The sequence below is a fragment of the Pseudomonas sp. NPDC089392 genome, from assembly GCF_044749595.1.
Taxonomy (GTDB): domain Bacteria; phylum Pseudomonadota; class Gammaproteobacteria; order Pseudomonadales; family Pseudomonadaceae; genus Aquipseudomonas.
In genome coordinates, this window is record NZ_JBIVIF010000034.1 from 1 (window position 1) to 55,655 (window position 55,655).

Below are 55,655 nucleotides of genomic sequence, written 5' to 3' on the forward strand. Positions count from 1 at the left end.
GCGGTCGCGCGCGCCTGGCACAGGATGGACTGGCCCGAAACAAACGTAGGAGCGGCTTTAGCCGCGAAGCGCCGCGCGGGCGGCGCTCGATTTCACAGGCGCTGAAAACTCTTCGGCGAACACCTGCGGCGCTCGATCTCGCGGGCGCTAAATGTGTCGAGGCGAACGCTTCGGCGCTCGATGTCCGCAACACTACAAAACCCAAGGCAACCACCTGCCAGCCCCACCCCATATAACAGAATGTTCTAAAACTCTCACAAACCACACAGGTCAGTTCCTTAAGGTGCCCAAATCCAGGGCGCCCCCTCCCCAACGGAAAAACCGGTAAGGACCTATGTGCGGATTAGCAGGAGAGTTGCGTTTCACCCCCATCGACCAAGCCCCTCGCCCAGCCGACCTGGCTGCGGTAGAGCGCATCACCCACCACCTGGCGCCTCGCGGCCCGGATGCCTGGGGCTTCCACAGCCAGGGCCCGATCGCCCTCGGCCATCGGCGCCTGAAAATCATGGACCTGTCCGACGGCTCGGCGCAGCCGATGGTCGACAACACCCTGGGCCTGTCGCTGGCGTTCAACGGCGCCATCTACAACTTCCCGGAGCTGCGCCAGGAACTGCAGGACCTGGGCTACCACTTCTGGTCCGACGGCGACACCGAGGTGCTGCTAAAGGGCTACCACGCCTGGGGCGCGGCCTTGCTGCCCAAGCTCAACGGCATGTTCGCCCTCGCCATCTGGGAGCGCGACAACCAGCGCCTGTTCCTCGCCCGCGACCGGCTGGGCGTCAAGCCGCTGTACCTGTCGCGCAACGGCGAGCGCCTGCGCTTTGCCTCAACCCTGCCAGCGCTGCTCAAGGGCGGTGACATCGACCCGATGCTCGACCCGGTGGCACTCAACCACTACCTGAACTTCCACGCCGTGGTGCCAGCGCCGCGCACCTTGCTGGCCAACGTGCAAAAGCTCGAACCCGGTACCTGGATGCGCATCGACCGCCATGGCGAAGTAGAACGCCAGACCTGGTGGCAGCTGCAGTACGGCGCCAACCCGGACGAGCGTGAACTTGATCTGGAAGGCTGGACCACCCGAGTACTCGACGCCACCCGCGACGCCGTGGCCATCCGCCAACGGGCCGCCGTCGATGTGGGCGTGCTGTTATCTGGCGGGGTCGACTCCAGCCTGCTGGTCGGCCTGCTGCGCGAGGTGGGTGTGGATGACCTGTCGACCTTCTCCATCGGCTTTGAAGATGCCGGCGGCGAGCGCGGCGACGAGTTCCAGTATTCCGACCTGATCGCCAGGCACTACGGCACCCGCCACCACCAACTGCGCATTGCCGAGCACGAAATCATCGACCAGCTGCCAGCGGCGTTCCGCGCCATGAGCGAACCGATGGTCAGCCACGACTGCATCGCCTTTTACCTGCTCTCGCGGGAAGTGGCCAAGCACTGCAAGGGCGTGCAGAGCGGCCAGGGTGCCGACGAGCTGTTCGCCGGCTACCACTGGTACCCGCAGGTGGATGGCGCCGACGATGCGTATGCCGCCTACCGCGATGCCTTCTTCGACCGCAGCCACGCCGAGTACCGCGATACCGTGCAGGCGCCGTGGCTGCTGGAAACCGACGCGGCCGGCGATTTCGTCCGTGAGCACTTTGCCCGCCCCGGCGCGCCGGATGCGGTGGACAAGGCCCTGCGCCTGGACAGTACGGTGATGCTGGTCGACGACCCGGTCAAGCGGGTGGACAACATGACCATGGCCTGGGGCCTGGAGGCGCGCACGCCGTTCCTCGACTACCGCCTGGTGGAGCTGTCGGCGCGCATCCCGGCGCGCTTCAAGCTGCCCGACGGCGGCAAGCAGGTGCTCAAGCAAGCGGCGCGGCGGGTGATCCCGCACGAGGTGATCGACCGCAAGAAGGGCTACTTCCCGGTGCCGGGCCTGAAGCACCTGGAAGGCGCCACCCTGGGTTGGGTGCGTGAGCTGCTGACCGACCCCAGCCAGGACCGTGGGCTGTTCAACCCGGCCATGCTCGACCGCCTGCTAAGCAACCCGCACGGTCAGCTGACGCCGCTGCGCGGGTCCAAGCTGTGGCAGCTGGCGGCGCTGAACCTGTGGCTGAGCGAACAAGGAATCTGACCAATGAAAGCCCACGAAATCGCTTACGGTCAGCGCCTGCTGCGCGGCCAGGCGCCGTCCTACGAGCGCCTGCAGGCGCGCCTGGCCGGCGATGGCAGCCAGCCCCACGACCAGCCGCGTGCCGTGCACTGCGGCTGGGGTCGGCTGCTGATCGGCCACACCTACCCCAACCCGGCCGACCTGGCCGCAGACCTGCTGGACGAACGCCCCGGCGAGCGCGACATCGCCTTGTACGTGGCGGCGCCGCAGCAGCTGTTGGCCCAGGCGCCACAGCAACTGTTCCTCGACCCGTCCGACACCCTGCGCCTGTGGTTCACCGATTACCGCCCGGCGCAGCGGGTGTTTCGCGGTTTCCGCGTGCGCCGCGCGCAAAACCCGGCCGACTGGCAGGCGATCAACACCCTGTACCAGGCACGCGGCATGCTGCCGGTCGACGCCGAACTGCTTACCCCCCGGCACCTCGGCGGCCCGGTGTACTGGCTGGCCGAAGACGAAGACAGCGGCGCGGTGATCGGCAGCGTCATGGGCCTGAACCATGCCAAGGCGTTCGACGACCCGGAGCACGGCAGCAGCCTGTGGTGCCTGGCGGTAGACCCGCACTGCACCCGCCCCGGCGTGGGTGAGGTGCTGGTGCGCCACCTGATCGAGCACTTCATGAGCCGCGGCCTGGCCTACCTGGACCTGTCGGTGCTGCACGACAACCGCCAGGCCAAGCGCCTGTACCAGAAGCTGGGCTTTCGCAACCTGCCCACCTTCGCGGTCAAGCGCAAGAACGGCATCAACGAGCAGCTGTTCCTCGGCCCCGGACCACAAGCCGACCTCAATCCCTACGCGCGGATCATCGTCGACGAGGCACTGCGCCGCGGCATTGAGGTGCAGGTGGATGATGCTGCGGGTGGGCTGTTCACCCTGAGCCTGGGCGGGCGGCGCATTCGTTGCCGTGAGTCGCTCAGCGACCTGACCAGTGCCGTGACCATGACCCTGTGCCAGGACAAGCGCCTGACCCAGCATGCCCTGCAGCACGCCGGGCTGCAGGTGCCGGCGCAGCAACTGGCGGGCAATGCCGACGACAACCTGGCGTTTCTCGACGAGCATGGCGCGGTGGTGGTCAAGCCGGTCGATGGCGAGCAAGGCCAGGGCGTGGCGGTGAACCTGACCTGCATCGACGACATCACCCACGCTGTGGCGCACGCCCGCCAGTTCGACAACCGTGTGCTGCTGGAAAGCTTCCATGCCGGGTTTGACCTGCGCATCGTGGTAATCGGCTACGAAGTGGTGGCCGCCGCCATTCGCCACCCGGCGCAGGTGCTGGGCGATGGCAAGCACAGCGTGCGCCAGTTGATTGAAGCGCAGAGCCGCCGTCGCCAGGCTGCCACGGCAGGCGAAAGCCGTATTCCGCTGGATGACGAAACCGAGCGCACTCTGCGGGCGGCGGGCTTTGGCTATGACGACGTGCTGCCTGCCGGCCAGCGCCTGGCGGTAAGGCGCACGGCCAACCTGCACACAGGCGGCACCCTGGAAGACGTTACCGAACGCCTGCATCCGGTGCTGGCCGACGCTGCCGTGCGTGCTGCCCGAGCGCTGGAAATACCGGTGGTGGGGCTGGACTTCATGGTGCGCGATGCCGGGCAACCGGAGTACGTGATCATCGAAGCCAACGAGCGTGCCGGGTTGGCCAACCATGAACCGCAGCCGACGGCCGAGCGTTTTATCGACCTGCTGTTTCCGCATAGCCGGCCTTTGGCGTAAACCCGTGCCGGCCTCTTCGCGGGTAAACCCGCTCCCACAAGGGTCGGTGAATCCCTGTGGGAGCGGGTTCACCCGCGAAGAGGCCGGCACAGGAGTAAAGGAGCACCCGACATGTCCGAACGACACCCCGAACCCGATCTCGACTACCTCAAACGCGTGCTGCTGGAAATGCTCGCCATCCCCAGCCCCACCGGCTTCACCGACACCATCGTGCGCTATGTGGCCGAACGCCTGGACGAACTGGGCATCCCTTTCGAGCTGACCCGCCGCGGCACCATCCGCGCCACCCTCAAGGGCCGGCAAACCTCACCTGACCGCGCCGTTTCCGCCCACCTCGACACCATCGGCGCCAGCGTGCGCCAGTTACAGGACAACGGCCGCCTGGCCCTGGCGCCGGTCGGCTGCTGGTCCAGCCGTTTCGCAGAAGGCAGCCGGGTCAGCGTGTTCACCGACACCGGCGTATACCGTGGCAGCGTGCTGCCGTTGATGGCCAGCGGGCATGCCTTCAATACCGCCATCGACCAGATGCCGGTCAGCTGGGAACACGTGGAGGTGCGCCTGGACGCCTACTGTGCCACCCGCGCCGACTGCGAGGCGCTGGGTGTGAGCATTGGCGACTTCGTCGCCTTCGACCCGTTGCCCGAGTTCACCGAAAGCGGCCACATCAGTGCCCGCCACCTGGACGACAAGGCCGGCGTGGCGGCGCTGCTGGCAGCGCTGAAGGCTGTGGTGGAGAGTGGCCGCCAACCGCTGATCGACTGCCACCCACTGTTCACCATTACCGAAGAGACCGGCTCGGGTGCTGCTGGCGCCCTGCCCTGGGACGTCAGCGAATTCGTCGGCATCGACATCGCCCCGGTGGCACCTGGGCAGGCCTCCAGCGAACACGCGGTGAGCGTGGCCATGCAGGACTCGTCAGGGCCGTACGACTACCACTTGTCCCGGCATTTGCTGAAGCTTGCTGGCGACCACGACCTGCCGGTCCGGCGCGATTTGTTCCGCTACTACTTCAGCGATGCCCATTCGGCGGTGACGGCGGGGCACGATATCAGGACCGCGCTGGTGGCGTTTGGGTGCGATGCCACCCACGGATATGAGCGCACGCATATCGACAGCCTGGCGGCGCTTAGCCGCTTGTTGTCGGCTTATCTGTTGAGCCCGCCGGTATTTGCCAGTGATTCGCAGCCGGCCAATGCGTCGTTGGAGCGCTTTAGCCATCAGCTGGAGCATGATGCGCAGATGGAGAGCGATACGCGGGTGCCGGCGGTGGATAGCCTGGTGGGTAACAAGGGCTGAGGGCCCTGGGGGCTGCGAAGCGGCCCCCAAATGCCAGATGTTTCGCGTAGCATTACCCTACCAACACGATAGACACTGCCTACCATGCTGATCCCCTACGACCAACTGCAAGCCGAAACCCTGACCCGCCTGATCGAGGACTTCGTCACCCGCGACGGCACCGACAACGGCGACGACACCCCGCTGGAAACCCGCGTGCTGCGGGTACGCCAGGCATTGGCCAAAGGCCAGGCGTTCATCCTGTTCGACCTGGAAAGCCAGCAGTGCCAGTTGCTGGCCAAGCATGATGTGCCCCGCGAATTGCTTGATTGACAGGGCCGGCCTCTTCGCGGGTAAACCCGCTCCTACAGGACTGCGCTGCCCTCAGGACCTGTAGGAGCGGGTTCACCCGCGAATAGGCCGGTATAGGTAACATCAAGCCTTGCTTTGCTTGGCCTCCTTGATGCGCTTGTACACCTCAGCCCGATGCACCGGCACCTTACGCGGTGCATCCACCCCAAAGCGCACCACGCCGTCCCGGGCCTCCACCACCATGATCCGGATGTCATCGCCAATCACGATGATCTCGCCCACTTCACGCCCTATTACCAGCATGTTCCGATCCTCCTGCGAAAGGGAAAACCGGAGCCTGCCTCGTAGGCATTGGGCTACTCAATAGTTCCGCTGCGATTCAGAAGCGCCCTACATTTTTGGGTAATTTCTCCTACAGACCATTCATCGAGAATGCGCTTTTGCCCGCATCTTCACCGCCATTTCGGCCATTTCGTCATACAGCCGTTCCGGGGCCTGACGCTTCAGCGCCCAAGCCTGGCGCCCGGCCTCGTGGGGCAGGATGAGGAACGCGCCAGCAGCGACCTGCTGATGGATGTACTCGGCAATTTCCGCCGCATTGATCGGCGAACCTTCCAGCAGTTTGCCAACCTGCGCCTTCATCGCCGGGTTCGGCCCGCGGAACGAGTCCAGCAGGTTGGTCTGGAAGAACGACGGGCATACCACGTGCACCGCCACCTCCTGCTGGCGCAGCTCCACCAGCAGGCTTTCCGACAGTGCCAGCACACCGGCCTTGGCCACGTTGTAGTTGCTCATGCCCGGGCCCTGCATCAGCGCGGCCATCGAGGCGATGTTGATGATGCGCCCCTTGCTGCGCTCCAGCAGCGGCAAGAAGGCCTTGCAGCCCTTGACCACGCCCATCAGGTTGACCGCGATCTGCCAGTCCCAGTCTTCCAGCGACAGCTCGGCAAAAAAACCACCCGAGGCGACGCCTGCGTTGTTGACGATGACATCGATGCCGCCGAACTGCTCGCTGCAGGCCTGGGCCAACGCGGTGAGCTGGCTGTAGTCGCGCACGTCGCAGCGCTGGACAAAGCCTTCGCCGCCGGCCGCGCGGGCCAGCTCCAGGGTTTCGCGCAGGCCGGTTTCGTTGACATCGGCCAGCGCCAGGCGCCAGCCCTCACGCGCCCAGCGCAGGGCGATTTCGCGACCGAGGCCGGACCCGGCGCCGGTGATCATGATGCGGTTTTGCATGGTGGCTGGCCTTGTTCTGATGGCTGTTGAGAGGAGTCTAAACAAGGGCCTGGGTAACGGCAGGGTTCATCAGGGTAGTGAATGGGGGGGCATGACTGGGTGGTTAGCCTGTGCTGGCCTATTCGCGGGTAAACCCGCTCCTACAAAGGACAGCGCTGCCTCCAAGACCGCCGCCAACCTTTGTAGGAGCGGGTTTACCCGCGAAGAGGCCAGCCCAGGCAGCACACAAATGGAATCTTTCCCAAGCGGCAACAGTCCGATTCTACAAGAGGCCAGCAGTCCGAGGCCCTTGACCCTCAACCACGCAAGGACTCCGTCATGACCACGATTCTCATCATCATCCTGATCCTTCTGCTGATTGGTGGCTTACCGGTCTTCCCGCACTCGCGCAGCTGGGGCTACGGCCCATCCGGCATCATCGGCGTGGTGCTGGTGGTTCTGCTGGTGCTATTGCTGCTAGGCATGATCTAGCTGCTGGGCATAAAAAAACCGCGCCTAGGCGCGGTTTTTTCATTACCAGGAGGATCAGTGCGAAACAGCACCAGATGCACCCAGGCCAGTCTGCGAACGCACGAACTGCGGGTAGAACAGTGCACGTTCGTCGTCAGCAGCCTTGGACTTATCGGTGACCGAGAAGAACCAGATGCTGACGAAGGCAATGGCCATCGAGAACAGCGCCGGGTACTCGTACGGGTAGATCGGTTTTTCGTGGCCGAGGATCTGTACCCAGATGGTCGGGCCGAGGATCATCAGCGTCACTGCGCTCACCAGGCCCAGCCAGCCGCCGATCATGGCGCCGCGGGTGGTCAGCTTTTTCCAGTACATCGAAAGCAGCAGTACCGGGAAGTTGCAGCTGGCAGCAATGGAGAACGCCAGGCCGACCATGAAGGCGATGTTCTGCTTCTCGAACAGGATGCCCAGGCCTATCGCCAGCACGCCCAAGGCGACCGTGGTGATCTTCGACACGCGGATCTCGTCCTTGTCGTTGGCCTTGCCCTTGCGCCATACGCTGGCATACAGGTCGTGGGACACCGCCGAGGCACCGGCCAGGGTCAGGCCGGCGACCACCGCCAGGATGGTGGCGAAGGCCACCGCCGAGATGAAGCCGAGGAACACGCTGCCGCCCACGGCATTGGCCAGGTGCACCGCTGCCATGTTGTTGCCACCCAGCAGGGCGCCGGCGGCGTCCTTGAAGTCTGGGTTGGTGCTGACCAGCAGGATGGCGCCAAAGCCGATGATGAAGGTGAGGATGTAGAAGTAGCCGATGAAGCCGGTGGCGTACAGCACGCTCTTGCGGGCTTCCTTGGCATCACTGACGGTGAAGAAGCGCATCAGAATGTGCGGCAGGCCGGCGGTACCGAACATCAGCGCCAGGCCCAGCGAGAAGGCCGAGATCGGGTCCTTGACCAGGCCGCCCGGGCTCATGATCGCTTCGCCCTTGGCGTGTACCTTGATGGCTTCGGAGAACAGCGTGTTGAAGTCAAAGCCCACGTGCTTCATCACCATCAGCGCCATGAAGCTGGCACCGGACAACAGCAGCACGGCCTTGATGATCTGTACCCAGGTGGTGGCCAGCATGCCGCCGAACAGCACGTACAGGCACATCAGGATACCCACCAGGATCACCGCAACGTGGTAGTCCAGGCCAAACAGCAGCTCGATCAGCTTGCCGGCACCGACCATCTGCGCGATCAGGTAGAACGCTACCACCACCAGCGAACCGGAAGCCGACAGGGTGCGGATTTCCTTTTGCCCGAGGCGGTACGAGGCCACGTCGGCGAAGGTGTACTTGCCCAGGTTGCGCAGGCGTTCGGCAATCAGGAAGAGGATGATCGGCCAGCCGACCAGGAAGCCGATCGAGTAGATCAGCCCATCGTAGCCAGAGGTGAACACCAGCGCGGAAATACCCAGGAACGAGGCGGCCGACATGTAGTCGCCGGCAATCGCCAGGCCGTTCTGGAAGCCGGTGATCTTGCCACCAGCGGCGTAGTAGTCCGCCGCCGACTTGTTGCGTTTGGAGGCCCAGTAGGTAATGCCAAGGGTGAAGGCGACGAAGGCCACGAACATGGCGATCGCGGCAACGTTCAGCGGTTGTTTCTGCACCTCGCCGGTCAGGGCATCGGCGGCCCACACGGCGGGTGCGAAGGCTCCGCAGGCCAGTACGGCCAGGGCTTTGGCGTGGCGAATCATTGTTGCGCCTCCTTCAGGATGGCCTTGTTCAGCTCATCGAACTCGCCGTTGGCGCGGCGCACATAGATGGCGGTCAGGACGAATGCCGAGACGATCAGGCCGACGCCCAGGGGAATGCCCCAGGTAATCGACGACTCAGGGCTGAGCTTGGTGCCCAGGATATGAGGACCGTAGGCGATCAGGAGGATAAAGGCGCAGTACAGGCCGAGCATGATCGCCGAGAGAATCCAGGCGAACCGTTCGCGTTTGGTGACCAGCTCCTTGAAGCGCGGGCTGTTTTGTATCGAGAGGTAAATGCTGTCGTTCATTGTTTTTGTCCTAGCAGCACAGGTAGGGGATGGAACCCACACCCTTACTTTATGCTGCCGATGAACGCCAACCAGACGACCTTAGTCTTAGATGCAACGGTGTTTTACCGATTGTGTAACAAACCTAAGGCCCTTTCGCGGGTAAACCCGCTCCCACAGGGGATTTGCACAATCCTGATGACTGTGGAAATCCCTGTGGGAGCGGGTTCACCCGCGAAGAAACAACACTGTCCCTAAAGGGTTATTACTTGCCAGTCCACTCCTTCACACGGTCCGGGTGCTTGGCCACCCAGTCCTTGGCCGCCGCTTCAGGCTTGGCGCCTTCCTGGATCGCCAGCATCACTTCGCCAATCTCGTCTTTGGACTGCCAGTTGAACTTCTTCAGGAACTCCGCCACTTCCGGCGCCTTGGTCGCCAGTTCCTTGCTGCCGATGCTGTTCACGGTTTCTGCCGCGCCATACACGCCTTTCGGGTCTTCGAGGAACTTCAGCTTCCACTTGGCGAACATCCAGTGCGGTACCCAGCCGGTGACCGCAATCGACTGCTGCTTGGTATAGGCACGGCCCAGTTCTGCGGTCATCGCCGCACCGGAACTTGCCTGCAATTTGTAACCGGTCAGGTCGTAGTCCTTGATCGCCTGGTCAGTCTTCAGCATCACCCCGGAGCCGGCGTCGATGCCGACGATCTTCTGCTTGAAGCTGCTATCGGTCTTGAGGTCGGCGATGCTCCCCGCCTTGACGTACTCGGGGACGATCAGGCCAATCTTGGCGTCCTTGAAGTTGGGGCCGTAGTCGACCACGTTGTCCTTGTTCTTGGCCCAGTACTCACCATGGGTCACCGGCAACCAGGCCGACAACATGGCGTCGAGTTTGCCGGTTGCCACGCCCTGCCACATGATGCCCGTGGCCACGGCCTGCAACTTCACGTCGTAGCCGAGTTTCTGCTTGATCACTTCGGCGGCCACGTTGGTGGTCGCCACGCTGTCGGCCCAACCATCCACGTAACCAATGCTGACTTCTTTGGCCATTGCCTGTGCTGCGCTCATTCCCAATACCAGGGCGGTACCCACACCCAGGAAACGTCGCATTTTTTTCAAAGTTGCCATCAAAGCATCCCCTCGTCAGGTCTCGGAATTTGCATCATCGTCTTGCAACAATAGTCGACCTGCTCCAGCTGCGACCTTTATCTGCCCCATATGCGACAGCACTATGCCATTAGCGCCATCGGCCTACGCCGGGCTGCGCGATCCTTGCATGCCAAAGGTTTGGCGCCGGGCTACTATCTACCCTTTTGCGCCTGACGATGGACCGCCCGATGCCCAGTTCTGCCCGCCTGCTGTTGCCGTTGTACCTGCTTGCCTGCCTGTTGGCCCTGCTCGGGCTCGGAGGGCTCTGGCATGGGCTTGGCAAGCCGGTGCACCTGCCCGATGCGGCCAGCCCGACGCACAAGTTGCAATGCGCCTCGTACACCCCGTTCGACAAGGACCAGTCGCCCTACGACCAGCCGTTTCGCCTGCGCCCGGCACGCATGGACGCCGACCTGGCCCTGCTGGCTGAGCGGTTCCAGTGCATCCGCACCTATTCGCAGGCCGGCCTTGAGGCAATCCCGGCGCTGGCGCGCAAGCATGGCCTTAAGGTAATGCTCGGTGCCTGGGTCAACGCCCACCCAGCCGACACCGAAAAGGAAATCAGCCTGCTGATCGCCGCCGCCAACGCCAACCCCGACGTGGTCAGCGCGGTGATCGTCGGCAACGAGACGTTGCTGCGCAAAGAGGTGACCGGCGCGCACCTGGCCAAGCTGATCGCCCGGGTGAAGAGCCAGGTCAAGGTGCCGGTGACCTATGCCGATGTCTGGGAGTTCTGGTTGCAGCACCCGCAGGTGGCGCCGGAAGTGGACTTCCTGACCATCCACCTGCTGCCTTACTGGGAGGACGACCCGCGCGGCATCGACGAGGCCCTGGCCCACGTCGCCGATGTGCGCCGGGTATTCGGCACACGCTTCGCCCCCAAGGACATCCTGATTGGCGAAACCGGCTGGCCCAGCGAAGGCCGCCAGCGCGAGACTGCACTGCCCAGCCGGGTCAACGAGGCGCGCTTCATTCGCGGCTTCGTGGCCATGGCCGAAAACAACGGCTGGCACTACAACCTGATCGAAGCGTTCGACCAGCCGTGGAAACGCGCCAATGAAGGGGCGGTTGGCGGTTACTGGGGGCTTTACGACGCCGACCGGCAGGACAAGGGCGTGCTCGAAGGGCCGGTGAGCAACCTGCATTACTGGCCGCAATGGTTGCTGGCCAGTGCCGTGCTGATGCTGACCATGCTGATGCTTGCCGGGCGCCCTGCTACCACGCAGGCGGCCTTGCTGCTGCCGTTGCTGGCGGCGTTTGGCGCAGGCTGCCTGGGCTTGTGGGGCGAGTTGATGCGCACCCATGCGCGCTTTGCCGGGGAATGGCTGTGGGCAGTGCTGCTCGCCGGGCTGAACCTGCTGGTGCTGGCCCATGCCCTGTTGGCACTGGCGCAACGGGGGGATTGGCGCGAGCGATTGTTTGCCTGGCTGCAGGCGCGGGCCGGCTGGCTGTTGCTGGCAGCCGGCTTTGCTGCGGCGGTGAGCATGCTGGCGATGGTGTTCGACCCGCGCTACCGCAGCTTCCCCAGCGCGGCGCTGGCGTTGCCGGCGCTGGTGTATGTGCTGTGGCCGGTGCGGGCACGGCGGGCAGAGGTGGCGCTGCTGGCGTTCATCGTCGGTGCCGGGGTGGCGCCGCAGATGTTTATCGAAGGGTTGGAGAACCAGCAGGCCTGGGGCTGGGCAGTGGTGAGTGTGCTGATGACGGCGGCGTTGTGGCGGAGCTTGCGGGTGCGATCGGCTTAATGGCGATGTCGCCTGCTTCGCGGGTAAACCCGCTCCTACAACCCGGCGCGGTCCCTGTAGGAGCGGCCTTGTGTCGCGATGGGCCGCAAGGCGGCCCCAGGATTCAAGGAGCAGCATAGATAGCCGGGGCCGCTTTGCGGCCCATCGCGACACAAGGCCGCTCCTACACTGACCGCGTCGCGTTGGCATCTCTTACAAGGCGCAACCCCGCCAGCACCAGCGCAAACACCGCAATGCTGGCGGTATACAGCACCAGCGCCGGCACCGCGAAGACCAGGGCCAGCACCGCCAGCCACCAGCCAGCGCGGCCGGCAACCACCTGCGTCAGCAACGCCAAGCCCAACCCGGCCCAAGCCATCACCTGGTGATGAATGCCCAACCCCAGCAGCGACCGTACCTCGCACTGCCAATATGCCGCTGGCACCGTGCACAACCCAACCCACTGGCCATCTTCCATCAGCCCATAGCGCACGCCATAACTGGCCGCGAGCCACAACCCGAGGAACAGCATCAGCAGCGCAGACGGCAGCGAACGAGACATCCTGTTCTCCAATAGCAGTAATCGAAAGCATCCATGATCGCTTATGCCTTGTTGTAAGGCAAAATCACAGTCCTGCAGCTATGTTGCAGATAACAAGCACACCAAAGGCCACCGCAACTGGCAACTTTGCCCGGTTGGATGTGGTCCTAGCCTGCACACCGCTCGACCTTGCGTTCTTTTGGGGGATTACATGCTTCGATCTTTGCGCCTCGCTGCCCTGCTCGGCAGCCTGCTCATGGCTGTGGCCGCTTCGGCGCGGGATATCGACGCCGCAAGCTACGGCTACCCCTTGACCAACCCGTTCGAGGCAACCATTGCCACCACACCGCCGGACCAGCGCCCCACGCTGCCCAGCGACGACGAAATCAACCAGTCCGACTACAGCCTGAACCTGCGCCCGGAGCGCGAGTTCACCCTGCCCGACAACTTCTGGGCGGTGAAAAAGCTCAAGTACCGCCTGGCCCGCCAGGACCGCGAGGCGCCGCTGATCTTCATCATCGCCGGCACCGGCGCGCCCTACACCAGCACCATCAACGAATACCTGAAAAAACTGTTCTACCAGGCTGGCTTCCACGTGGTGCAACTGTCGTCACCCACCAGCTACGACTTCATGAGCGCTGCCTCGCGCTTCGCTACCCCAGGCGTCAGCAAGGAAGACGCCGAAGACATGTACCGGGTGATGCAGGCCGTGCGCGCCCAGCACCCGCGCCTGCCGGTCAGTGACTTCTACCTCACCGGCTACAGCCTGGGCGCCCTTGATGCTGCCTTTGTCAGCCACCTGGACGAAACCCGCCGCAGCTTCAATTTCAAGCGCGTGCTGCTGCTGAACCCGCCGGTCAACCTGTACACCTCGATCAACAACCTCGACAAGCTGGTGCAAACTCAGGTCAAGGGCATCGACCGCAGCACCACCTTCTATGAGTTGATGCTGGAAAAGCTCACCCGCTACTTCCAGGACAAGGGCTACATCGACCTCAACGACGCCCTGCTGTACGACTTCCAGCAGTCGAAACAGCACCTGTCCAACGAACAGATGGCCATGCTCATCGGCACCTCGTTCCGCTTCTCGGCAGCCGACATCGCCTTCACGTCCGACCTGATCAACCGCCGCGGCCTGATCATTCCGCCGAAGTTCCCGATCACCGAGGGCAGCAGCCTCACGCCGTTCTTCAAACGCGCCCTGCAGTGTGACTTCGACTGCTACATGACCGAGCAGGTCATCCCCATGTGGCGCGCCCGCACCGATGGCAACAGCATCCTGCAGCTGGTCAACCAGGTCAGCCTGTATGCCCTGGAAGACTACCTGCGCAGCAGCGACAAGATCGCCGTGATGCACAACGCCGACGATGTCATCCTCGGCCCGGGCGACATCGGCTTCCTGCGCAAGGTGTTTGGTGACCGGTTGACCCTTTACCCCCATGGCGGCCATTGCGGCAACCTTAATTACCGCGTCAACAGTGACGCCATGCTGGAGTTCTTCCGTGGTTAACAAACTCCTCTTCGCCACTGCCCTGCTCGCTGCCGGCCACACCCTGGCCGCCGAAACCGCCCCCCGGGCCAGCGTGGTCGAGGCCGACCCGCAAGTGACTGCCGCGCCGCTGGCGCCCGAGGCCGATGGCTTCATCGACCCGTTGCGCGCACTTAAATTCAACCCAGGGCTGAACCAGCGCGAATTCGAGCGTTCCACCCTGGAGGCGCTGAACGTGTACGACCCGCTGGAGTCGATCAACCGGCGCATCTACCACTTCAACTACCGCCTGGACCAGTGGGTGCTGCTGCCGCTGGTAAGTGGCTACCAGTACGTCACCCCGCGTTTCGTACGTACCGGGGTGAGCAACTTCTTCAACAACCTGGGCGATGTGCCGAACCTGTTCAACAGCGTGTTGCAGCTGAAGGCCAAGCGCTCGGCCGAGATCACCGCACGGCTGATGTTCAACACCATCATCGGCGTGGGGGGCCTGTGGGACCCGGCGACCAGCATGGGCCTGCCGCGTCAGAGCGAAGACTTTGGCCAGACCTTGGGCTTTTATGGCGTACCGGACGGGCCGTACTTGATGCTGCCGGTGCTGGGGCCATCGAACCTGCGTGATACCACCGGGTTGGTGGTGGACTATGCCGGTGAGCAGGCGATCAACTACCTGAATATGGCCGAAGCCAGCGAGGAGCACCCGGAAATCTTTGCCTTGCGCGTGGTGGACAAGCGCTATACCACCCACTTCCGCTATGGCCAGCTCAACTCGCCGTTCGAGTACGAGAAGGTGCGCTATGTGTATACCCAGGCGCGCAAGTTGCAGATAGCCGAATAGGCAGGCCTGGCCTCTTCGCGGGTGAGCCCGCTCCTACATTGGGCCACATAGCCCCTGTAGGAGCGGGTTCACCCGCGAAAGGGCCAGAGCAGGCAACATCAAATCCCCAGGAACTGGCAAAGCTCGCGCTTCTTGGCCAACGCATCCCTCCGCCCCAGCTCGATCAGCTCACTGCAATAACTGGCCTCGAACAGCAAATAGCTCAACACCCCCGCCCCGCTGGTGCGCGTCGCCCCCGGCCCACGCAGGAACAGGCGCAACGCCGCCGGCAATTCGCGCCGGTGGCGTGCGGCAATCTCGTCCAGCGGCTGGCTGGGCGCCACCACCAGTACTTCGATCGGCGCCAGCCCCAGGCGGCGCGCGTCCAGGTGGCTCGGCAGCAGCCGGCTCAGATGGTTGAGGCGCTGTAGCAGTTCGATGTCGTCTTCCAGGCTGTCAATGAACGTGCTGTTGAGCATGTGCCCACCGATCTGCGCCAGGCTCGGCTGCTGCCCGCTGAACACCCGCTGGGTCGGCAAAGGCGGGGCTGGCCGCTGTGGGTTGCCACTGACCCCGACCACCAGCACCCGGCTGGCGCCCAAGTGCAAGGCCGGGCTGATCGGCGCCGACTGGCGCACCGCGCCGTCGCCGTAGAATTCGCCACCCAACTGCACCGGGGCGAACAGCAGCGGGATGGCCGCGCTGGCCAGCAGGTGGTCGATGGTCAACGGCGTGGGCACGCCAATGCGGCGGTGGCGCAACCAGGCTTCAATGGTGCCGCGCCCCTGGTAAAAGGTGACCGCCTGGCCGGACTCGTAGCCGAAAGCGGTCACCGCCACGGCGCGCAACTGTTCGCTAGCCAGGGAACGGCCGATGCCATCGAGGTTCAGGTGCGCCTCCAGCAAGCCGCGCAATGGGCTGCTGTCGAGCAACGCCACCGGTGCCTGGCCGCCCAGGCCGAGCAGGCTGTGGCCAACGAAGCGGCTGGCCTGGCGGACTACCCCGGGCCAGTCACTGCGGATCACCAGGTGGCTGCGAAAGTTCTGCCAGAAGGCGGTCAGCCGTTGCACGGCGTCGTGGAACTGGGTGGCGCCGCTGGCCAGGGTGACGGCATTGATGGCCCCGGCGGAGGTGCCGACGATGACCGGGAACGGGTTATGCGCGCCGGCGGGCAGCAGCTCGGCGATTCCGGCCAGCACGCCGACCTGATAGGCGGCACGGGCGCCGCCGCCAGACAGGATAAGACCGGTTACCGGGGGTGGGGCCATGGGGTCCTTCCTGGGGTTTACATGTTTTCAGGCCCGGCCTATTCGCGGCGGTTCGACGCCTCGATGAACCCGCTCCCACAGGGATTGCACAGAGGCTGAATACTGTGCAGCTCCTGTGGGAGCGGGTTCATCGAGGCGTCGAACCGCCGCGAAGAGGCCAGGCCTGCTTACACAAGGCTCAGCGCTTTTTCTTGTCATACAGCCGCGGCGCCCCTTCGGGCCGCGACTTGAACCGGCGGTGCGCCCACAGGTACTGCTCGGGGCACTCGCGCAACACACTCTCGACCCACTGGTTGATGCGCAGGCAATCGGCCTCTTCGCTTTCCCCAGGGAAGTCCGCCAGTGGCGGGTGGATTACCAGACGATAGCCGCTGCCATCTTCCAGGCGCTTCTGGGTGAACGGAATCACCTGCGCCTTGCCCAGCCGGGCAAATTTGGTGGTGGCGGTCACCGTAGCCGCCGGGATGCCGAACAACGGCACGAAAATACTCTGCTTGGCGCCGTAGTCCTGGTCCGGCGCGTACCAGATCGCCCGACCCGAGCGCAGCAGCTTGAGCATGCCGCGCACGTCCTCGCGCTCTACCGCCAGCGAATCGAGGTTGTGGCGCTCGCGGCCGCTGCGCTGGATGAAGTCGAACAGTGCGTTGCCGTGCTCACGGTACATGCCGTCGATGGTGTGCTGCTGGCCCAGCAGCGCGGCGCCGATTTCCAGGGTGGTGAAGTGCACCGCCATCAGGATGGCGCCCTGCCCCGCCTGCTGGGCGGCCTGCAGGTGCTCCAGCCCCTCGATATGGGCCAGGCGCGCCAGCCTGGCCTTGGGCCACCACCAGCTCATTGCCATTTCGAAGAAGGCAATACCCGTGGAGGCGAAGTTGGCCTTGAGCAAACGCTGCCGTTCGTCGACTGACAGTTCCGGGAAGCACAGCTCCAGGTTACGCGCAGCGATGCGCCGACGTTCACCGGCAAAGCGGTACATCACCGCCCCCAGCGCAGCACCGATTTTCAACAGCACCCGGTACGGCAACTGGACCACCAGCCACAGCAGGCCCAGGCCCAGCCACAGGCCCCAGAACTTGGGGTGAAGGTAATAGGGACGAAAACGCGGGCGTTCCATTGAAGCATCCGGAAAGACAAAGGCCGCGCATTCTACAACGGATCAGTGCATGTTGCGGGCAACCGGTGTTCTCGTTATAAGTCAGGGCACTTTTTTCGCAACAAGCCGTCTATGCAGACCATGAGCCCAAACCACACACCCGACACCGCCTCCGTGTTCCAGCTCAAGGGCAGCATGCTCGCCATCACAGTGCTGGAACTGGCGCGCAATGACCTTGAAGCCCTCGACCGCCAGCTGGCGGCCAAAGTCGCCCAGGCACCGAACTTCTTCAGCAACACGCCGCTGGTGCTGGCGCTGGACAAGCTGCTGGCCGACGAAGGGGCAATCGACCTGCCCGGCTTGATGCGGATCTGCCGCCACCACGGCCTGCGCACCTTGGCCATCCGTGCCAACCGCATCGAGGACATCGCCGCCGCCATCGCCATCGACCTGCCGGTGCTGCCGCCATCCGGCGCCCGCGAACGGCCGCTGGAGCCTGAGCCCGAGGTGAAAAAACCCGAACCAGCCCCGGCCCCGGTCGCACCGCCTGTCGTAGAACCCGAGGTGCGCCCGACGCGCATCATCACTTCGCCAGTACGTGGCGGCCAGCAGATCTACGCTCAAGGTGGCGACCTGGTGGTGACCGGTTCGGTCAGCCCGGGTGCGGAACTTCTGGCCGATGGCAACATCCATGTGTACGGCGCCATGCGTGGCCGGGCCCTGGCCGGCATCAAAGGCAATACCAAGGCGCGTATCTTCTGCCAGCAGATGACCGCTGAAATGGTCTCCATCGCCGGCCAGTACAAGGTTTGCGAAGACCTGCGCCGCGACCCGCTGTGGGGCGCCGGCGTGCAAGTCAGCCTGTCTGGTGACGTGTTGAACATCACCCGCCTTTAACGGATACTTGCCTGCATTTTTAGAGCAACTTTTTTACTGTTGCCGTTATTTAAGCTATTTCAGTTATTTGAAGGGACAAGCGTCCCGATTATTTTAGGGGTGAAACACCTTGGCCAAGATTCTCGTGGTTACTTCCGGCAAGGGGGGTGTGGGCAAGACCACCACCAGCGCCGCCATTGGTACCGGCCTCGCTCTGCGTGGCCACAAGACCGTCATCGTCGACTTCGACGTGGGCCTGCGTAACCTCGACCTGATCATGGGCTGCGAACGCCGCGTGGTGTACGACTTCGTCAACGTGGTCAACGGCGAAGCCAACCTGCAGCAGGCCCTGATCAAGGACAAGCGCCTCGAGAACCTGTACGTGCTGGCTGCCAGCCAGACCCGTGACAAGGACGCGCTGACCCAGGAAGGCGTGGAAAAGGTGCTGATGGAGCTGAAGAAAGACTTCGACTTCGTCATCTGCGACTCGCCGGCCGGTATCGAGAAAGGCGCACACCTGGCCATGTACTTCGCCGACGAAGCCATCGTGGTGACCAACCCGGAAGTTTCTTCGGTACGTGACTCGGACCGCATGCTGGGCATTCTGTCGAGCAAATCGCGCCGCTCCGAAAACGGCGAAGAGCCGATCAAGGAACACCTGCTGATCACCCGCTACCACCCGGAGCGCGTGGAAAAGGGCGAAATGCTGAGCATCGCCGACGTCGAAGAGATCCTGGCGATCAAGCTCAAGGGTGTGATCCCTGAGTCCCAGGCAGTACTCAAGGCTTCCAACCAGGGTATCCCGGTCATCCTCGACGACCAGAGCGATGCCGGCCAGGCCTATAGCGATACCGTCGACCGCCTGCTGGGTAAGGAAAAGCCCCTGCGGTTCATCGAAGTGCCGAAGCAAGGATTCTTCGCGCGACTGTTTGGAGGCAAGTAAACCATGAACCTTTTTGACTTCTTTCGTGGCAGGCAAAAACAGACCAGCGCGTCGGTAGCGAAAGAGCGTCTACAGATCATCGTGGCGCACGAGCGCGGCCAACGCAGCGAACCGGACTACCTGCCGGCGCTGCAGCAAGAACTGCTGGAAGTGATCCGCAAGTATGTGAACATCGGCAACGATGACGTGCATATCGAGCTGGAAAACCAGGGCAGCTGCTCGATTCTGGAGCTGAACATTACCTTGCCGGATCGCTGATCCGCGCAATCGGCAATTTGGGGCTGCTTTGCAGCCCTTCGCGGGCAAGCCCGCTCCTACAAGGGGTATGCATTCCCATGTAGGAGCGGGCTTGCCCGCGAAGGGCCGCAAAGCGGCCCCGCTGTTTTCCCCCGATATAACCGAGACCAAGCAATGCCGCTGTCGAACATCCAGATCCTGCACGAAGACGCCGCCATCCTGGTGATCAACAAACCGACCCTGCTGCTGTCGGTGCCCGGCCGCGCCGAGGACAACAAGGACTGCCTGATCACCCGCCTGCAGGAAAACGGCTACCCCGACGCGCTGATCGTGCACCGCCTGGACTGGGAAACCTCCGGCATCATCCTGCTGGCCCGCGATGCCGACAGCCACCGCGAGCTGTCGCGACAGTTCCACGACCGCGAGACCGAAAAGGCCTACACCGCGCTGTGCTGGGGCCAACCAGCGCTGGACAGCGGCAGCATCGACCTGCCGCTGCGCTATGACCCACCGACCAAGCCACGGCACGTGGTGGACCATGAGCAGGGCAAGCATGCGCTGACTTTCTGGCGCATTGTCGAGCGTTGCGGTGATTACTGCCGGGTGGAGCTGACCCCGATTACCGGGCGTTCGCACCAGCTGCGCGTGCACATGCTGTCGATCGGGCACCCGCTGCTGGGGGATCGGCTGTATGCCAACCCTGAAGCGCTGGCGGCGCATGAACGGCTGTGCCTGCATGCTTCGATGCTGAGCTTTACCCACCCGGTGTCCGGGGAGCGGTTGAAGTTCGAGTGCCCGGCGCCGTTCTGAATTTGTATTGCCTGTACCGGCCTCTTCGCGGCTAAAGCCGCTCCTACAAGTACCGCGGTGTGTGTAGGAGCGGCTTTAGCCGCGAAGAGGCAGACACAAATTGTCGACATTCTGCGCTAAACTCGCGCCACTGCTGTCTGGAGTGAGCTATGCGCGACGCACTGAATTCTGGCCTTATCGACTTCCTCAAGGCCTCCCCCACGCCCTTCCACGCCACCGCCAGCCTGGCCCAGCGCCTGGAGGCTGCCGGCTACCAGCGCCTGGACGAGCGCGACAGCTGGGCCACAGTGCCTGGCGGGCGCTACTACGTCACCCGTAACGACTCTTCGATCATCGCCATCAAGCTGGGCAAGCAGGCGCCGTTGCTGAACGGCATCCGCATGGTCGGCGCCCACACCGACAGCCCGTGCCTGCGGGTCAAGCCGCAGCCCGAGCTGCAGCGCCAGGGCTTTTTGCAACTGGGCGTGGAAGTGTATGGCGGCGCCCTGCTGGCACCGTGGTTCGACCGCGACCTCTCGCTGGCCGGCCGCGTCACCTACCGCCGTGACGGCAAGGTCGAGAGCCAGCTGATTGACTTCAAGCTGCCGATCGCAATCATCCCCAACCTGGCGATCCACCTGAACCGCACCGCCAACGAAGGCTGGGCGATCAACCCGCAGAACGAACTGCCGCCGATCCTCGCCCAGGTGGCAGGTGACGAGCGCATCGACTTCCGTGCCCTGCTTACCGAGCAACTGGCCCGCGAGCACGAGCTGATCGCCGATGTGGTACTGGATTACGAGCTGAGCTTCTACGACACCCAGGACGCCGCACTGATTGGCCTGAACGGCGACTTTATCGCCGGTGCCCGCCTGGACAACCTGCTGTCGTGCTACGCCGGCCTGCAGGCCCTGCTGGCCGCCGATAGCGACGAAACCTGCGTGCTGGTGTGCAACGACCACGAAGAAGTGGGCAGCTGCTCGGCCTGCGGTGCCGACGGCCCGATGCTGGAGCAGACCTTGCAGCGCCTGCTGCCAGATGGCGACGCCTACGTGCGTACTATCCAGCGCTCGCTGATGGTGTCGGCCGACAACGCTCACGGCGTGCACCCCAACTACGCCGACAAGCACGATGGCAACCACGGGCCCAAGCTCAATGCCGGGCCGGTGATCAAGGTGAACAACAACCAGCGCTACGCCACCAACAGCGAAACCGCCGGGTTCTTCCGCCACCTGTGCATGGCCGAAGAAGTGCCGGTGCAGAGCTTTGTCGTGCGCAGCGACATGGGCTGCGGCTCGACCATCGGGCCGATTACTGCCAGCCACCTTGGCGTGCGCACGGTGGATATCGGGCTGCCGACCTTTGCCATGCACTCGATTCGCGAGTTGTGCGGTAGCCATGACCTGGCGCACCTGGTGAAGGTGCTGACGGCGTTCTACCGCAGCCGCGAGTTGCCCTGATGTAAGCAGGCTTGGCCTCTTCGCGGGTAAACCCGCTCCTACAAGGGTATGTAGTCCGATGTAGGAGCGGGTTTACCCGCGAAGAGGCCGAGCCTGCTCAAGGTCAATCCCGCTTCGCCTGCTACCCGCTATGCTTGTTACATGGCCCCACTGCAAAAGGATTGCTGTCCATGTCCCCGTTCCTGTCCCTGTTCGTGCCGGTGTTCCTGTTCCTGATGCTGCTGACCATCGGCTTCAGCATGCGCGAGCGCAACATCGGTGTGCTGATGATGTGGATCGGTACCCTCGGCATCTTCGGCCTCACCTGCTGGAAGATCCTCGAGAAACTGCCGACATAAACCTCTACACTCGGTCAATCGTTTGACCTGAGGTAGATTTGCCAGTGCCTGCCCTTCTGCGTTATCTGTTCCTGCTGCTGTTGCTGTTCATCACCCCGGTACAGGCGGCGGGCCTGCCTGGCCTGCTGGGCGGCAGTGCGCCCGCGCAACCGGAGGCCAGCGAGCCGCTGGGCAAGTCGCTGGACGAGGTGATCAAGAACCTGGAAAACGACCAGCAACGGGCCAAGTTGCTGGCCGACCTGAAAAAGCTGCGCGACGCCACCAAGCAATCACAACCCAGCGTCGAACAGGGTGTGCTTGGCCTGATTGGCGGTGCCCTGCATGATTTCGAAAAACAGTTCAGCGGCGATGCCAGCCCGTTTTCTCGCTGGGCCGCGGAAATCGAGCAAGCCCAGGCCGAACTGACCGAACTGATGGTACCGGTGCACCAGTGGCCGGCCATCCTGTTCGGCTTTGCCGCTGTCATTGCCGTGTGGAGCGTGCTGGCCTATGCCTTCAACTGGGTGGGCCATCGGATTCGCCTGCGCTTTGGCCTGAGCGAAGAACTGCCACAGCACCCGCGCACCTGGGACCTGGTGCGCTTTGCCCTGCGCAAGCTCGGCCCATGGCTGGTGGCGCTGGTGTTCACCGTGTACCTGAGCTTCGTGCTGCCGCAGTCGCTGGGCAAATCGCTGGCCATGGTGCTGGCTTATGCGCTGGTGGTCGGCACCTGCTTTTCGGCCATCTGCGTCATCGCCTTCTCGCTGCTCGACGGCCCGCACCGCCACCGCGCCCTGCACATCCTGCGGCACCAGGCCTTCCGCCCGTTGTGGCTGATCGGCAGCTTCGCCGCGTTTGGCGAGGCGATGAGCGACCCGCGCATGCTGGTCGCCCTGGGGACCCACCTGGCCCACGCCCTGGCGACCCTGGCCAACGTCATCGCCGCGCTGTGCACCGGGCTGTTCATCCTGCGCTTCCGCCGCCCGATTGCCCACCTGATCCGCAACCAGCCGCTGTCACGGCGCCTGACCCGCCGCACCCTCAGCGACACCATCGAGATTCTCGGCAGCTTCTGGTTCATCCCGGCGCTGATCCTGGTGGCCATTTCGCTGTTCGCCACCTTCGTTTCTGCCGGTGACACCAGCACCGCCCTGCGCCAGTCACTGATGTGTACGGTACTGGTGGTGGTGTGCATGGTGCTCAACGGCCTGGTACGCCGCCACGCGGCCAACCCCAAGCGCGCCAGCAAGCGCCAGGCGGTGTACGCCGAGCGCCTGCGCAACTTCGGCTACCTGCTGGTGCACCTGTTCATCTGGCTGCTGTTCATTGAATTGGGCCTGCGCGTGTGGGGCCTGTCGATGATCAGCTTTGCCGAAGGCGACGGCCACGACATCAGCGTGCGCCTGCTGGGCCTGGCTGGCACCCTGATCGTCGCCTGGCTGGTGTGGATCCTTGCCGACACTGCCGTGCACCACGCCCTGGTGCGCTCGCGCCGGGGCCTGGCCAACGCCCGTGCGCAAACCATGATGCCGTTGATCCGCAACGTGATGTTCGTGGTCATCTTCATCATCGCGGTGATCGTTGCCCTGGCCAACATGGGCATGAACGTCACCCCGCTGCTGGCCGGTGCCGGCGTGATCGGCCTGGCCATCGGCTTTGGCGCGCAGTCGCTGGTGGCCGACCTGTTCACCGGGCTGTTCATCATCATCGAGGACTCGCTGGCCATCGACGACTACGTGGATGTCGGCGGCCACCTGGGCACGGTGGAGGGCTTGACCATTCGTACCGTGCGCCTGCGCGATATCGACGGCATCGTGCATACCATCCCGTTCAGCGAGATCAAGAGCATCAAGAACTACTCGCGCGAATTCGGCTACGCGATCTTCCGCGTGGCGATCCCGCACAGCATGAACATCGACCAGGCAATCACACTGGTTCGCGAGGTGGGGCAGAAGCTGCGCAGCGACCCGCTGATGCGGCGCAATATCTGGTCGCCGCTGGAGTTGCAGGGGGTGGAGAGTTTCGAGTCGGGCTCGGCGATCCTGCGGGCGCGGTTCAAGACTGCACCGATCAAGCAGTGGGAAGTATCGCGGGCGTTCAACCTGGCGCTGAAGCGGCAGCTGGATGAGGCGGGATTGGACCTGGCCACGCCGCGGTTGTCGGTGCAGGTGGTGACTGCGGGTGGTGGTGGGATGACAGAGGCCGGTTCCTCCAGTTAGGGCCTCTTCGCGGGCTTGCCCGCTCCCACAGGATCATCACAGGACTCAACGCCAGTGCAGTACCTGTGGGAGCGGGCAAGCCCGCGAAGAAGCCAGCACCTCATCCAGCCTGGGCACGGATGCGAATGGCATCATGCCGCCAATACTCCAGGTCACAGTCGATCAGGCGGCCATGCTGGTCACTGTTGACCCGGGTAATGTGCAACCCCGGGCTACCCGCCGACACCTTCAGCGCCCCCGCCGCCTCCACCGGTAACGCCGTCGGCAAGATCTCGAAGCACACCTGCCCATACTGGATGCCATACACCTGCTCATAAATCTCGGTCAGCGACTGCGCCAGCTCCTGTTCGAGAATCCCCGGGAAGTACCTGGGGTTGAGGTAGTGCTCGGCATACAGCACCGCCCGCCCATCGATCCGCCGCAAGCGGCAGATACGCACCACGCTGGACAACGCCGGCAACTGCAAGCGCGCACAGATGGCCGCCGAGGCCGGCTGCAGCCGCGCCGACAACAATTCGGTACTGGCTAACCGCCCCTGGTCGCGGACCATGGCATGGAAGTGGCTGCGCTCGATCAGGTCGTAGGTCAGCCGCTCGGGCGCTACAAACCAGCCGCGGCGCTCTTCGCGGTAGATCAGGCCCTGGGCCTCCAGCTGCGCCAGCGCCTCGCGCAGGGTAATGCGCGTGGTGTCGAACACCTCGCTGAGCCGGCGCTCGGCCGGCAGCTTGCCGCCCGGCGCCAGCAGGCCGTGCTCGATCTGCTCCTGCAGGGCATGGCAGATGGCTGTTACCGCACGCGGGGGCGTCGACTGCATCAAAAGGTTACCTATCTGGACTAGTCCAGCCCCATCACAGGGCACATGGAGAATAGAGCAAGCCTAGGCAGGGCTGATGAACATCCTGTGACAAAGGCCATGGCCAGGCACTGCCAGAAACGCGCCAAGCCAGCAGAACCGGGGGAATGCGTGGTCTACGCTGTAGCTTCAGGGCCTTCACCGGCCCTTCCCTACATCAAACTGTCACGCAAGCGGCCTACCTTGGCTCAAGGTTTGCTGACCTAGACCAAAGGTGCCAGTCAACGGCTTGCAACGGCGTTACCCATAACAACGATCGCAAAGGCACCCACCCCAAGGAGCTTCGGATGAAAAAGTTCTTCATGGCGTCACTGCTCGGTTCGGCTATCGCGTTGTGTACCACGGCCATGGCCGCCGGCACCGACCTCAAGGCCCTGGAAGACGCCGCCCGCAAGGAAGGCAACGTCAACAGCGTGGGCATGCCGGATGCCTGGGCCAACTGGAAAGGCACCTGGGAAGACCTGGCCAGCAAGTACGGCCTCAAGCACAGCGACACCGACATGAGCTCGGCCCAGGAAATCGCCAAGTTCGAAGCCGAGAAGGACAACGCCAGCGCCGACATCGGCGACGTGGGTGCCGCCTTCGGCCCGATTGCCGTGACCAAGGGCGTCAGCCAGCCTTACAAGCCAAGTACCTGGGACCAGGTACCGGCGTGGGCCAAGGACAAGGACGGCCACTGGGCACTGGCCTATACCGGCACCATTGCCTTCATCATCAACAAGGACCTGGTCAAGGAAGGCGAACGCCCGGCTTCCTGGCACGACCTGGAAAAAGGCAAGTACAAGGTCGCCATTGGTGATGTCGGCACCGCCGCCCAGGCCGCCAACGGCGTGCTGGCTGCGGCCATCGCCTACAAGGGTGACGAAACCAACGTGGCGCCGGGCCTGCAACTGTTCACCAAGCTGGCCCAGCAGAAACGCCTGTCGCTGGCCAACCCGACCATCCAGACACTGGAAAAGGGCGAGGTTGAAGTGGGCGTGGTGTGGGACTTCAACGGCCTCAGCTACCGTGAACAGATCGACCCCAAGCGCTTTGAAGTGCTGATCCCGTCGGACGGCTCGGTGATCTCCGGCTATACCACTGTGATCAACAAGTACGCCAAGCACCCTAACGCGGCCAAGCTGACCCGTGAATACATCTTCAGCGATGCCGGGCAGATCAACCTGGCCAAGGGGCATGCGCGGCCGATCCGTGCCGAGCACCTGACGCTGCCGGCCGATGTGCAGGCCAAGCTGCTGCCGAACGAGCAGTACAAGGCGGCGCAGCCGATCAAGAATGCCGAGGCCTGGGAAGCGACCTCGAAGAAACTGCCGCAGATGTGGCAGGAGCAGGTGATTATCGAGATGGAGTAAGGGGCTAGCTTATCTAGCGCCTGGACGGGCCTATTCGCGGGTGAACCCGCTCCTACACAGGGGTACGCGGTAAATGTAGGAGCGGGTTTACCCGCGAAGAAGTCAACGCGGTTCATGACTGGAGCAAACATGCAACACAACGTCATCCTGGTCCTGCTCGACGGCCTCAACTACCAGGTCGCCCACCACGCCATGGGCCACCTGCACGCCTATGTCGAGGCCGACCGCGCCGCGCTGTACCGCGTGGAATGCGAACTGCCGTCGCTGTCACGGCCGCTGTACGAGTGCATCCTCACCGGCGTGCCCCCCATCGACAGCGGCATCGTGCACAACAACGTGAACCGCCTGTCCAACCAGCGCAGCGTGTTCCACTACGCCCGCGAGGCCAACCTGGGCACTGCCGCAGCGGCCTATCACTGGATGAGCGAACTGTACAACCGCTCGCCCTTCGACCCACAGCGCGACCGCCACACCCACGCGCCAAAGCTGCCGATCCAGCACGGGCTGTTCTACTGGGACGACCGCTACCCCGATTCGCACCTGCTGGCCGACGGCGAGTACCTGCGCCGCCGCCATGCACCCAACTTCCTGCTGGTGCACCCGATGAGCATCGACGACGTCGGCCACCGCCACGGCCTGGACAGCAGCCAGTACCGCAACGCCGCGCGCAGCGTCGACATCCTGCTGGCCGACTACCTGCCGGGCTGGCTGGAAGAGGGCTACCAGGTGCTGGTCACCGCCGACCACGGCATGAACAACGACCGCTCGCACAACGGCCTGCTGGCCGAGGAACGCGAAGTGCCGCTGTTCGTGTTCGGCGACGCCTTCAGCCTCGACCCGGCGGCCAAGCCGCTGCAGACCGAGCTGTGCGGGACCATCTGCGAACTGCTGGGCGCAGCGCACGACAAGACAGTGTGCCGGGAGCTGCTGAAGTGAACCGTGGCCGCTACCTGGCCCTGCTCTGCCTGTTGCCATTCGCCGTGTTCTTCGTCATCTTCCAGATCGCCCCGCTGGCCTGGGTGGCGATAAACAGCCTGCAATCGGAAGCCGGCTGGGGCGTGGACAATTTCAGCAAGGTGTTCACCTCGAAGTTCTACCTGCAGGCCCTGCAGCGCAGCCTGGAAATCAGCTTCTGGTCGAGCCTGTTCGGCATCGTCATCGCCACCCTCGGCGCCTATTCGTTGCGCCAGGTGGACTCGAAGCTGCGCGACTTTGTCAGTGCCTTCGCCAACATGACCAGCAACTTCGCCGGGGTGCCGCTGGCGTTCGCCTTCATCATCCTGCTTGGCTTCAACGGCGCCCTGACCCTGCTGCTGAAGCAGGTCGGCCTGCTGGAAGACTTCAGCATCTATTCCAAAAGCGGCCTGATCCTGGTGTACACCTACTTCCAGATCCCGCTTGGCGTGTTGCTGCTGTACCCCGCCTTCGATGCCCTGCGTGAAGACTGGCGTGAATCGGCCGCGCTGTTGGGCGCCAGCCATTGGCAGTTTTGGCGGCACATCGGCTTGCCGGTGCTGACCCCGGCACTGCTGGGCACCTTCGTCATCCTGCTGGCCAACGCCCTCGGTGCCTACGCCACCGTATACGCGCTGACCACCGGCAATTTCAACGTACTGCCGATCCGCATCGCTGGCCTGGTGGCCGGTGACATCAGCCTCGACCCCAACCTGGCCAGTGCCTTGGCGATGGTGCTGGTAGGCTTGATGACCCTGGTCACGGTGGTGCATCAATGGCTGCTGAAACGGAGCTACCATGCGCGCTGACGCCCGCTCTGGCGGCTGGTACCACCGCGCCGTGGTTTACCTGCTGTTCCTCATCCTGCTGCTGCCACTGGCCGGCACCCTGTTGTACTCGCTGGCCACCAGCTGGTCGGCCAGCCTGCTGCCCAGCGGCCTGACCCTGAAATGGTACGCCGCGCTGTGGAGCGAGCCGCGCTTCCTGGCGGCCTTCGGCCAGTCGTTGCTGGTGTGCGTGGGCGCACTGCTGCTGTCGGTGGTGCTGATCTTGCCGCTGCTGTTCGTGGTGCATTACCACTTCCCCAGGCTCGACGCGCTGATGAACATTCTCATCCTGCTGCCGTTCGCGGTACCGCCGGTGGTGTCGTCGGTGGGCCTGCTGCAGCTGTATGGCAGCGGGCCGATGGCCATGGTCGGCACGCCGTGGATCCTGATCGGCTGCTACTTCACCATCGCCCTGCCATTCATGTACCGGGCCATTACCAACAACCTGCAGGCCATCAACCTGCGCGACCTGATGGACGCCGCCCAGCTGCTCGGCGCCAGCACCTGGCAGGCTGCGTTGCTGGTGGTGCTGCCGAACCTGCGCAAGGGCCTGATGGTGGCGTTGCTGCTGTCGTTCTCGTTCCTGTTCGGTGAGTTCGTGTTTGCCAACCTGCTGGTCGGCACCCGCTACGAAACCCTGCAGGTGTACCTGAACAACATGCGCAACAGCAGCGGCCACTTCAACAGCGCGCTGGTGATCTCGTACTTCGGCTTCGTGCTGGTACTGACCTGGGTCGCCAACCGCCTGAACAAGGACAAGACCTGACATGAGCTTCGTCAGCGTACAGAAACTGCAGAAAAGCTATGCCGGCAGCCCGGTGTTCGAGAACATCGACTGCCACATCGAACGCGGCGAGTTCGTCACCCTGCTCGGCCCGTCCGGTTGCGGCAAGTCCACCCTGCTGCGCTGCATCGCCGGGCTGACCCCGGTGGACAGCGGGCAGATCCTGCTCGACGGCCACGACATCGTGCCGCTGAGCCCGCAAAAGCGTGGCATCGGCATGGTGTTCCAAAGCTATGCGCTGTTCCCCAACATGACCGTGGAGCAGAACGTCGCCTTTGGCCTGCGCATGCAGAAGGTAAAAGCCAATGAAAGCCAGGCACGGGTGCGTGAGGCACTGGAGCTGGTAGAACTGGGCAACTTCGCCGGGCGCTACCCGCACCAGTTGTCTGGCGGCCAGTGCCAGCGCGTGGCCCTGGCCCGTTCGCTGGTCACCCGCCCGCGCCTGCTGCTGCTGGACGAGCCGCTGTCGGCGCTGGATGCGCGCATTCGCAAGCACCTGCGCGAGCAGATTCGCGCGATACAGCGTGAGCTGGGGCTGACCACCATTTTCGTCACCCACGACCAGGAGGAAGCACTGACCATGTCCGACCGCATCTTCTTGATGAACCAGGGGCGCATCGTCCAGAGCGGCGATGCCGAAACCCTCTATACCGCGCCGGTGGACCTGTTTGCCGCCGGCTTTATCGGCAACTACAACCTGCTCGATGCCGACAGCGCCAGCCGCCTGCTGCAGCGCCCGGTGGCCCACCGCCTGGCAATCCGCCCGGAGTCGATCACCCTGGGCGTGCACGGCGAACTCGACGCCGAAGTGCGCAGCCGCAGCCTGCTGGGCAACGTGATCCGTTACCGGGTGCGGGTGCGTGAAGTGGAGCTGGTGGTCGACGTGCTCAACCGCTCGCCGGCCGACCTGCACGCGGACGGGCAGCGGGTAAGCTTGTCGATTGACCCTACGGCGCTACGCGAAGTGGCCTAAGGAGACTCACCCATGGCATTGGCAATTTTCGATCTGGACGAAACCCTGATCCACGGCGACTGCGCGTCGTTGTGGAGCGAGCAGATGGCCCGGCTGGGCTGGGTCGACGGCAAGGACTTCCTGCGCCGCGACCGTGAGCTGATGGAGGCCTACGGCAAGGGCCACCTGCAGATGGAGGACTACATGGCCTTCAGCCTGGAGCCCATTGCCGGGCGCACCCTGGAAGAGGTCGAGCATTTGGTGGAGCCGTGGGTCGAAGAGGTGATCGAGCCGATCATCTATGGCGACGCCTGCCGCTGCATTGCCGAGCACCGCAAGCGCGGCGACCGCATTTTGATCATTTCCGCTTCAGGCACGCACCTGGTGGGGCCGATTGCGGCGCGGCTGGGGGTGGATGAATACCTGGCGATCGAGCTGGAGGCGCAAAACGGGGTGTATACCGGCAAGACCCATGGGGTGTTGACCTACCGTGAAGGCAAGATTACGCGGCTGCTGGAGTGGCTGGACCAGGAGCAGGAGAATCTGGAGGGGGCGAATTTCTATTCCGATTCGCGGAATGACCTGCCGTTGTTGCTGAAGGTGGATTACCCGCATGTGGTGAACCCGGATGGGGTGTTGCGGGAGCATGCCGAGACCAACAAGTGGCCGATCCTGAATTGGTCCTGAGCTTTTGGTATTGCCTGTACTGGCCTATTCGCGGGTAAACCCGCTCCTACAAGGATCACCTTTCCCTGTGTAGGAGCGGGTTCACCCGCGAAAGGGCCGAGCCTGCTTACACCAGGCTTGGGTCAATCACCATCACCAGCTTGCCCGACACCTGGTTGGTCTCCAGCTCGGCATACGCCGCCTGGGCAAACTCCACCGGGTAGGTATCGACCAGCTGCGGCGACAGTCGCCCTTCGGCAAACAGCGGCCACACCTGCTGCTGCAATTCACGCAGCAACTCGGCCTTGAAACCGTCATCGCGGTTACGCAAGGTCGACCCGGTAATCTCCAGGCGCTTGCCCAGCACCTGCGCCAGGTCCAGCTGGAACTTGCGCCCGCCCATCAGGCCGATGATCACCCAGCGCCCGTCGCGCGCCAGCAGCTTGAGGTTGAGTTCGCCGTAGCTGGCACCCACCGGGTCGAGAATCACGTCGAACGGCCCGAATCCTTCCAGTGCATCCAGGTTCTCGTTACGTACCACACCACCCGCAGCGCCCAGCGCTTCGCAATAGGCCAGCCGATCCGCTGAACCGACGCTGACCCATACCGGGCTGCCGAACGCCTTGCACAGCTGGATAGCGGCGGAACCAACGCCACTGGCGCCGGCGTGTACCAACACCTTCTCACCGGCCTTCACGGCACCGAGCTGGAAAATGTTCAACCAGGCGGTGGCATACACCTCCGGCAACGCCGCTGCCTCGTTCAGGCTCAGGCCCTCAGGCACCGGCAACACGTGGCGGGCGTCGACCACCACTTCCTCGGCCATGGCACCGCTGGCCAGCAGCGCACACACCCGGTCGCCCACGCGCCAATCGGCACCGGCGCCAACTTCTTCAACCACCCCGGAACACTCCAGGCCCATGTACGGGCTGGCACCTGGCGGTGGCGGGTACAAACCCTTCATCTGCAGCAGATCGGCGCGGTTCAGCCCCGCTGCGGCCACGCGAATGCGCACTTGGCCCGCATCACAGGCCGGGCGTTCGGCCTCGACCCACTCCACATGTCCGTCAACGCCTTGCAATGCCTTCACAGTGCCTCCATAGTTGAATCATGACTGGGCCTGGGGAACGCACACCCCAGGCTTTTTGCAGTATTTGCCCGGTTCCATGGAACCGGCAACGGAAAAGACGGCCTACTATGCGTGATCAATTGCCTCCACGTCGAATCAGCATGAAGCATTTCCTCCCAAGCACCGCCCTCGCTGTAATGATCGGCCTGGGCAGCCTCACGCTCGGCGGCAATGCGGCGGCCGCCAACAAATGGGACAGCCTGCAGCCGGACCGCGACGAGATCGTCGCCAGCCTCAACGTGGTGGAATTGCTCAAGCGCCACCACTACAGCAAGCCGCCGCTGGACGACGCCCGTTCGGTCATCATCTATGACAGCTACATCAAGTTGCTGGACCCGGCACGCAGCTACTTCACCGCTGCCGATATCGCCGAATTCGACAAATGGAAAACGCAGTTCGACGATTTCCTCAAGAGCGGTAACCTGGAGCCGGGCTTCACCATCTACAAACGCTACCTGGACCGCGTCAAGCAACGCCTGGACTTCGCCCTGGCCGAGCTGAACAAAGGCGTGGACAAGATCGACTTCACCACCAAGGAAACCTTGCTGATCGACCGCAAGGACGCGCCGTGGCTGAAGGACCAGGCCGAGCTCGACGACCTGTGGCGCAAACGCGTCAAGGACGAAGTGCTGCGCCAGAAGATCGCCGGCAAGGAACCCAAGCAGATCCAGGAAACCCTGACCAAGCGCTACAAGAACCAGCTGGCGCGCCTGGACCAGACCCGTGCCGAGGACATCTTCCAGGCCTACATCAACACCTTCGCCCAGTCCTACGACCCGCACACCAACTACCTGTCGCCGGACAACGCAGAAAACTTCGACATCAACATGAGCCTGTCGCTGGAAGGCATCGGCGCGGTGCTGCAAAGCGACAACGACCAGGTCAAGATCGTGCGCCTGGTGCCGGCTGGCCCGGCAGCCAAGACCAAGCAGGTGGCCCCGGCCGACAAGATCATCGGCGTAGCCCAGGGCAACAAGGAAATGGTCGACGTGGTCGGCTGGCGCCTGGACGAAGTGGTCAAGCTGATCCGTGGCCCGAAAGGCTCGGTGGTGCGCCTGGAGATCATCCCGGCCAGCAATGCACCCAGCGACCAGACCAGCAAGATCGTGTCGATCACCCGCGAAGCGGTGAAGCTTGAAGAGCAGGCCGCGAAAAAGTCGGTGCTCAAGCTCAAGCAGGACGGGCGTGACTACAAGCTGGGCATCATCGAGATCCCGGCCTTCTACCTGGACTTCAAGGCGTACCGCGCCGGTGACCCGGAGTACAAGAGCACCACGCGTGACGTGAAGAAGCTGCTCACCGAACTGCAGAAAGAAAAAGTCGACGGTGTGGTCATCGACCTGCGCAACAACGGCGGTGGCTCGCTGCAGGAAGCCACCGAGCTGACCAGCCTGTTCATCGAAAAAGGCCCGACTGTGCTGGTACGCAACAGCGACGGCCGCGTCGACGTGCTGGAAGACGAAAACCCTGGCGCCTTCTACAAAGGCCCGCTGGCGCTGCTGGTCAACCGCCTGTCGGCGTCGGCTTCGGAGATCTTCGCCGGTGCCATGCAGGACTACCACCGCGCGCTGATCATCGGTGGCCAGACCTTCGGCAAAGGCACCGTGCAGACCATCCAGCCGCTCAACCATGGCGAGCTGAAGCTGACCCTGGCCAAGTTCTACCGGGTTTCCGGACAGAGCACCCAGCACCAGGGCGTGCTGCCCGACATCGACTACCCGTCGATCATCGACACCAAGGAAATCGGCGAGAGCGCCCTGCCCGAAGCCATGCCATGGGACACCATCCGCCCGGTGGTCAAGCCGGCGGCCGACCCGTTCAAGCCGTTCCTGGCCCAGCTCAAGGCGCAGCATGAAGCACGCAGCGACAAGGATGCAGAGTTCACCTACATCCGCGACCGCCTGGCCCTGACCCAGAAGCTGATGACCGAAAAAACCGTCAGCCTCAACGAGCAGGAGCGCCGCGCACGCCACGACGACATCGAGGCCAAGCAACTCGCACTGGAAAACGTCCGCCGCAAGGCCAAGGGTGAAGAGCCGCTGAAAGAGCTGAAGAAAGAGGACGAAGACGCGCTGCCGACCGAGGATGAAAACACCAAGCCGGAAGACGACGCCTACCTGTCCGAAACCGGTCGCATCCTGATCGACTACCTTAGCGCAAGCACCAAGGTGGCCAAGAAGTAAGGCACCGTGGCAGTGATGGCAGAATAATGTGACCTGTCATTAAACAGTCATCGCGCTGTCGTGAAATAGAGGGGCCGGGCGTGCAAGCACCCGGCCCTTTCATTTTCAGGAATATGTCATGACCGTTGCCGAACAGCTCAGTGCCTTGAGTGCCATCCTGGCTCAACGCAGTATCAACAGCCTGTTCCAGCCGATCATGTGCCTGAGCGAACAACGGGTATACGGCCATGAGGCGCTGAGCCGTGGGCCGTCCAACAGCCCGCTGCACGCGCCGCTGAACCTGTTTACCGTCGCCCGCCAGGCCGGCCGCCTGACCGAGCTGGAGGCCGCTTGCCGGGAAAGCGCCTGCCGGCGTTTCAGCGCGCAGCAGTTACAGGGCAAGCTGTTTCTCAACATCTCGCCGGAATCGCTGCTGGAGCCGCACTACCCGTCCGGCCTGACCCTCAAACTGCTTGAACAGGTCGGCCTGCCGCCTAGCCAGGTGGTGATCGAGCTGACCGAGCACACCCCGACCGACGACTTCCAGCTGCTGTCCAATGCCCTGCACCACTACCGCGACATGGGCTTTTCGATTGCCATCGACGACCTGGGGGCGGGTTATTCCAGCCTGCGCTTATGGTCGGAGCTGCGCCCTGAATACGTGAAGATCGACCGGCACTTCATCGACGGCATACACCGCGACCCGCTCAAGCGTGAGTTCGTCGGTTCGATCCTGCAGATTGCCCGAGCGTCGAAGGCACAGGTGATTGCCGAAGGGATCGAGCTGGCGGAGGAGCTGGCGGCGCTGGTGGAGATGGGCGTGGACCTGGTGCAGGGCTACCTGCTGGGGCGGCCGCAGGAGCTGGGGGTGCGGGAGAGCCGGCCGTTGCCGGGGTTGATGCCTGTACCGACGTTTGAACAGCCTACGGTGCGGTTGAATGCCACGATTGGGCAACTGCTGGAATTGTTTGGTCGGCACCAGCATCTGGACGCGTTGGAAGTGGTGGATGCCGATGGCAGGCCTTGTGGGCTAATTCACAGGGATGCGTTGCCTGTGCCGGCCTATTCGCGGGTAAACCCGCTCCCACAGGTTCACCACAGGTCTTAAGCCTTGCGCTGTACCTGTGGGAGCGGGTTCACCCGCGAATAGGCCGGCACAGGTAACGACTCAAGCCGTTTCGGGGTAGCTGTACTCGAACACCCGCACCACCTCGGAGGCATGCCACGACGCCGCCTCCATGCCATCGACCGGCCCGGTGAAACGCCCCAGGCGCTCCACGCATTCGAAAAAACCGGTACGCGGCAAACGGCTGGCGCCCTGGCTGATCACCAGCGAGCTACGCAATGGCTGCTCGGCACGGGCGTCCAGCACCGCCAGGTACTCCAGCGCGGCGGTCAGCGTCTGCATGGCCGGGCTGGGCAATTGCAAGCGCTCGATAAGCGCTCGGTAGGTCAGCAAGTGACGTTGACGTCGGGCCAGGTCAAGCTCGCCCAGCAGGTTATCCCAGTGCTGACGGCTGATCCTGACCTGGCTCATGATGGCTCGCTCCAGCCAGCCACCCCCAGATGCCAGGCCAGGGCGCGGCGGATGGCTGCGTCCGGTTGCCGTTCGCCCGACTCGATCATGGCCAGGTAAGCCGGGCTCACCCCCACATTGCGCGCCAGCTGTTCAGGGGCAATACCCTTGGCCTGGCGAATCTGCGCCACTTCGCTGAACGCCGGCAATGGCGCACTGGCAGTGGCGCTGCTCGCTTCACTGGCAACCGCCTCGGCTGGCGCCTGCCCAGCGGCCTTGAGCAACGCCTGGTACTGCTCCCAGGGAACGACGGCGTACTCGGGCTGACCGTCCCGGCTGATAACCTGAATACCCATTACAAAACCCCTCAAAAAGGATTACAGCATGTAATCCGTAGGCATAACCCTTATGCCAATTATATTACCAACTTCGGGGGTCTGTGCAGTTGAGGCGCAATTCAGGCACTGCTGTTGTGTAGCTGTGATGTAGCTGAGCTGTAACTCAGACCATTTTCACGGTGTATTGCGCTCCAAGCGCAAGGCTTCCGAGGTAGCGGGCAAGCGTTCCACCACGCGCAGCCGTTCGGGCGCCTGGTTGTCACGCCAGGCCTTGAAGCGCGCCAACTCGTCGGCAACGGTCTTCAACACCCAGCCGAGTACGGCGATGTCATCGAGGAAACCCACGCCCAGCAGCCAGTCGGGGATGGCATCGATCGGGCTGACGAAATACAACAGGCCGGCGACGATGGTAACCAGCGCCTTGGGGCTGATGGCGCGGTATTCGCCGCGCCACCAAGCCAGGCACAGTGACTGCAGCAGCTTCACATCCTCGCGCAGCTGGCCGAGCTTCGGGCCTTTGCGGGCGACCGCGAACAGCAGGGCCGGCAACCGGCCACGGCTGAGCAAGCGCTCGGCCAGGGGTAGGAAACGGGCGAAATTCCAGGGTGCATTCATGGAGCCTCCAGAGGGAAAAGGTTATCCACATTTATTGTGGATAACCTTGTGAACAGGGCGACGTTTCGGCCCCCGGGTGCCTGCCAGGCAAGGGCCCGGGTCAGATCGGGCGTTTTTTACACAGTCGTTTCATACCGTGGGTACATAGGTAGCAAACGATTTGCGTCAGAAGCGTCTACGGCGTCACGCTACTTTTCCTCGGACAGTATCAGCAGTTGCAGGTTCGTCCAACCACCGCCCGCACAAACGAAAACGCCCCGTCATGACGGGGCGTTTTGCGTGGGGCCAGCCAGCCTTACTTGGCAGGGGCTTCGGCCGGGGCTTCGGCTTCCGGCTCGGCGCCTTGCAGCTGGGCCTGGTCTTTGATGGCGATCAGTTCCAGGTCGAACACCAGTACCGAGTTGGCCGGGATCAGCGGGCTTGGGCTTTGTGCGCCGTAGGCCAGTTCAGCCGGGATGAACAGCTTGTACTTCTCGCCGACGTGCATCAGCTGCAGGCCTTCGACCCAACCTGGGATCACGCCGCTGACCGGCAGGTCGATCGGGCTGCCGCGCTCGACGGAGCTGTCGAACACCTTGCCATCGATCAGCTTGCCTTCGTAGTGGACAGTGACCACGTCAGTCGGCTTGGGCTGCGGGCCGTCGGCCTTCTTGACCACTTCGTACTGCAGGCCCGAGGCAGTGGTGACCACGCCTGGCTTCTTGGCGTTTTCTTCAAGGAACTTCTTGCCGGCGGAGGCTGCTTCTTCGCTGGCCTTGGCCAGGCGCTCTTCGGCACGCTTCTGCAGCGAGGTGAAAGCTTCTACCAGCTCTTCGTCCTTGATGCGCTGTTCTTTCTTGCCGACGGCGTCTTCGATGCCGAGGGCGACTGCTTTCGAATCAAGGTCTTCCATGCCTTCCTGAGCCAGGCTCTTGCCCATGTTCAGGCCGATACCGTAGGAGGCTTTCTGTGCCGGAGTCTTCAGCTCGGGGCTGCTGGCTTGTTGATCGCAGCCAGCCAGTACCAGGCCTACCAGGGCAACCGCAGCCGCCAAACGATGCTGTTTCATGCTATTTCCTTGTTCATGCGCCATAAGGGCAATCAGGGTAAAGCCGCGAGCTTAGCAGGCGGCCATGACCAATGGCTACCGGCATAGGAGCGGGTTTTGCCAAGGAAGTTCAGTAGTTAAACGGTTATTCATCCTGGGCATTGCAGCCATTGGCCAGTATTGACCGGTTGTGCCGTTTTTGCGCGGTTTTGAGGGGGATTTATTTGTGCGGGGTCCGGGATTGGTTGGGTGGGTGGGAGGTGGATGCCGTGGGTGTACGCCGGGAGGTTTGCAGCGCCTGTGAGATCGAGCGCCGCCCGCGCGGCGCTTCGCAGCACAAGGCTGCTCCTACATCTGTTTCTGGCCAGTAACGCCTGTGCCAATGCACGCGACCGCCTTGTTTGTCCGTCACGATATCGAGGTGAGCACCAAGGGGCCGCGCGCCTCTGCTTCAGGATTAACTGGCCCGAAACAGATGTGGGAGCAGCCTTGTGCTGCGAAGCGCCGCGCGGGCGGCGCTCGATTTCACAGGCGCTGCAAACCTCCCGGCATACACCCGCGACATCCACCGCCCCCTTAAGGGTACCGCCCTTCACGGTACTCCCCCGCCACCTCGCGCAGCACCTCACACACCCATTGCCCCGGCAGGCTCTGCGCCAGCGCGGCATTGCGGCAGATACCCACCGAACCACCCGGCTCGCGCACACCCAGGTCGAGCTCTACCAGTTCACCACGGCGCAGGTCGAGCAGCACCGCATCGCGCGGCGCTACCCACACCGCATCGCTGCCCAGCAGGTAGCGGCGGCTCAGGGCCAGTGACAGGGTTTCCAGGCGTTGCGCCGGCATCTGGATGCCGCATTGCACGAACAGGCTGTCGGCATGCTGGCGAATGGTGGTGCCTGCAGGCGGCAACACCAGCGGGTAATGCCCCACCTGGGCACGCTCCACCGGTGTGCTGGCCAGCAGCGGGTGGCCCGGTCGCACCACCAGGCTCATCGATTCGCTGTACAGGTGCTCGAACGACAGGCCCTGGATCTGCGGGCTGTCGGTCATGCGCCCGACCACCAGCTCCAGCTCGCCCAGGTGCAACTGGCCCAGCAGCTGGGCGCTGACCCCGGTGACCACACTGATCAGCAGTGCCTCATGCCGCTGGTGCAGGCGGCACAGCACTTCGGGCATGAGCAGGCCTTCGACCGTGGACAGTACGCCGATGCGCACCTGCGACGGCGCCCGTGCTTCGCCACGCAGGCTGCTGACGCCGTCGCGCAGGGCCTGCACGCTGGGCCCGGCATAGCGCATGAAACGCGCACCGGCCGGGGTCAGCTCGACGCCCTGGCGGCTGCGCGCGAACAGGCGCGACTCCAGCAGGTCTTCGAGTTCCTTGAGGGTTTTGGAGATGGCCGGCTGGCTGATGGCAAGCACGTCGGCAGCCCTGGCCAGGCTGCCTTGCCGGGCAATCTCCAGGAAGCACAGCAGGTGGCGGTACTTGATGCGGGTGTCTAGGTTCATGGCCTAAAGCTTACCGCATTGTTGGGGCTGATCATGCAGATAGCCTGTCCCGGCCTCTTCGCGGGTAAACCCGCTCCTACACAGGTCTGGAGAGCGGTGGAAATCCTTGTAGGAGCGGGTTTACCCGCGAAGAGGCCCGTGCAGGCAGCAGATGAATATCAGGCTACCGCCAACTCCACCGCCTCACCATTCAAGCGCACCGGCCACACCCGCAACCGCTGCCCGCCATCCTCCAGGCACGCCCCGCTCTGCAGGCTGAAATGCTGCTTGTACAACGGCGCCGCCACCACCAGCTCACCCTGCACACTGCCCACCAGCCCGCGGCCGATGATATTGGCGCCGGAGCGTGGGTCGCGGTTGTCCACCGCGTACAGCGGCTGGGCCTGCCCTGGCAGGTAGAACAGCGCCACCTGGGCCCCGTCGAGCCACACCACCACGCCGGAATCGGCCACCAGGTCTTGCGCCTGGCACACCGCCTGCCAGTTCTCTCGGGTTTTCACAGCAGCATTGGACAGGTTCATCAGACAGCCTCCTCGACAGTAGGGATCAGGTGCAGTGGTGCAACAGGCCGGCGTTGCTCACGTTCGCGCACAAAGTGCACGTCCGGGTCGGCACGGCGGTCGTTGACGAAGGTGCGGAAGCGCTTGAGCTTCTCGGGGTCGTTGAGGGCGTTAGCCCATTCGCATTCATACTGGTCGACCACATGCTGCATCTGCGCTTCCAGCTCGCTGGCCAGGCCCAGGCTGTCGTCGATCACCACCTGCTTCAGGTAGTCCAGCCCGCCCTCCAGGTTCTCGCGCCATACCGAGGTGCGCTGCAGCTTGTCGGCAGTACGGATGTAGAACATCAGCACACGGTCGATCAGGCGCACCAGGGTTTCGTCGTCGAGGTCGGTGGCGAACAGCTCGGCATGCCGTGGGCGCATGCCGCCGTTACCGCAGACGTACAGGTTCCAGCCCTTGTCGGTGGCGATCACACCGATGTCCTTGCTTTGCGCCTCGGCACATTCGCGGGTGCAGCCGGATACCGCGAACTTGAGCTTGTGCGGGCTGCGCAGCCCCTTGTAGCGGTCTTCCAGGCGCAAGGCCATGGCGACGCTGTCCTGCACGCCGTAGCGGCACCAGGTGCTGCCAACGCACGACTTCACCGTGCGGGTCGATTTGCCATAAGCGTGGCCAGTCTCGAAGCCTGCTTCGATCAGCTCGCCCCAGATCAACGGCAGTTCGTGCAGTTGGGCGCCGAACAGGTCGATGCGCTGGCCGCCGGTGATCTTGGTGTAGAGGTCGTACTTTTTCGCCACCTGGCCGATGACGATGAGCTTGTCGGGGGTGATTTCACCGCCGGGGATGCGCGGCACTACCGAGTAGGTGCCGTTCTTCTGCATATTGGCCATGAAGGTGTCGTTGGTGTCCTGCAGCGGCACCAGCGCCGGGTCCATGATCGGCTGGTTCCAGCACGAGGCGAGAATGTTGCCCACTGCCGGCTTGCAGATGTCACAGCCGGTGTGGCCTTTGCCATGGCGTTCGAGCAGCTCGCTGAAAGTACGGATGCCCTCTACCCGCACCAGGCCGTACAGCTCTTGCCGGGTGTAGGCGAAGTGCTCGCACAGGCTCTTGTCCACCGCCACGCCACGGGCAGTCAGTTCGTGCTCGAATACCTGCTTGAGCAAGGCAGCACAACCGCCGCAACCGCTGGCGGCCTTGGTGCAGCCCTTGACGGCGGCGAGGTCGCTGCAACCGCTGTCGATGGCAGCGCAGACCGCACCCTTGCTGACGTTGTGGCAAGAGCAGATGGTCGCGCTGTCTGGCAGTGCATCAGCGCCCAGGGCCGGCGCGCCACCGCCCTGCGGCAAGATCAGCGCCGCCGGGTCGGCCGGCAGGGCGATGCCGTTCTGGGCGTACTGCAGCAGGGTGTCGTAGTAGCTGTTGTCGCCGACCAGCACCGCGCCGAGCACGTGCTTGCCGCTGGCATCCACCACCAGCCGGCGGTAGGCGCTGTTGGCTTCGTCGATGAAGCGGTAGCTGCGTGCACCCGGGGTGGCGCCGTGGGCATCGCCGATCGAGCCGACATCCACGCCCAGCAGCTTGAGCTTGGTCGACATGTCGGCACCAGTGAAGGCCACCGCTGCCTCGCCCATCAGCAACGCCGCCAGGTTGCGCGCCATGCTGTAGCCTGGGGCGACCAGGCCGAACACGCTGCCGTTCCACGACGCGCATTCGCCGATGGCGAAGATGCGTGGGTCGCTGCTGCGGCAGTGGTTGTCGATCACCACGCCGCCACGCGCGGCGATGTCCAGGCCGCTGGCGCGGCCCAGCGCATCCTGCGGGCGAATACCTGCGGAGAACACGATCAGGTCGGTTTCCAGGTGCTCGCCGCCATCGAAGTTCATGCGGTAGCGGTAGACTTCACCGGCGCTGATCGACTGGGTGGCGCGCGACAGGTGCACGCCGACGCCCAGGGCTTCGATCTGCGCCTTGAGCGCGGCACCGCCCTCGCCGTCCAGCTGCACCGGCATCAGCCGTGGGGCGAATTCCACCACGTGGGCTTCCAGGCCCAGCGACTTGAGGGCGTTGGCCGCTTCCAGGCCGAGCAGGCCACCGCCGACAACAACACCACGGCGCGCATTGGCTGCGGCAGCACGAATGCCATCGAGATCGTCGAGGGTGCGGTAGACCAGGCGGGCATTGCCGCTGGAGCCTTCAATCGGCGGCACGAAGGGGTACGAGCCGGTGGCCAGCACGAGTTGGTCGTAGCCGTAGCGGCCCTCGGCGGTGACCACTTCACAGCGCTCGCGATCGATCTCCAGCACCGCTTCGCCGAGGTGCAGGTGCACGTCGTTGGTGTTGTAGAAATCGTGCTCGCACAGGGCCAGGGTTTCGGCACAGCTGCCGCCGAAGTATTCGGACAGGTGCACGCGGTCGTAGGCACGTTGGCGCTCTTCGCCGAACACCCGCACTTCGAAGCGCTGCAAGGCGCCGCGGCTGACCAGTTGTTCGACACAATGGTGGCCGACCATGCCGTTGCCGACGATGACCAGTCGCTCTCGTTGCCCGCTGCTCGCTGTTGCCTTCATAAGCCGATCCTCGATCAAAAAAAAAGCGCCTGGAGCCGAAGCTCCAGGCGCCTTTGCCTGTATTCATCACGGTAGGGGGCCCGGGTTGATCGCCGTTGATCAGTGGGCTTTGTTGTAACAGGGGTAAAGCAGGGAGTGTGCCAACTGGATTGCCTGTGCTGGCCTCTTCGCGGGTAAACCCGCTCCTACACGGCCTGTAGGGGTATGAAGACCTGTGTAGGAGCGGGTTCACCCGCGAAGGGGCCGGCACAGCCATGCACATTCACGGTGCATTCATCCCCATCCTGGAGCACATCAATACACATCCCGCCGATAGCGCTTGGCCTTGCCCAACCCTTCGACATAAGCCGCAGCGGCCGCCGCATCCATCCCGCCATGCTCGGCCACGATCGCCCGCAACGCCGCATCCACATCCTTGGCCATGCGCTGAGCATCGCCACAGACATAGAAGTAAGCGCCCGCCTCCAGCCACTGCCACAGCTGTGCGCCCTGTTCGAGCATGCGCTGCTGGACATAAATCTTCTGCGCCTGGTCGCGCGAAAACGCCGTGTCCAGCCGCAAGTGCCCGGCTTGCTGCCAGGCTTGCAGCTGCTCCTGGTAATAGAAATCGGTGGCCGCGTACTGCTCACCAAAGAACAGCCAGTTACCCCCTTTCGCCCCTCGTACTTCACGTTCTTCGAGGAAGGCACGGAACGGTGCAATGCCGGTGCCGGGCCCGACCATGATTACCGGCACGCTGTCGTCCTCGGGCAGGCGGAAGTGCTTCGACACCTGCGGGAAGATTGCCACCTTCAACGCCTGCGCACGGTCGGCAAGGAAGCTTGAGCACACACCTTTTCGTTCGCCATAGCGCACCGTCGAGACGGTCAGGTGCACCTGCTGCGGGTGTGCCAGCGGGCTGGAGCTGATCGAGTAGAGCCGGGGCTGCAACGGTTTGAGCAACTCAAGCCAGCTGGCCAGCGGCAGCTGCTGGGGGAAGGCGCGCAACACGTCGACCAGCTGCCGGCCCCACAGCCAGTCCTGCAGTTCGGCCTTGCACTCGGGCTGCAGCAGGCGCTGCAGGTCTGGGGCATTGCTGGCGAAGGCCTGAAGTTGCTGCGGGGTGACCTTAGCGATCTCCAGGTGCGTTTGCAGGGCATCGGCCAGTGGCATGGCGGGCTGGCCCTTCAGCTCGACCATGGCCTGGCCATCGAGCTGCATCAGCGCCAGCAATTCGTCGACCAAGGCCGGGCAATTGCTTGGCCACACCCCGAGCGCATCACCGGCCGCGTAGCTGAAACCGCTGCCGCTCAGGTCGAAGACCAGCTGGCGGGTTTCCTTGCTGGCACCGGGGCCGTTGAGCAGGCGATTTTCCAGCAGGGTGGCGGCCCAGGGCTGCTGCTTGCTGTAGGCCGCCATGGGCTTTGGCTCGCTGACCGGTTGCGCTGCCGCAGCACTGCCCAGCGTGGGCAGCAGCGCGTCGAGCCAGCCAGCAAAGGCTTGGTCATAGTCTGGCTCGCAGTCCACCCGCTGCAGCAGGCGCCGGCCACCCAGTTCGGCCAGGCGCTGGTCGAGCTTGCGGCCAAAACCGCAGAACTGGTCGTAACTGGAGTCACCCAGGGCCAGCACGGCATAGGGCAGCTCGGCGCAGTGGGCGCCCTGCTCGCCTTGCAAGGCCTGCCAGAACGTCGCCGCGCTGTCGGGCGCATCGCCATCGCCGAAGGTGCTGGCGATCAACACCACGCTGGCAGCGCCCTGAAGTTGCTGCGGGCTGACCGCTTCCATGCAGTTGAGCTGAACCTCCAGGCCTGCACTGCGCAGGCGCTGGGCACAGCGCTCGGCCAACTGCTCGCCATTACCCGTCTGCGAGGCCCACAGCACCTGGTGCCGTGGCGCGGCCTGCGCCATAACGGGCTGCACTGCCGGCTGGGCGAACAGCCCGGCCAGCAGGCCATCGACAAACAGCCGGCGGTTGGCGGCCAGCGGCGCACTGGCCGGCAGGCTGGGCACGCCCTCGGCGCGGGCCTGGTCCAGGCCCAGCAGAAAGCCTTGCAGGTAGTGGCGTTCTTCTTCGACCAGCACCGGGGCTGGCAGGGAGTCCAGGCCAAGCAGACGGGACAGGGTTGCAGTCGGCATGCGGGCAGGCTCCGAAGTGGCAGTGTTCAGGTCAAGGGCGTCGATGCGCTCGCCGGCGACCCGCTGCAGGGCCACGGCGCAGTGCTTGAAGGCGGGTTGCAGCGACAGCGGGTCGACCGCGTCGCAGGTCACGGCATTGATTGCCAGTTGCTCGCCGACCAGGTCGTTCCAGTGGAACGGTGCGAAGCAGTTGCCGGGCATGACCCGCTCGCTGATGCGCGCGGGCAGCACGGTTTGGCCACGGCGTGAGCAAATGGCCACCTGATCCTTTTCAGCAATGCCTAGCCGGGCGGCATCTTCGGGGTGGATTTCGACGAAGGGGCCTGGCTCCAGCTTGTTCAGCGCCGGCACCTTGCCGGTCTTGGTCAGCGTGTGCCACTGGTGCTGCACGCGGCCTGTATTCAGCACCATCGGGTAGTCGTCATCCGGCAGCTCGGGTGCCGGCAACCACGGCCGGGCGAAGAAGCGGGCCTTGCCACTGGTGGTCGGAAAGGCCAGTGCCGGGTGCTCGCCCTGGGCATCCTGCAGCAGCGTCTGGCTGCTGCCGTCATTGAGGTAGCGCAGTGGGCTGCGGTCGTCTTCACGACCCGGCGCGCTGGGCCACTGGTGGGGTTGCTGACGCAGCTCGGCATAGCCGATGCCGCGCAGGTCGTAGCCGGTTGCCGGGTTGTGGAAGCGGCGGATTTCTTCATACACCGCTTCGGCATCGGGGTAGTCGAAGGCCTCGGCGTAGCCCATGGCGCAGGCGACCCGGGCAATGATCTGCCAGTCCGGCAGGCTCTGCCCGGGCGGCTCGACGGCGCGCGGCATCAGGGTAAGGTTGCGCTCACTGTTGATCATCACGCCTTCACCTTCGGCCCACAGCGCGGCCGGCAAAAGGATGTCGGCGTAGCGGTTGGTTTCAGTGTCGAGGAAGGCATCCTGGGTAATCACCAGTTCAGCCTGGCGCAGGCCGTCGATCACCTGCTGGCGGTTGGCGACGCTGGCCACCGGGTTGCTGCAGATGACCCAGCAAGCCTTTACCTCGCCGCTTTTCATCTGCTCGAACAGCGCCACCGTGCCCTCGCCGCCTTCGCAGCGCAGGCTGCCTGGGGGCAATTGCCACTGCTGCTCGACGAAGGCGCGGTCTTGCGCCACCAGTGCCGAGCGCTGACCGGGCAGGCCGGGGCCCATGTAGCCCATCTCGCGGCCGCCCATGGCGTTGGGCTGGCCGGTCAGCGAGAACGGCCCACTGCCGGGGCGGCAGATGGCACCGGTGGCCAGGTGCAGGTTGCAGATGGCGTTAGTGTGCCAGGTGCCATGGATGCTCTGGTTCAGGCCCATGGTCCAGCAGCTCATCCAGCTGTTGGCAGTACCAATCCATTCGGCGGCCTTGATGATGTCGGCTTCGGCCAGCCCGGTGATGGCGGCCACGCGCTCAGGCGTGTAGTCGTCGAGGAAGGCCGGTAATTCGTCCCAGCCTTCGGTGTGGCGGGCGATGAAGTCGGGGTTGGTATGGCCGTTGCGCTGCAACAGGTGCAACAGGCCATTGAGCAAGGCCATGTCACTGCCGGGGCGCACCTGCAGGAACAGGTCGGCCTTGTCGGCGGTGGTGCTGCGCCGCGGGTCGACGACGATCAGCCTGGCCCCGGCCTTGACCCGGTCGAGCAGGCGCAGGAACAGGATCGGGTGGCAGTCGGCCATGTTGGCGCCGATTACCAGGAATACCTCGGCGTGCTCGAAGTCCTGGTAGCTACCGGGTGGGCCGTCTGCGCCGAGCGAGAGCTTGTAGCCGCTGCCGGCGCTGGCCATGCACAGCCGCGAGTTGGATTCGATGTGGCGGGTGCGGATGAAACCCTTGGCCAGCTTGTTGGCCAGGTACTGCGCCTCCAGCGACATCTGCCCGGAAACGTACAGCGCCACGGCGTCGGGACCGTGCTGGTCGATGATGCCGCGCAGGCGCGCGGCGGCGTCGGCAATGGCCTGGTCCATGCTGGCGCGCACCGGCTGCTGGCTGCGCTGCTGGCGCACATAGGCATCTTCCATGCGCCCGGCGGCCGTCAGTGGCACATGTGCGGTGAGGCCTTTGGTGCACAGGCGGCCAAAGTTGCTGGGGTGCTGCTTGTCGCCGCTGATCTTGCCGACCTTGCCATCGGCAACGCTCATGACGATGCCGCAACCGACGCCGCAGTAGGGGCAGACGCTGCGTACTTCGCTGTTGGCCATGGGCGGGCTCCTGTAGGAACGCAAAAAGGCGCCGGCTGCCCCGGCTTGCTGAGCAAGCGGGGCAACACGGCGCCTTTGTCGTGAGGTTTTGTGGGCTGTCGACGTTGATGGCCCGGGATGGAGGTAGATCAGCAATTAATGGGCCAGCTGGACCGGCCCTTTCGCGGGTAAACCCGCTCCTACAGCGATATCACAGGGCCTGAGGGCGATGCTGTCCTTTAGGAGCGGGTTCACCCGCGAAGAGGCCGACACAGGGAACGCACCATGCAGTGGCAACCCAACGCCCGCTGGCGCTATGCTGGGGCACATTCCAGCATGAGCAACTGCCCTCCCCCCATGTCCCAGGTGACCCTCAAGACCCCCGCCCAACTCGACTTGATGCGCCGCGCCGGCCAGCTACTGGCCCAGGTGTTCGCCGACCTCGACAGCTTCATCCGCCCCGGCGTGACCACCATGCAGATCAACGACCGCGCCGAGGCGTTCATCGTCGATACGCTCAAGGCGCGGCCAGCGAGCAAGGGCCAGTACGGCTTCCCGTACTCGCTCAATACTTCGGTGGACCATGTGGTGTGCCACGGCATGCCCAAGGTCGATGAAGTGCTGAAGGAAGGTTCGATCATCAACGTCGACATCACCCTGGAACAGGGCGGCTACATTGCCGACTCGTCGAAGATGTACAGCATCGGGCAGATCAGCGATGAGGCCCGGCGCTTGGTCGACACCACCTATGAGGCGCTGTGGAAAGGCATCGAACAGGTGCGCCCGGGGGCGACGCTGGGTGATATCGGCCATGCCGTGCAGGCCCATGCCGAGGCGGCGGGCTACAGCGTGGTGCGCGAGTATTGCGGGCATGGCATTGGCCAGCAGATGCATGAGGGGCCGGAGGTGCTGCACTTTGGCGCGCGCGGCATGGGCATGAAGCTGAAGCCGGGCATGGTGTTTACCATCGAGCCGATGATCAACCAGGGTGGGCGTGGCACACGCGAGTTGAAGGATGGCTGGACGGTGATTACCCGGGACCACAGCTTGTCGGCGCAGTGGGAGCATACCGTGGCGGTGACTGAGGATGGGTTTGAGGTGCTGACGTTGCGGGAAGAGGAGCGTCGTAGCTGAGATTGCTGGGGCTGCCTTGCCGGCGATGAGGCCAATACAGGCAGCACAGGACAGTTGCTCCCACTGGGTAGGTGGCGCCAGTGTGTTATTTGGCAGACAGCACAAACAAAAAAAGCGACCCTAAGGTCGCTTTTTTTGTTACTTCCGGGTGTTCAGTGGGCCCTGGAAGTGGAATATGGCGCAGCGGACGGGACTCGAACCCGCGACCCCCGGCGTGACAGGCCGGTATTCTAACCGACTGAACTACCGCTGCGCTATACATCGAGTGGTGGGTGATGACGGGATCGAACCGCCGACCCTCTGCTTGTAAGGCAGATGCTCTCCCGGCTGAGCTAATCACCCATGTCTCTCGGTGTGGCGCGCATTCTACGGGCGACTTGGCGCTCTGGCAAGCACTTATCGAAGATTTTGCAAAAAAAATAAACTACCAAGAATCAGGCACAAAAAAAGCGACCCTAAGGTCGCTTTCTTTGTTACTTCCGGGTGTTCAGTGGGCCCTGGAAGTGGAATATGGCGCAGCGGACGGGACTCGAACCCGCGACCCCCGGCGTGACAGGCCGGTATTCTAACCGACTGAACTACCGCTGCGCTATACATCGAGTGGTGGGTGATGACGGGATCGAACCGCCGACCCTCTGCTTGTAAGGCAGATGCTCTCCCGGCTGAGCTAATCACCCTTCGTCTCGGTGTGGGGCGCATTCTACGGACGGCCCTACACCCTGGCAAGCACTTTTTAAATTTTTTTCAAAAAAAACCCCAAGCCTTTCAAAGACCTAGCGTTGCCGGGCGCTTTATTCAGCTTTCGACCGCTACTGGCCCTCTGACAGGGTTGGCCTGAGAGCACTGCTCGGAGAATAATGCCCGCCTTATGCATTAAGGAGAGATTGCCCCTCATGTGGTTCAAGAACCTGCTGACCTACCGCCTGACCCAGGATGTACCGTTCGAGCCTGAAGCGCTGGAAGCCGCCCTGGCCAGCAAGCCGGCCCGCCCTTGCGCCAGCCAGGAGCTGACCACCTATGGTTTCGTCGCGCCGTTCGGCAAAGGCGAAGACGCTCCCCTGGTGCATGTCAGTGGCGAGTACCTGCTGATTGCCGCACGTAAAGAAGAACGCATCCTGCCGAGCAGCGTGGTCAACGACGCGGTCAAGGAAAAGGTCGAAGAGATCGAGACCGAGCAGATGCGCAAGGTCTACAAAAAGGAACGCGACCAGATCAAGGACGAGATCATCCAGGCCTTCCTGCCGCGAGCGTTCATCCGCCGCTCGATGATCTTCGCCGCCATCGCCCCGCGCCAGGGTGTGATCCTGGTCAACTCGGCCAGCGCCAAGCGTGCCGAAGACCTGCTGTCGACCCTGCGTGAAGTGATGGGCTCGCTGCCGGTACGTCCGGCCACGGTGAAAATTGCCCCGGTTGCCACCATGACCGACTGGGTCAAGTCGCAGCAGGCCGCCGAAGGCTTCTATGTGCTGGACGAGTGCGAACTGCGCGACACCGCCGAAGACGGTGGCATCGTGCGTTGCAAGCGCCAGGACCTGACCAGCGAGGAAATCCAGCTGCACCTGAGCACTGGCAAGGTGGTCACCCAGCTGGCCCTGGCCTGGCAGGACAAGCTGTCGTTCATTCTGGACGACAAGATGGTGATCAAGCGCCTGAAGTTCGAAGAGCTGCTGCAGGAGCAGGCCGAGCAGGACGGTGGCGATGAAGCTGCGCAGCAGTTCGATGCCAGCTTCCAGTTGATGATGATGACCTTTGCCGAATTCCTGCCGGTGCTGTTCGAGGCGCTGGGTGGTGAGGAGATTCCGCAAGGGGTCTGAGTGGTATGAAATGCCGGTGCAGGCTTGAAAGTGATTTTTTGCCTGTACCGGCCCTTTCGCGGGTGAACCCGCTCCTACAGGTACCGCGCCACATTTGAGGCCTGCGCAGTTCCTGTAGGAGCGGGTTCACCCGCGAAAGGGCCAGTGAATCCAGTAAAGATATAAATAGAAAAGGAATTGCCCCCCATGCGTGCCCTCGCCGCCCTCAGCCGCTTCGTCGGCAACACCTTCGCCCTGTGGGTGCTGGTGTTCGCCGTGCTGGCCTTCCTGCAACCCCAATGGTTCATCGCCCTGAAGGTAGCCATCGTGCCGCTGCTGGGCCTGGTGATGTTCGGCATGGGCCTTACCCTCAAGCTCGACGACTTCGCCGCCCTCGCCCGCCAGCCTTGGCGGGTGATGCTGGGGGTGGTCGCGCACTTCGTGATCATGCCGGGCATGGCCTGGCTGCTGTGCCAGCTGTTCCACCTGCCGCCGGAAATTGCCGTGGGGGTGATCCTGGTTGGCTGCTGCCCGAGCGGCACGGCGTCGAACGTGATGGTGTGGCTGTCCCGTGGCGATCTGGCGCTGGCGGTAGCGATTGCTGCGGTAACCACCCTGCTGGCCCCGCTACTGACCCCGGCGCTGATCTGGTTCCTGGCCTCGGCCTGGTTGCCGGTGTCCTTCATGGACATGTTCTGGTCGATCCTGCAGTTGGTGATGCTGCCGATCGTGCTCGGCGTAGTGGCCCAGCGCCTGCTCGGTGCCCGGGTGCAAGCGGCGGTGCAGGTGCTGCCGCTGGTGTCGGTGGTGAGCATCGTGATGATCGTGTGCGCGGTGGTGGCGGCCAGCCAGGCGAAGATCGCCGAGTCGGGGCTGCTGATCATGGCGGTGGTGATGCTGCACAACACCTTTGGCTATTTGCTGGGGTACCTGACCGGCAAGCTGTGCAAGCTGCCGCTGGCCCAGCGCAAGTCGCTGGCGCTGGAGGTGGGCATGCAGAACTCCGGGCTGGGGGCGGCGCTGGCGGCGGCGCATTTTTCGCCGCTGGCGGCGGTGCCGAGTGCGTTGTTCAGCGTTTGGCACAATATTTCCGGGGCGCTGCTGTCGACCTGGTTCCGGCGGATGGGTGAGCCTGGGGTTGAGGCTGAAGGGGTGGAGCCGGCCAGGCATTGATGGTGCCTGTGCGGGCCTCTTCGCGGGTAAACCCGCTCCCACAGGGTCACCACAATGTCCGAATCTGTGGTGGTCCTGTGGGAGCGGGTTTACCCGCGATAGGGCCGGTACAGGCTTGCCCTGAACCTTTCAGGTGTGCACCATATCGCCCACTGTGAGGACGGCCTCACGACGCACCGCGTGACCACTCCGGGGACGGCCCCATCATTTGCAACGATGGAGACGCACCATGTCCTGGATCATCCTGTTCTTCGCCGGCCTGTTCGAGGTCGGCTGGGCCGTTGGCCTGAAATACACCGACGGCTTCAGCAAGCCACTGCCCACTGTACTGACCGTTGCCGCCATGGCCATCAGCCTGGGCTTGCTGGGCCTGGCCATGAAGGAACTGCCGCTGGGCACCGCCTATGCCATCTGGACCGGCGTTGGCGCCGTGGGCACAGTGATCGCCGGCATCATCCTGTTCGGCGAGTCGATGGCGCTGGTACGCCTGGCCAGCGTGGCGCTGATCATCATCGGCCTGGTCGGCCTGAAGGTCAGCGCCAGCTAACCCCCTCCCCTAACGCAGGTTGCCGCGCAGGCGGCTTACCTGCTCACGCAATGCATCTGGCTGCGCCGCCTCCACCGGGATGGCGGCGCCCGCCACGATGGTCACCCGCGACCACAAACGCTTGAAGAAGCCCTTGGCCGGGTCACGGCTGAAGAAGCTGCCCCACAGCCCCTGCAAGGCCAGCGGAATCACCGGCACTGGCGTTTCTTCGAGGATGCGGTTGACGCCACCCCTGAACACATCGATCTCGCCATCCCCGGTCAGCTTGCCTTCCGGGAAGATGCACACCAGCTCGCCATCGGCCAGGTATTCGGCAATGCGTGCAAAGGCCCGTTCGTAGGTAGCCAGGTCTTCGTTGCGCCCGGCAATCGGGATGGCGCCGGCAGTGCGGAACACGAAATTGAGCACCGGCAGGTTGTAGATCTTGTAGTACATGACAAAGCGGATCGGCCGGCGAATCGCCCCGCCCAGCAGCAGCGCATCGACGAACGATACGTGGTTGCACACCAGCAACGCCGCGCCTTCATCGGGGATACGCTCCAGGTCGCGGTGCTGCACGCGGTACATCGAATGGCTGAGCAGCCAGATCAGGAAGCGCATGGTGAACTCGGGCACGATCCTGAAGATATAGGCGTTGACCGCGATGTTGAGCAGCGACACCACCAGGAACAGCTGCGGAATGCTCAGCTCGGCCAGGCCCAGCAGGATGATGGTGAGCACCGCAGACACCACCATGAACAAGGCATTGAGGATGTTGTTGGCGGCAATCACCCGGGCGCGCTGGTCCTCGGCCGTACGCGCCTGGATCAGCGCATACAGCGGCACGATATAGAAGCCGCCGAACACGCCCAGGCCGACGATCGACAGCAGGATCCACCAGGCCTGGCTCATGCCCAACAGCGCCAGCCAATCGTGCGGCGCCGCCGCAGCCGGTACATCGCCGGAGTGCCACCACCACAGCAGGCCGAACAGGGTCAGGCCGAACGAGCCGAACGGCACCAGGCCGATTTCTACCTTGCGCCCGCTAAGGCGTTCGCACAGCAGCGAACCCAGCGCGATGCCCACCGAGAACAGCGTTAGCACCAGCGTTACCACCGTGCCGTCACCATGCAGCCAGTCCTTGGCGTAGGCCGGGATCTGGGTGAGGTAGATGGCGCCGATGAACCAGAACCACGAGTTGCCGACGATCGAGCGCGACACTGCCGGCGGCTGGCCCAGGCCCATGCGCAAAATCGCCCACGACTGCTTGAAGATGTTCCAGTCCAGCGGCATGTGCGGCGAGGCCGCAGCGGCCCGCGGGATCCAGCGGCTGGCCAGGTAGCCGAGCACCGCCGTGCCGACCACGCCACCGGCCACCACCGTGGCGTAGCTGTCGGCCGACATCATCACCCCGGCGCCGATGGTGCCGGCGAGGATGGCCAGGAAAGTGCCGGTTTCCACCAGCCCGTTGCCGCCGACCAGTTCTTCTTCACGCAGGGCCTGCGGCAGGATCGAGTACTTCACCGGGCCGAACAGCGCCGAGTGCGTTCCCATGCCGAACAGCGCCACCAGCATCAGCGCCAGGTGGTTGGTGATAAAGCCCAGTGCGCCGATCGCCATGATGGCGATTTCAGCCAGTTTGATCGCGCGGATCAGTGCGTCCTTGGCGAACTTTTCGCCAAACTGCCCGCCCAGCGCCGAGAACAGGAAAAACGGCAGGATGAACAGCAAGGCGCACAGGTTGACCCAGATCGACCGGTCACCGTCGCCCAGGCTGAGCTTGAACAGGATCGCCAGGATCAGCGACTGCTTGAACAGGTTGTCGTTGAAGGCACCCAACGACTGAGTGATGAAAAACGGCAGGAAGCGCCGCTTGCCGAGCAAGGTGAATTGCGAGGAGTGACTCATCGTCCTTGGTCCTGAAGGCTTTTCAATTGGAGGCGCGCCAGACGCGTCAGGCCACAAATCTGCATGGGAAATACGTTGGCTGGCAAGCGTCGGCTCAGCTATGGCCAAGTGACATTATTTTCAGTGGCTCCGCGAGGCCTTGCAGGCCTATGCCGGCAACCAGGCGCTGAGCTTCGCGTCCTATCAGACAATGCGCGCAGCACAGCAGGAAATGGGCGTGCTGGCCACGCGCCTTGATCACTTCCATCACCTTGCCGATACGCTGGCTTTCGCTGCGCAGGGCATTTATGGCCTCACCGGTAGCGCCCACCTGACTGGGCAGTCGGTCGATCTGCACCACGGCGCGGTTGACCACGTTGTCGCCTTCACGGGCTTCTTCGTCGGTAGCGCTGGCTGAGGAAATCAGCCGTAGTGTGTGACAGTGCGGGATATTTCCGAGCAGACGGCCGAGGCGAGTCAGCAGACATCGGCGTCCAGTGTGGAGCTGGCGCGGTTGGGTGGGCAGTTGCAGCAGATGATCAGCCGGTTCCGGCTGTGATTGCTGTGTAAGCCTGTACCGGCCTCTTCGCGGCTAAAGCCGCTCCTACAACGCAAGCGCACACCTGTTGTAGGAGCGGCTTTAGCCGCGAAGAGGCCGGTACAGGCGCTATATCACTCAAAACCGAACAACGCTCGCGCGGTATCCACCAACAGGGCCCGGCGCAATTCCGCCGAGCAGCCCAAGGCCTCGAACTGTTCGACAGCAGTGGCAAAACTGACCGCCGACTCATGCTGGGTATGCGGCCAGTCACTGCCCCACATCAACCGCTCCGCACCGTAATGCGCCTCCAGCGCACCCAGCGCCTGGCGGGCAAATGCCAGGTTTTCTTCGGGCGAGCCCTCCAGCCGATAGATCCCCGACACCTTCACCCACACCTTGCCCCGCCCGCCCAGGGTCAGCAGCTCGGCAAACCCCGGCTGGCCCAACCCGCGGCGTGCATCAGGCCGGCCAAAATGGTCGATCACGATGTCCAGGCCGTAGGGCTGCAGTGCCCGCACCAGCGTCGGTAGGTCGGCTACCTGCCGGTGCAGCTCCAGGTGCCAGCCCTGCTCGCCAATACGCTCCAGCAGCGGCCGCCATTCGGCGCCAGCCAGGTCGGGCAGATCCTGGCCCATGAGGTTCAGGCGTACACCCCTGACCCCCAGCCGGGCCATTTCATCCAGGGTTTCCCGCTCGACGTCGCGCTCCAGCATTACCACCCCGCGCAGCTGCCCAGGCACGGTTTGCAAGGCGCTAAGCAGGTAGCGGTTGTCGGTACCCAGAAAGCTGGGCTGCACCAGCACGCCATGGCTGAAACCATGGGCCACCAGCTGGCCCAGGTAGTCGCCCAGCGGCGCATCGTAGCTGGGCGCGTAACGCCGCTCGCTGGCCAGATTCAGCCCACGGCTGAACACATGGGCGTGGCTGTCGATGGCGGTCAGGTGTAAAGCAGGAACGTCGGGCATGGTTCTCATACAAACAAGGTCAGGTTACTTGGCGACAGCGCCGGCCATTTCCGCCGTGCCTGTCGATTCAAGGTTGCGGCCACGGGTTTCCGGCAGGCACAGGGCGGCGATCACCGCCACGCCATAGGCGATACCAGCGTCGATGCCGATGGCACTGCCCAGCGACATCGACTCACTCATGTGGCCGACCAGGAACGGGAATACCGCCGACAGCACGCGGCCGAAGTTGTAGCAAAAGCCCACCCCGGCACCGCGCACATCAGCCGGGTAGAGTTCGTTGAAGAACGCGCCCAGGCTGGCCGGGATGCCGGCGGCGAAGAAGCCCAGCGGGAAGCCGAGGAACAACATCTGCGTATTGCTCAGCGGGAAGAACACATAGGCCTGTACGGTCACTACGCAGCACAAGGCAAACAGCAGGATGTTCTTGCGCCGGCCGATGCGGTCGATCAGCAGGCCGCTGACCACACAGCCGCACCAGAACGCCAGGATGATCACCGCCAGGTAACCGCCGGAGTTCAGCACCGAGAGGTTGCGCTCGGTTTTAAGGAAGGTCGGCAGCCAGGTCATCACCGCGTGGTAGCCACCGTGAGCACCCAGGCCGAGCAAACCGCCAAGCAAGGTCACACGCAGCAGTTCCGGGCGGAAGATGCCGGCCATCGACTGCAGGAAGCTGGTAGGGATGGCCTTTTCTTTCTGCAGGCGCTGGAAACTGTCTGGCTCGGGCACATTTCGGCGTACCCAGATGATCAGCAGCGACGGCAGCAGGCCGACGAAGAACATCACCCGCCAGGCGAACTCCTGCGGCACCAGCGAGTAGATAAGCGTGAACAACGCAACCGCCAGGCCCCAGCCGACGGCCCAGGCGCTCTGCACCGTGCCCATGACCTTGCCGCGGTATTTCGGGTTGATGGTTTCGGCCATCAGCACCGCACCAGCAGCCCATTCGCCACCAATGCCGAAGCCTTGCATGGCCTTGACGAACAACAGCGGGTAGAAGCCGGTGACGAACGCCGAGAGGAAGGTAAAGCAGGAAAACCAGAGGATCATCCACTGCAGGGTACGCACGCGGCCATAGCGGTCGGACAGGGTGCCACCCAGCCAGCCGCCGATTGCCGAAGTCACCAGGGTCAGGCCACTGATCAGGCCGGCGTCACCCTTGGTCAGGGAGAACGCGGCGATCAGCGCGGGGATGGCCAGGCCGAACATCTGCACTTCCAGCGCATCGAGCGACCAGCCGCCGAAGCAGGCCCAGAACGTCTTGCGTTCCCGTGAGGTGATCTGGCGATACCAGCTGAACATGGTTGTTATCCTTGTAGTCGTGTGTGTTACGAACCGGCGTGCCGAAGCGCTTGGCGTGCTGGCGACCGGGCAGGCGAAGCCACTGCGCCGTGGCAGCACGGCGCAGACGGGTAAACGGGTGAAGCGGCCGGCTTAGCGGATGTCGATGCGGTAGCGGAAGTGCTGCGCATGGCCGCGCGAGCGGCGCCACTCCAAC

Annotated in this window: 51 protein-coding genes, 4 tRNA genes and 1 pseudogene (1 of these 56 running past the window's edge); 29 read left to right on the forward strand and 27 right to left on the reverse strand. The window is 63.7% G+C overall.

Annotated elements, in window-relative coordinates; translation table 11 throughout:
- From ACIP1G_RS23565 to ACIP1G_RS23585, 5 genes are all read left to right on the forward strand, one after another.
- Window positions 1-236 (forward strand): hypothetical protein (locus tag ACIP1G_RS23565; RefSeq protein ID WP_400741197.1); only part of this gene is annotated, 236 nt, incomplete at its 5' end.
- Between the two features lie 98 nt (window positions 237-334).
- Window positions 335-2,122 carry an N-acetylglutaminylglutamine amidotransferase gene (locus ACIP1G_RS23570; protein ID WP_400741199.1) on the forward strand — a complete coding sequence of 596 codons (1,788 nt, stop codon included), beginning with the start codon at window positions 335-337 and terminating at the stop codon, window positions 2,120-2,122.
- A 3-nt stretch (window positions 2,123-2,125) separates the two neighbouring features.
- Window positions 2,126-3,871: an N-acetylglutaminylglutamine synthetase gene (gene ngg, locus ACIP1G_RS23575; RefSeq protein ID WP_400741201.1), complete on the forward strand. Its 1,746-nt coding sequence runs from the start codon at window positions 2,126-2,128 to the stop codon at window positions 3,869-3,871.
- Between the two features lie 111 nt (window positions 3,872-3,982).
- A complete protein-coding gene (locus ACIP1G_RS23580) occupies window positions 3,983-5,167 on the forward strand; it encodes an osmoprotectant NAGGN system M42 family peptidase (protein WP_400741202.1) in 1,185 nt (394 codons plus the stop codon).
- A gap of 84 nt (window positions 5,168-5,251) precedes the next feature.
- Window positions 5,252-5,479, forward strand: a complete 228-nt coding sequence (locus ACIP1G_RS23585; RefSeq protein WP_003252629.1) for a YheU family protein — start codon at window positions 5,252-5,254, stop codon at window positions 5,477-5,479.
- A 102-nt stretch (window positions 5,480-5,581) separates the two neighbouring features.
- Here the strand turns inward: ACIP1G_RS23585 and csrA are convergent, their stop codons facing one another.
- On the reverse strand, window positions 5,582-5,761 hold the full coding sequence (csrA, locus tag ACIP1G_RS23590) for a carbon storage regulator CsrA (protein ID WP_400741204.1): 180 nt from the start codon (window positions 5,759-5,761) through the stop codon (window positions 5,582-5,584).
- Window positions 5,762-5,881: 120 nt separating this feature from the next.
- Complete coding sequence (locus ACIP1G_RS23595) at window positions 5,882-6,691, reverse strand: SDR family oxidoreductase (RefSeq protein WP_400741205.1); 810 nt, start codon at window positions 6,689-6,691, stop codon at window positions 5,882-5,884.
- A gap of 318 nt (window positions 6,692-7,009) precedes the next feature.
- On the opposite strand from ACIP1G_RS23595, the gene ACIP1G_RS23600 reads away from it, so the two are divergent.
- The gene (locus ACIP1G_RS23600) at window positions 7,010-7,162 is read left to right on the forward strand and encodes a DUF3309 family protein (protein ID WP_013971433.1); all 153 of its coding nucleotides are present in this window, start codon (window positions 7,010-7,012) and stop codon (window positions 7,160-7,162) included.
- A gap of 54 nt (window positions 7,163-7,216) precedes the next feature.
- On the opposite strand, the gene ACIP1G_RS23605 is transcribed toward ACIP1G_RS23600, so the two are convergent.
- The 3 genes from ACIP1G_RS23605 to ACIP1G_RS23615 form a co-directional block, all read right to left on the reverse strand.
- Window positions 7,217-8,881 carry a cation acetate symporter gene (locus tag ACIP1G_RS23605; RefSeq protein WP_400741207.1) on the reverse strand — a complete coding sequence of 555 codons (1,665 nt, stop codon included), beginning with the start codon at window positions 8,879-8,881 and terminating at the stop codon, window positions 7,217-7,219.
- Window positions 8,878-9,189, reverse strand: a complete 312-nt coding sequence (locus ACIP1G_RS23610; protein ID WP_400741209.1) for a DUF485 domain-containing protein — start codon at window positions 9,187-9,189, stop codon at window positions 8,878-8,880. Before ACIP1G_RS23610 ends, ACIP1G_RS23605 begins: the two co-directional genes overlap by 4 nt.
- A gap of 244 nt (window positions 9,190-9,433) precedes the next feature.
- Window positions 9,434-10,294, reverse strand: coding sequence for a glycine betaine ABC transporter substrate-binding protein (locus ACIP1G_RS23615; protein WP_400741211.1), 861 nt, complete (start codon window positions 10,292-10,294; stop codon window positions 9,434-9,436).
- Between the two features lie 197 nt (window positions 10,295-10,491).
- Between ACIP1G_RS23615 and ACIP1G_RS23620 the strand changes: the two genes are divergently transcribed.
- Window positions 10,492-12,057 (forward strand): beta (1-6) glucans synthase, encoded by a 1,566-nt coding sequence (locus ACIP1G_RS23620; RefSeq protein ID WP_400741213.1) that lies wholly within the window; start codon window positions 10,492-10,494, stop codon window positions 12,055-12,057.
- Between the two features lie 163 nt (window positions 12,058-12,220).
- On the opposite strand, the gene ACIP1G_RS23625 is transcribed toward ACIP1G_RS23620, so the two are convergent.
- A complete protein-coding gene (locus ACIP1G_RS23625) occupies window positions 12,221-12,598 on the reverse strand; it encodes a hypothetical protein (protein WP_400741215.1) in 378 nt (125 codons plus the stop codon).
- Window positions 12,599-12,788: 190 nt separating this feature from the next.
- Here ACIP1G_RS23625 and ACIP1G_RS23630 point away from each other — a divergent pair, with 190 nt between their 5' ends.
- Both ACIP1G_RS23630 and ACIP1G_RS23635 read left to right on the forward strand, forming a co-directional pair.
- A complete protein-coding gene (locus tag ACIP1G_RS23630; RefSeq protein ID WP_400741217.1) occupies window positions 12,789-14,087 on the forward strand; it encodes a serine/threonine protein kinase in 1,299 nt (432 codons plus the stop codon).
- Window positions 14,080-14,904, forward strand: a complete 825-nt coding sequence (locus ACIP1G_RS23635; protein WP_400741219.1) for a VacJ family lipoprotein — start codon at window positions 14,080-14,082, stop codon at window positions 14,902-14,904. The genes ACIP1G_RS23630 and ACIP1G_RS23635 overlap by 8 nt, the downstream gene beginning before the upstream one ends.
- 98 nt (window positions 14,905-15,002) lie before the next feature.
- On the opposite strand, the gene ACIP1G_RS23640 is transcribed toward ACIP1G_RS23635, so the two are convergent.
- Window positions 15,003-16,151 (reverse strand): patatin-like phospholipase family protein, encoded by a 1,149-nt coding sequence (locus tag ACIP1G_RS23640; protein WP_400741220.1) that lies wholly within the window; start codon window positions 16,149-16,151, stop codon window positions 15,003-15,005.
- Window positions 16,152-16,329: 178 nt separating this feature from the next.
- Entirely contained in the window at window positions 16,330-17,265 is a 936-nt protein-coding gene (locus tag ACIP1G_RS23645; RefSeq protein WP_400741221.1) for a lipid A biosynthesis lauroyl acyltransferase, read from the reverse strand.
- 111 nt (window positions 17,266-17,376) lie between these two features.
- On the opposite strand from ACIP1G_RS23645, the gene minC reads away from it, so the two are divergent.
- From minC to ACIP1G_RS23680, 7 genes are all read left to right on the forward strand, one after another.
- Window positions 17,377-18,141 (forward strand): septum site-determining protein MinC, encoded by a 765-nt coding sequence (gene minC, locus ACIP1G_RS23650; RefSeq protein ID WP_400741222.1) that lies wholly within the window; start codon window positions 17,377-17,379, stop codon window positions 18,139-18,141.
- Between the two features lie 109 nt (window positions 18,142-18,250).
- Window positions 18,251-19,063 carry a septum site-determining protein MinD gene (gene minD / locus ACIP1G_RS23655; RefSeq protein WP_016715526.1) on the forward strand — a complete coding sequence of 271 codons (813 nt, stop codon included), beginning with the start codon at window positions 18,251-18,253 and terminating at the stop codon, window positions 19,061-19,063.
- A gap of 3 nt (window positions 19,064-19,066) precedes the next feature.
- Window positions 19,067-19,321, forward strand: coding sequence for a cell division topological specificity factor MinE (gene minE / locus ACIP1G_RS23660; protein WP_400741224.1), 255 nt, complete (start codon window positions 19,067-19,069; stop codon window positions 19,319-19,321).
- 153 nt (window positions 19,322-19,474) lie between these two features.
- Window positions 19,475-20,110 (forward strand): RluA family pseudouridine synthase, encoded by a 636-nt coding sequence (locus tag ACIP1G_RS23665; RefSeq protein WP_011532730.1) that lies wholly within the window; start codon window positions 19,475-19,477, stop codon window positions 20,108-20,110.
- Window positions 20,111-20,259: 149 nt separating this feature from the next.
- On the forward strand, window positions 20,260-21,549 hold the full coding sequence (locus tag ACIP1G_RS23670) for a M18 family aminopeptidase (RefSeq protein WP_400741226.1): 1,290 nt from the start codon (window positions 20,260-20,262) through the stop codon (window positions 21,547-21,549).
- Between the two features lie 170 nt (window positions 21,550-21,719).
- Window positions 21,720-21,887 (forward strand): hypothetical protein, encoded by a 168-nt coding sequence (locus tag ACIP1G_RS23675; protein ID WP_016501052.1) that lies wholly within the window; start codon window positions 21,720-21,722, stop codon window positions 21,885-21,887.
- Between the two features lie 44 nt (window positions 21,888-21,931).
- Window positions 21,932-24,085, forward strand: a complete 2,154-nt coding sequence (locus tag ACIP1G_RS23680; protein ID WP_400741227.1) for a mechanosensitive ion channel family protein — start codon at window positions 21,932-21,934, stop codon at window positions 24,083-24,085.
- 100 nt (window positions 24,086-24,185) lie between these two features.
- On the opposite strand, the gene ACIP1G_RS23685 is transcribed toward ACIP1G_RS23680, so the two are convergent.
- Window positions 24,186-24,899: a UTRA domain-containing protein gene (locus ACIP1G_RS23685; protein WP_400741229.1), complete on the reverse strand. Its 714-nt coding sequence runs from the start codon at window positions 24,897-24,899 to the stop codon at window positions 24,186-24,188.
- A 326-nt stretch (window positions 24,900-25,225) separates the two neighbouring features.
- On the opposite strand from ACIP1G_RS23685, the gene ACIP1G_RS23690 reads away from it, so the two are divergent.
- From ACIP1G_RS23690 to ACIP1G_RS23715, 6 genes are all read left to right on the forward strand, one after another.
- Window positions 25,226-26,290 carry an ABC transporter substrate-binding protein gene (locus ACIP1G_RS23690; RefSeq protein ID WP_400741231.1) on the forward strand — a complete coding sequence of 355 codons (1,065 nt, stop codon included), beginning with the start codon at window positions 25,226-25,228 and terminating at the stop codon, window positions 26,288-26,290.
- 129 nt (window positions 26,291-26,419) lie between these two features.
- On the forward strand, window positions 26,420-27,226 hold the full coding sequence (locus ACIP1G_RS23695) for an alkaline phosphatase family protein (RefSeq protein WP_201204784.1): 807 nt from the start codon (window positions 26,420-26,422) through the stop codon (window positions 27,224-27,226).
- Complete coding sequence (locus ACIP1G_RS23700) at window positions 27,223-28,053, forward strand: ABC transporter permease (protein WP_400741233.1); 831 nt, start codon at window positions 27,223-27,225, stop codon at window positions 28,051-28,053. Before ACIP1G_RS23695 ends, ACIP1G_RS23700 begins: the two co-directional genes overlap by 4 nt.
- On the forward strand, window positions 28,043-28,837 hold the full coding sequence (locus tag ACIP1G_RS23705; protein WP_400741235.1) for an ABC transporter permease: 795 nt from the start codon (window positions 28,043-28,045) through the stop codon (window positions 28,835-28,837). The genes ACIP1G_RS23700 and ACIP1G_RS23705 overlap by 11 nt, the downstream gene beginning before the upstream one ends.
- A gap of 1 nt (window position 28,838) precedes the next feature.
- Window positions 28,839-29,828 (forward strand): ABC transporter ATP-binding protein, encoded by a 990-nt coding sequence (locus ACIP1G_RS23710; protein WP_400741236.1) that lies wholly within the window; start codon window positions 28,839-28,841, stop codon window positions 29,826-29,828.
- A 12-nt stretch (window positions 29,829-29,840) separates the two neighbouring features.
- Entirely contained in the window at window positions 29,841-30,494 is a 654-nt protein-coding gene (locus tag ACIP1G_RS23715; RefSeq protein ID WP_400741238.1) for an HAD family hydrolase, read from the forward strand.
- A 106-nt stretch (window positions 30,495-30,600) separates the two neighbouring features.
- On the opposite strand, the gene ACIP1G_RS23720 is transcribed toward ACIP1G_RS23715, so the two are convergent.
- A complete protein-coding gene (locus tag ACIP1G_RS23720) occupies window positions 30,601-31,563 on the reverse strand; it encodes an NAD(P)H-quinone oxidoreductase (protein WP_400741239.1) in 963 nt (320 codons plus the stop codon).
- A 140-nt stretch (window positions 31,564-31,703) separates the two neighbouring features.
- Here ACIP1G_RS23720 and ACIP1G_RS23725 point away from each other — a divergent pair, with 140 nt between their 5' ends.
- Entirely contained in the window at window positions 31,704-33,785 is a 2,082-nt protein-coding gene (locus ACIP1G_RS23725; RefSeq protein ID WP_400741241.1) for a carboxy terminal-processing peptidase, read from the forward strand.
- A 118-nt stretch (window positions 33,786-33,903) separates the two neighbouring features.
- Window positions 33,904-34,872 carry an EAL domain-containing protein gene (locus ACIP1G_RS23730; protein WP_400741242.1) on the forward strand — a complete coding sequence of 323 codons (969 nt, stop codon included), beginning with the start codon at window positions 33,904-33,906 and terminating at the stop codon, window positions 34,870-34,872.
- A 60-nt stretch (window positions 34,873-34,932) separates the two neighbouring features.
- On the opposite strand, the gene ACIP1G_RS23735 is transcribed toward ACIP1G_RS23730, so the two are convergent.
- The 8 genes from ACIP1G_RS23735 to ACIP1G_RS23770 form a co-directional block, all read right to left on the reverse strand.
- Complete coding sequence (locus ACIP1G_RS23735) at window positions 34,933-35,301, reverse strand: hypothetical protein (RefSeq protein WP_003252539.1); 369 nt, start codon at window positions 35,299-35,301, stop codon at window positions 34,933-34,935.
- Window positions 35,298-35,636 carry a helix-turn-helix transcriptional regulator gene (locus ACIP1G_RS23740; RefSeq protein WP_346646636.1) on the reverse strand — a complete coding sequence of 113 codons (339 nt, stop codon included), beginning with the start codon at window positions 35,634-35,636 and terminating at the stop codon, window positions 35,298-35,300. The genes ACIP1G_RS23735 and ACIP1G_RS23740 overlap by 4 nt, the downstream gene beginning before the upstream one ends.
- A 156-nt stretch (window positions 35,637-35,792) precedes the next feature.
- Window positions 35,793-36,233: a YkvA family protein gene (locus tag ACIP1G_RS23745; RefSeq protein ID WP_400741245.1), complete on the reverse strand. Its 441-nt coding sequence runs from the start codon at window positions 36,231-36,233 to the stop codon at window positions 35,793-35,795.
- 295 nt (window positions 36,234-36,528) lie between these two features.
- Window positions 36,529-37,281 (reverse strand): FKBP-type peptidyl-prolyl cis-trans isomerase, encoded by a 753-nt coding sequence (locus ACIP1G_RS23750; RefSeq protein ID WP_400741247.1) that lies wholly within the window; start codon window positions 37,279-37,281, stop codon window positions 36,529-36,531.
- A gap of 555 nt (window positions 37,282-37,836) precedes the next feature.
- A complete protein-coding gene (gene pcaQ / locus ACIP1G_RS23755) occupies window positions 37,837-38,769 on the reverse strand; it encodes a pca operon transcription factor PcaQ (protein ID WP_400741249.1) in 933 nt (310 codons plus the stop codon).
- Window positions 38,770-38,927: 158 nt separating this feature from the next.
- Complete coding sequence (gene nirD, locus ACIP1G_RS23760; RefSeq protein WP_400741251.1) at window positions 38,928-39,290, reverse strand: nitrite reductase small subunit NirD; 363 nt, start codon at window positions 39,288-39,290, stop codon at window positions 38,928-38,930.
- On the reverse strand, window positions 39,290-41,842 hold the full coding sequence (nirB, locus tag ACIP1G_RS23765; protein WP_400741253.1) for a nitrite reductase large subunit NirB: 2,553 nt from the start codon (window positions 41,840-41,842) through the stop codon (window positions 39,290-39,292). Before nirB ends, nirD begins: the two co-directional genes overlap by 1 nt.
- Window positions 41,843-42,136: 294 nt before the next feature.
- Window positions 42,137-46,162: a molybdopterin-dependent oxidoreductase gene (locus ACIP1G_RS23770; RefSeq protein WP_400741254.1), complete on the reverse strand. Its 4,026-nt coding sequence runs from the start codon at window positions 46,160-46,162 to the stop codon at window positions 42,137-42,139.
- A 264-nt stretch (window positions 46,163-46,426) separates the two neighbouring features.
- Between ACIP1G_RS23770 and map the strand changes: the two genes are divergently transcribed.
- Window positions 46,427-47,275 carry a type I methionyl aminopeptidase gene (gene map, locus ACIP1G_RS23775; protein WP_400741256.1) on the forward strand — a complete coding sequence of 283 codons (849 nt, stop codon included), beginning with the start codon at window positions 46,427-46,429 and terminating at the stop codon, window positions 47,273-47,275.
- Between the two features lie 176 nt (window positions 47,276-47,451).
- On the opposite strand, the gene ACIP1G_RS23780 is transcribed toward map, so the two are convergent.
- From ACIP1G_RS23780 to ACIP1G_RS23795, 4 genes are all read right to left on the reverse strand, one after another.
- Window positions 47,452-47,528, reverse strand: a tRNA-Asp gene (locus tag ACIP1G_RS23780).
- Between the two features lie 13 nt (window positions 47,529-47,541).
- Window positions 47,542-47,617, reverse strand: a tRNA-Val gene (locus ACIP1G_RS23785).
- Between the two features lie 169 nt (window positions 47,618-47,786).
- A tRNA-Asp gene (locus ACIP1G_RS23790) sits at window positions 47,787-47,863 on the reverse strand.
- A gap of 13 nt (window positions 47,864-47,876) precedes the next feature.
- A tRNA-Val gene (locus tag ACIP1G_RS23795) sits at window positions 47,877-47,952 on the reverse strand.
- 216 nt (window positions 47,953-48,168) lie between these two features.
- Here ACIP1G_RS23795 and rdgC point away from each other — a divergent pair.
- The 3 genes from rdgC (at window position 48,169) to sugE (ending at window position 50,788) form a co-directional block, all read left to right on the forward strand.
- A complete protein-coding gene (gene rdgC, locus ACIP1G_RS23800) occupies window positions 48,169-49,089 on the forward strand; it encodes a recombination-associated protein RdgC (protein WP_201206984.1) in 921 nt (306 codons plus the stop codon).
- Window positions 49,090-49,275: 186 nt separating this feature from the next.
- The gene (locus ACIP1G_RS23805) at window positions 49,276-50,241 is read left to right on the forward strand and encodes a bile acid:sodium symporter family protein (protein ID WP_400741257.1); all 966 of its coding nucleotides are present in this window, start codon (window positions 49,276-49,278) and stop codon (window positions 50,239-50,241) included.
- Between the two features lie 229 nt (window positions 50,242-50,470).
- A complete protein-coding gene (sugE, locus tag ACIP1G_RS23810; RefSeq protein WP_201206982.1) occupies window positions 50,471-50,788 on the forward strand; it encodes a quaternary ammonium compound efflux SMR transporter SugE in 318 nt (105 codons plus the stop codon).
- Window positions 50,789-50,797: 9 nt separating this feature from the next.
- Here the strand turns inward: sugE and ACIP1G_RS23815 are convergent, their stop codons facing one another.
- A complete protein-coding gene (locus tag ACIP1G_RS23815) occupies window positions 50,798-52,675 on the reverse strand; it encodes an MFS transporter (RefSeq protein WP_400741258.1) in 1,878 nt (625 codons plus the stop codon).
- A gap of 94 nt (window positions 52,676-52,769) precedes the next feature.
- Window positions 52,770-53,030 carry a hypothetical protein gene (locus ACIP1G_RS23820; RefSeq protein ID WP_400741260.1) on the reverse strand — a complete coding sequence of 87 codons (261 nt, stop codon included), beginning with the start codon at window positions 53,028-53,030 and terminating at the stop codon, window positions 52,770-52,772.
- Window positions 53,031-53,061: 31 nt separating this feature from the next.
- On the opposite strand from ACIP1G_RS23820, the pseudogene ACIP1G_RS23825 reads away from it, so the two are divergent.
- A pseudogene (locus ACIP1G_RS23825) lies at window positions 53,062-53,213 on the forward strand (hypothetical protein); the annotation flags it as partial.
- A 113-nt stretch (window positions 53,214-53,326) separates the two neighbouring features.
- Here ACIP1G_RS23825 and ACIP1G_RS23830 read toward each other — a convergent pair.
- The 3 genes from ACIP1G_RS23830 to ACIP1G_RS23840 form a co-directional block, all read right to left on the reverse strand.
- Entirely contained in the window at window positions 53,327-54,160 is an 834-nt protein-coding gene (locus ACIP1G_RS23830; protein WP_400741261.1) for an amidohydrolase family protein, read from the reverse strand.
- Between the two features lie 24 nt (window positions 54,161-54,184).
- The gene (locus ACIP1G_RS23835) at window positions 54,185-55,459 is read right to left on the reverse strand and encodes an MFS transporter (protein WP_400741263.1); all 1,275 of its coding nucleotides are present in this window, start codon (window positions 55,457-55,459) and stop codon (window positions 54,185-54,187) included.
- A 132-nt stretch (window positions 55,460-55,591) separates the two neighbouring features.
- On the reverse strand, window positions 55,592-55,655 hold the final stretch of the coding sequence (locus ACIP1G_RS23840) for a GntR family transcriptional regulator (protein WP_400741264.1). The gene runs 668 nt beyond the window's last position; only the last 64 of its 732 coding nucleotides appear in the window; the start codon falls outside the window, past its right edge; it ends in the stop codon at window positions 55,592-55,594.

What these genes read in the sequence shown, in the direction of transcription:
- ACIP1G_RS23570 (WP_400741199.1), top strand. Translation starts at nt 335, where the DNA reads ATGTGCGGATTAGCAGGAGAGTTGCGTTTCACCCCCATCGACCAAGCC.
- ngg (WP_400741201.1), top strand. Translation starts at nt 2,126, where the DNA reads ATGAAAGCCCACGAAATCGCTTACGGTCAGCGCCTGCTGCGCGGCCAG.
- ACIP1G_RS23580 (WP_400741202.1), top strand. Translation starts at nt 3,983, where the DNA reads ATGTCCGAACGACACCCCGAACCCGATCTCGACTACCTCAAACGCGTG.
- ACIP1G_RS23585 (WP_003252629.1), top strand. Translation starts at nt 5,252, where the DNA reads ATGCTGATCCCCTACGACCAACTGCAAGCCGAAACCCTGACCCGCCTG.
- csrA (WP_400741204.1), bottom strand. Translation starts at nt 5,761, where the DNA reads ATGCTGGTAATAGGGCGTGAAGTGGGCGAGATCATCGTGATTGGCGAT.
- ACIP1G_RS23595 (WP_400741205.1), bottom strand. Translation starts at nt 6,691, where the DNA reads ATGCAAAACCGCATCATGATCACCGGCGCCGGGTCCGGCCTCGGTCGC.
- ACIP1G_RS23600 (WP_013971433.1), top strand. Translation starts at nt 7,010, where the DNA reads ATGACCACGATTCTCATCATCATCCTGATCCTTCTGCTGATTGGTGGC.
- ACIP1G_RS23605 (WP_400741207.1), bottom strand. Translation starts at nt 8,881, where the DNA reads ATGATTCGCCACGCCAAAGCCCTGGCCGTACTGGCCTGCGGAGCCTTC.
- ACIP1G_RS23610 (WP_400741209.1), bottom strand. Translation starts at nt 9,189, where the DNA reads ATGAACGACAGCATTTACCTCTCGATACAAAACAGCCCGCGCTTCAAG.
- ACIP1G_RS23615 (WP_400741211.1), bottom strand. Translation starts at nt 10,294, where the DNA reads ATGGCAACTTTGAAAAAAATGCGACGTTTCCTGGGTGTGGGTACCGCC.
- ACIP1G_RS23620 (WP_400741213.1), top strand. Translation starts at nt 10,492, where the DNA reads ATGGACCGCCCGATGCCCAGTTCTGCCCGCCTGCTGTTGCCGTTGTAC.
- ACIP1G_RS23625 (WP_400741215.1), bottom strand. Translation starts at nt 12,598, where the DNA reads ATGTCTCGTTCGCTGCCGTCTGCGCTGCTGATGCTGTTCCTCGGGTTG.
- ACIP1G_RS23630 (WP_400741217.1), top strand. Translation starts at nt 12,789, where the DNA reads ATGCTTCGATCTTTGCGCCTCGCTGCCCTGCTCGGCAGCCTGCTCATG.
- ACIP1G_RS23640 (WP_400741220.1), bottom strand. Translation starts at nt 16,151, where the DNA reads ATGGCCCCACCCCCGGTAACCGGTCTTATCCTGTCTGGCGGCGGCGCC.
- ACIP1G_RS23645 (WP_400741221.1), bottom strand. Translation starts at nt 17,265, where the DNA reads ATGGAACGCCCGCGTTTTCGTCCCTATTACCTTCACCCCAAGTTCTGG.
- minC (WP_400741222.1), top strand. Translation starts at nt 17,377, where the DNA reads ATGCAGACCATGAGCCCAAACCACACACCCGACACCGCCTCCGTGTTC.
- minE (WP_400741224.1), top strand. Translation starts at nt 19,067, where the DNA reads ATGAACCTTTTTGACTTCTTTCGTGGCAGGCAAAAACAGACCAGCGCG.
- ACIP1G_RS23665 (WP_011532730.1), top strand. Translation starts at nt 19,475, where the DNA reads ATGCCGCTGTCGAACATCCAGATCCTGCACGAAGACGCCGCCATCCTG.
- ACIP1G_RS23670 (WP_400741226.1), top strand. Translation starts at nt 20,260, where the DNA reads ATGCGCGACGCACTGAATTCTGGCCTTATCGACTTCCTCAAGGCCTCC.
- ACIP1G_RS23675 (WP_016501052.1), top strand. Translation starts at nt 21,720, where the DNA reads ATGTCCCCGTTCCTGTCCCTGTTCGTGCCGGTGTTCCTGTTCCTGATG.
- ACIP1G_RS23685 (WP_400741229.1), bottom strand. Translation starts at nt 24,899, where the DNA reads ATGCAGTCGACGCCCCCGCGTGCGGTAACAGCCATCTGCCATGCCCTG.
- ACIP1G_RS23690 (WP_400741231.1), top strand. Translation starts at nt 25,226, where the DNA reads ATGAAAAAGTTCTTCATGGCGTCACTGCTCGGTTCGGCTATCGCGTTG.
- ACIP1G_RS23695 (WP_201204784.1), top strand. Translation starts at nt 26,420, where the DNA reads ATGCAACACAACGTCATCCTGGTCCTGCTCGACGGCCTCAACTACCAG.
- ACIP1G_RS23705 (WP_400741235.1), top strand. Translation starts at nt 28,043, where the DNA reads ATGCGCGCTGACGCCCGCTCTGGCGGCTGGTACCACCGCGCCGTGGTT.
- ACIP1G_RS23710 (WP_400741236.1), top strand. Translation starts at nt 28,839, where the DNA reads ATGAGCTTCGTCAGCGTACAGAAACTGCAGAAAAGCTATGCCGGCAGC.
- ACIP1G_RS23715 (WP_400741238.1), top strand. Translation starts at nt 29,841, where the DNA reads ATGGCATTGGCAATTTTCGATCTGGACGAAACCCTGATCCACGGCGAC.
- ACIP1G_RS23725 (WP_400741241.1), top strand. Translation starts at nt 31,704, where the DNA reads ATGAAGCATTTCCTCCCAAGCACCGCCCTCGCTGTAATGATCGGCCTG.
- ACIP1G_RS23730 (WP_400741242.1), top strand. Translation starts at nt 33,904, where the DNA reads ATGACCGTTGCCGAACAGCTCAGTGCCTTGAGTGCCATCCTGGCTCAA.
- ACIP1G_RS23735 (WP_003252539.1), bottom strand. Translation starts at nt 35,301, where the DNA reads ATGAGCCAGGTCAGGATCAGCCGTCAGCACTGGGATAACCTGCTGGGC.
- ACIP1G_RS23740 (WP_346646636.1), bottom strand. Translation starts at nt 35,636, where the DNA reads ATGGGTATTCAGGTTATCAGCCGGGACGGTCAGCCCGAGTACGCCGTC.
- ACIP1G_RS23745 (WP_400741245.1), bottom strand. Translation starts at nt 36,233, where the DNA reads ATGAATGCACCCTGGAATTTCGCCCGTTTCCTACCCCTGGCCGAGCGC.
- ACIP1G_RS23750 (WP_400741247.1), bottom strand. Translation starts at nt 37,281, where the DNA reads ATGAAACAGCATCGTTTGGCGGCTGCGGTTGCCCTGGTAGGCCTGGTA.
- pcaQ (WP_400741249.1), bottom strand. Translation starts at nt 38,769, where the DNA reads ATGAACCTAGACACCCGCATCAAGTACCGCCACCTGCTGTGCTTCCTG.
- nirD (WP_400741251.1), bottom strand. Translation starts at nt 39,290, where the DNA reads ATGAACCTGTCCAATGCTGCTGTGAAAACCCGAGAGAACTGGCAGGCG.
- nirB (WP_400741253.1), bottom strand. Translation starts at nt 41,842, where the DNA reads ATGAAGGCAACAGCGAGCAGCGGGCAACGAGAGCGACTGGTCATCGTC.
- ACIP1G_RS23770 (WP_400741254.1), bottom strand. Translation starts at nt 46,162, where the DNA reads ATGGCCAACAGCGAAGTACGCAGCGTCTGCCCCTACTGCGGCGTCGGT.
- map (WP_400741256.1), top strand. Translation starts at nt 46,427, where the DNA reads ATGCAGTGGCAACCCAACGCCCGCTGGCGCTATGCTGGGGCACATTCC.
- rdgC (WP_201206984.1), top strand. Translation starts at nt 48,169, where the DNA reads ATGTGGTTCAAGAACCTGCTGACCTACCGCCTGACCCAGGATGTACCG.
- ACIP1G_RS23805 (WP_400741257.1), top strand. Translation starts at nt 49,276, where the DNA reads ATGCGTGCCCTCGCCGCCCTCAGCCGCTTCGTCGGCAACACCTTCGCC.
- sugE (WP_201206982.1), top strand. Translation starts at nt 50,471, where the DNA reads ATGTCCTGGATCATCCTGTTCTTCGCCGGCCTGTTCGAGGTCGGCTGG.
- ACIP1G_RS23815 (WP_400741258.1), bottom strand. Translation starts at nt 52,675, where the DNA reads ATGAGTCACTCCTCGCAATTCACCTTGCTCGGCAAGCGGCGCTTCCTG.
- ACIP1G_RS23830 (WP_400741261.1), bottom strand. Translation starts at nt 54,160, where the DNA reads ATGCCCGACGTTCCTGCTTTACACCTGACCGCCATCGACAGCCACGCC.
- ACIP1G_RS23835 (WP_400741263.1), bottom strand. Translation starts at nt 55,459, where the DNA reads ATGTTCAGCTGGTATCGCCAGATCACCTCACGGGAACGCAAGACGTTC.